The following is a 57357-nucleotide window of genomic DNA, read 5'->3' as shown; positions in this document are numbered from 1 at the left end:
TGAGGTGCGGTGGACTGGCCTTTCACCGGGCCCGAGGCACCGTCGAGAAAGGCCTTCTCGGCAACAAACTGCCAGTCCTTGTAGCTGGCCATACCGTTGAAATCCGACCACTGAGTGGGGAAATCCGCCTGCTTCAGCGGCTTGTCCGTGGATGGGCTGCTGATGCCGGTGATGCGTCCGTCGAAGCCGCGCATCAGGAACCATTCGCCGCCGCCGATCGGGTCCGGGTACAGCTGGCGGATGTGATGTTTGGCGTTGGGATAACGCTCGTCCTGCAACAGGTCGACGAGTTCTTTCGGGTACTGGGCCAGGCCTGGCGAGCTGCGGTAGTAGCTGCGCAGTGCCTGGGCATATTGGGTGCCGACCCACAGCAACTGGCGTTCGCGGTCACGCTTGGCGGCAGTGGCCCACAACTCGCCGGCACTGGCCAGGCCCATGCCCATCACCATGATCAGAAACAGCACACCCAGGTAGGTGAAGCCGTCTTCTGCACCCGGCTTACCACTCGGAATAAAGGCTGCCATCACGCGCCCTCCCTTGGGCACCACTCTTGATATCGGCCACCCCGCCCGCCACGCCTTCGGGCGGTGCCACCAGGACCCAGGTGTCCTTGCGCTCGGCAATCGGGTCCATCGGCGGGTTGCGCAGGTAACGTTGTTCGATCAGTTGTTCGAGCGAATCGGGATAGCGCCCGGTGTCGCCGTAGTAGTGATCCAGTGCTTCGCGCATCGCCGACAGGCTCTGGCGCAGGGTGGTCTCTTTGGAGGCCTCCAGGCTGTTGAAATAGCGTGGCAAGGCGATGGTCATCAGGGTGGCGATGATTGCCATGACCACCATCAGTTCCAGCAGGGTAAAACCCTTTTCCCGGCGCATATGCTCACCACTCCCGATAGGCGATGCCGTTGAGACCCTTGCCCCGGGCCTTGGAGTAAACGTCGAAGACGTCCTCGCCATCCCGTGGATTTTCAGCCGTACTGTCATAGGAGCGCAGGCCCCAGCCACCTTCGTCGTCACGCTTGACCGGTGTCAGCGGGTCATGGGGCAAGCGCCGCAGGAAATAGAACTTGGCGCCCTTGGCACTGCGCACGTCACGCACACCATCAACCAGCACTTTCAGGTTCGGCGGGTAGCCGCTGCTGTTCAGCGACTTCTCGATATAGCCCGCGTCGAAAGCGCGTTTGTAGGCGTCGATGGCATCGCGGATCTGGTACAGCGCAGTGCGCAGCTCCTGCTCTTTGCCCCGGCGCACCACGGTCTCGGTCAGCGGTGCGGCCATGCCGGCCAGCAGGCCGATCAGGGCCAGCGTCACCACGACTTCGATCAGGGTAAAACCGCGTTGCGAGGCGTTCATGATCAAGGCTTCCCGACGCTGACTTGCACGTTGGTGGCGACTGGCTGACCGATGGACTTGGGCTGTACCGAAGGCTTGGTTTGTACCGAAGGCTCAGGTTGTTCCGAAGTCTGCAGCCGGCGGTCAGGCGCCTGGATGTGCATGCTGGTTTCGGTGCCGGTGGTGAACTCCATGTCCGACGGGCTTTGGTACGGCAGGTTGCGCACCACTCGCGGCGTAATCGACAGCACCAGTTCCGACTTGCCGACCGTGTCCTTGTTGCTGCCGAACAGGCGGCCCAGACCCGGGATATCACCCAGCCCCGGGATCTTGTTGCCGGTGGCGCCATGGTCGTTGCGCATCAGGCCGGCGAGGATCTGGGTTTCGCCATCATGCAGACGCAGGGTGGTCTGGGCGTTGCGGGTGTCGACCTGCACCGGAATCGTGCCCTGGCGGGTCGGCTCCAGCGGCGTGGCGTTGCTGACCTCCAGCGCGACCTTGATCGCCACTTCGTTGTTCAGGTGCACGGTCGGCTGCACTTCCAGTTTCAGACCGACATCCAGGTAAGTCACGCTTTCGGTGATCACCGGTCCCTGGGTCGACGGCACCGAGGTGGCGCTGATGATCGGTACGCGCTGACCGATGTGGATCCGTGCCTGTTCGCGGTTGCTGACGCGGATCACCGGGCTGGCCAGGGTGTTGATGTCGTTGTCCTGGGCGTTGATCTTGGCCTGGGGCGATGGCGAGATGGTGATCCGGCTGGAGTTGATGCCCTTGAGTTGATCAAGAAGGGTCACCGCCGAACCGTCGCTGTTGACCACGCCGAAGGTGTTCGGCCATTGCAGGCCCAGGTCGAGAATACGCTGGGTGGCGACTTCCATCACTTCCACTTCCAGCACCACTTCAGGGTTGGACTGATCTTGGGATTGCAGGAGCTTTTCCGCCATGCGGATGGCGTCGCCGGTGTCACGCATGGTCAGGGTATTGAGGCGCTCATCGACGAACACGTCGCGGGTCTTGAGCATGGTCTTGACCATGTTCAACGCGGTGTTGGCATCGATGCTGGTCAGGTAGAAAGTGCGCATCACCAGCTCTTGATAATCCTTGAGCTTCTGCGGTGAATCCGGGTAGATCAGCAAGGTGTTTTCGTTCACCACTTTCTGGTGCAGCTGATTTTGCTGGAGCAGCAGTTCCACGGCGTCCTCGATGCGCACGTCACGCACGAAGATGGTGGCTTTCATGTCCGGGCGCAGGTCCTTGTCGAAGATGAAATTCAGGCCGGCGACCTGGGACAGCACCTCGAAGATGGTCTTCAGGTTGGCGTCGCGAAATTCCAGGGTCACCGGTTTGTCCAGGCGGGTTCGCAGTTGTGGGTACGCGACGACGTTGCGGCTCTGCACCAGGCGGACATTGCTTTGCAGTTCCAGGGCGCCTTCGTTGTTCGGGTCCAGCTCAAGAATCTGTTTGACCTGACGGTCGGCGCCGTAGATGTCGCCGCGACGCAGGTCGCCACGGGCCAGTTCGAGTTTTTCGTCGAGGCTGCGCATGTGATCGAGTTGGCGGATGGCGTCCTGGGCACGACGGTTTTTCGGTTCGATGGTCAGCACCCGGCCGTAGGTCAGGCGTGCCGAAGCGAAGTCGCGCTGGGCACGGTCCATGTCGGCCTGGCTCAGCAGCGCCGTCACTGCCCGGGCACGGCCGCTGGTGAGCGCCAGGTGCAGTTCGGTGTTGCGAGGGTTCTCCCGCAACCCTTCCTCGATCCGGGCCAGCCCGGCTTCGTACTGACCCGACGCCATCAGGTCAGTGCCTTCTTCCTTGGCCACCTGCGCCGAACTGCAGGCGGCCAGCCCGGCACAGAAGCCAAGGCTGATCAGCAAACGGGATTTGTTCATTGCGCGCTCCCCACAGACAAGGTCTGGGACAAATGCAGAGGCAAATAGACCAGGCTCAGTTCCATGTCGGAAATCCCCTCGATCTTCCATGTTTCGTCGATCACATCCCCTTTACGCACGACGTAGATTTTCTCGCCGTTTTGCAAAAACACTTGCAGGTCGGTGCGGTCATCCATCCTGCCGATGAACTGGAAAGGCATTGGCGGTGCAGTGGGGACCTGCACCACCGGGGCTACATTGACGGGTTGTTCGGTGACGCTGGCCAGGGTCGGTGCCGCTTTCCAGCTGCGGGCGGCGAACAGATCGCCGGCCGGGCTCAGGTCCTTGATCGCCGTGGGCGCACCGGAAGCTTTCGCCGCCGGCAGCGCGCCATGGGTCTTGCCCTTGGCGGGCGCGGCCACGGCGACAACTTCAACGTCGCTGTCGTCGGCCGGCATGAGGTATTCGGGCAACCAGGTCAGCGCCGCGGCCACGCCGAAGAACGCCACCCAACCCACTGCACGTTTGCTGTTCATCATGACCTCGACAGGTAAAGGGTCATGCGGATCCGGCCATTGAGGTCGGTGTCGGCGATCTTTTTGCGCTGGAACTCCACGTCTTCCACCACCACCGCCGGCAACTGGCCGAGCAAGGCGTGCAGGAAGCGCCGCAGTTGCGGGTAGCTGCCACGCACCGGCAGCAGAATCTGATAGCGGGCCAGGTGCGTCTTGGGATCGATGCCCAGCGAGTACTCGCCCCGGGCCAGGGTGATGCGCTCCTGGGCGGCCAATGCATAGATCTTGTCGATGGCCACGGTCGCCTGGGGCTGCGATGGCAACTTGCTGCGAAAATCATCGAGCTGGCGTTGCGGCACCACCGGAGGGGCGACCGTGCCGTCCTCGACCTTGGCCAGGTACTCGTGGGCTTCGCGAGTCTGCTGGCTGATGGTTTGCAGTGACTGCCAATCCGGCAACAGGCCGGCCAGGCCCCAGGTCAGCGCCACAACCAGCAGGGCCAGTCCGGCCAGGCCAGGCACGCCGAGGCGTTGCAGGTATTCGTGGACGATCAATCTAGGGATTTGCATCGCCGATCTCCCAGGTAGCCGACAGGTTGAACCGGACCGGTTGCTCCGGCACGTTGGCGACGATTTCGTGGCTCAGCAGCGACACATCGGACAGCTCGTCGCTGGCTTCGAGGCGCTTGTGAAAGTCGAGCATGGCGTCCAGATCCTTTGCCTCGGCGCTGATGCGTACCTGGCCCTTGCGGGCGTCCGGGGTCAGGGTCAGCAAGGCAATGTTCTGGCGAGGCATGGCTTCGAGGGTGGCGAACAACTGTTCCCAGGGGCGGCGCAATTGCTGCGAGACCTTGCGCATTTCCGCCAGGTTCTGCGCCTGCTCGCGCGTTTCCGCCGGGGTCAGGCTGACTTTGGTGCCGGTATTGCCCGTGAGCACACGCTGGGCGGTCTGCAGGTGGCCCTGCTGTTGTTCGGCCTCCCCGCTCAGGTGTTGCTGAATCGCGATGCAGCTCAGCGCCAGCACCACGCCCCCGGCCAGCAGGCTCCAGCCCAGGGGCGTCGAGCGGCGGCGTGGCTGAAAGTCGAGCATCAGGGCGCGCATGTCAGGCCACCGCCCGGGACATGACGTACAGGCAATCGTGTACGGCTGTCCGGTCCTCTTCGAGGGTGCGCAGGTGCACACCGGGCACTTCAGGGTGCGAATCAATGCGCGCCGGGGCGTGCAGGTAAACGTTCAGTGGCCGTTCGCTGGTGGAGGCCTGCAATTGGCTTTCACGACCGATCAATGCGGTCAGTGCGGCATCGCTGTCGCTGCTGCCCACCGAACGCACCGATGCCCAGCGTCCTTCGCGGGCCACCAGCAGCACACTGCGCACCGGTTCGGCGACCACGAACAGGAAGTCCCCGGCATCGAAACTCTTATCGAAATGATTGAACGCCGCCATCAGGTACGGCTGCACCGAACGCAGGCGCAGGCCACGTCCGCCGGCCAGGCTGCGCAGGCGCTCCAGCAAGTCTTGCGGCAACGCGGTGGCGATACGGTCGTAGCCGGCGGGTTCGGCCGAGAGCACCAGGCTCCAGGGCTGGCTCGGCACCCCGTAGAGGTCTTCGAAGCACAGCCGGGCAAAGCCTTGCAGTTCGTCGGGGCTGCTGATCTGGTCGCTCCAGGGCACCAGGCAGAAACGGCTGAAGTGACCGGAGATCACCACGGTCAACTCCGCACCGGCGCGGGCATGCTCGCCCAGCAGGCGGTCAAGGGTTTCCAGGGCGACGGCCCAGGCCTGGAAACCTTCATCGATGTAGCCGACGCTGCCCAGCCACAGGGTTTGACTGCCCTGCCGCTGGCCGAGGCCGACACCATTGGCGCCGAGCACGGCGACGTAACGCTCACGAGATAAAAGTGACACGATTGATCTCCTCGAGAGTGGTCCGGCCTTGTTGCACCAGTTCCAGGGCAGACTCGCGCAGCAGGCGCAAGCCACGTTTGCAGGCGTGGGCCTTGATTTTCGAAATGGGTTGGCGCTCGACGATCATTTGCCGCAGCTCGTCGTCCAGGTGCAGCAGCTCGGCGATCGCACTGCGTCCGCGGTAGCCGGTGCCCCGGCAATGGCCGCAGCCCTTGCCATGCACGAAGTGGTAATGGGCGACCTGTTGCGGATCGAGCCCCGAGGCTTGCAGCTCTTCTTCGCTCGGCGTGTACGGGGTGCTGCAACTGGCGCAGACCAGGCGAATCAGGCGCTGGGCCAGCACAGCATTGAGCGCGGATACCAGGCTGTAGGGGTCGATTTCCATCTGGGTGAAACGGCCGATCACGTCGAACACGTTGTTGGCGTGGATGGTGGTGAACACCAGGTGCCCGGTGAGCGCCGATTGCACGGCGATTTGCGCGGTATCGGGGTCGCGGATTTCACCGACCATGATCTTGTCCGGGTCGTGGCGCAGGATCGAGCGCAGGCCGCGGGCGAAGGTCAGGCCTTTTTTCTCGTTGACGGGAATTTGCAGCACCCCCGGCAACTGGTATTCCACCGGGTCTTCAATGGTGATGATCTTGTCCACGCCGTGGTTGATCTCGGTGATCATCGCGTACAGCGTGGTGGTCTTGCCGCTGCCGGTGGGGCCGGTGACCAGCACCATGCCGTAGGGTTCGGCGGCCAGGCGGCGCAGTTGGCGCAGGGTTTCCTCTTCGAAGCCCAGGGCCTGCAATTGCACGCCGCAAACCTTGTCGGCCAGGTCCTGTTTGTCGAGTACCCGCAACACCGCGTCTTCGCCAAAAATGCTTGGCATGATCGACACCCGGAAGTCGATCTGCCGGCCGCTGATGCCGATCTTGAAGCGACCGTCCTGGGGCACGCGTTTTTCACCGATGTCCAGTTCGGCCATGACCTTGACCCGGGAAATCACCTGCTCGGCGAACTCGCTGCCCTGGATCTTGCTGATGTTGTTCAGCACGCCATCGATGCGGTATTTGATCACCAGGCCGCTGCCGGTGGTGCCCAGGTGGATATCGCTGGCGTGCATTTTCAGCGCGTCGTAGAGGGTCGAGTTGACCAGCTTGACCACCACGCTGGAGTCTTCGCTGATGCTGGTCAGCGACAGGCTTTGCAGGTTATCGGTTTCGGCATTGGCGTCGGCCTGGGCGTTGAGCGATTCCACGGCGTGGAAACTCTCTTCGTGACGCGCCAGGTAGGCTTTGAGGTCATCGGCATGCACCAGGTACAGCGGCGCGCCGTGCAGGCAATCGTCGATCCAGGCCAGGCGGGCCGTATCGAAGGGGTCGGCAAACACGCCGATGACCGCGTCGTCGTGACGCAGCAAGGTGAATTCGCGCTTGAGGCATTGGGCCAGGGTGACCCGGTCGAACACCGGGGTGGCTTGAAACAGGCTGTCGGTGTCGAGCACCGGATAATGCAGGGTCGCGCCCAGGCACTGGATGAAGGGCATGGGGGCCAGTTCGCACAGCTCCCCGAGGGCATCCAGAACCCGCTCGCCGGACGTGGCGGCCAGGGCACGCGCCTGGGCCAATTGCTCACTGGTAAAACGGGTGGGTACACACTCCAGCGGCACAGCATCGACGACAAGGGATAGACGGTCCATGGCTTGCTCTCCAACGCCCGGGGCTTTGAGCCCTGTCGGCGCGGCGAGCAATTGCGGCGGTTGCCGGAACGTCTTGTCGCGCCACTACTCCCCGGTGAGCAATTGTTCGTCGTCTGGCGCCTTGGAGGCCGTACTTCGTCGGCGATCCGCGAGCACCCAACTACCGTCGTACAACTGCAGCGGGAAACTTTCGGTCCTGCTCTGGCGTCGTTCGACAAAGCCTTCGGAACTGTTCACACCCGTTTTGGGTTCGCGCTGCATCCCCAGAAGATCAAGTACTGCTCGGGCCAATTCCGCCAACGGAAACGGTTTGAACAGGATGTGGCTGACTCCCAGTTGCCGGGCCCGCTCGCAAACCTCTGCGGTTGGATGCCCTGTGATCAGCACAAAATGACACTTCCTGTTCTGGCGGACGGCATCGAGCACCTGAAAGCCTTCCATATCGGGCAAGCGGTAATCGAACACCATCACATCGGGTGAAAAGCGTTCGGCTTCGCCGATGGCTGTTTCACCGTTGTGAGCAATCCGGACTTCCAGCGCTTGCGCCTGCAGGTAACCCTGAAGGTTTTCCGCCAGCAGCTGTTCGTCTTCAACAACCAGTACTTTGTTTAACAAGGTGGACTCCTTGAAACCGCAGGTCCGAATACCGAACCTGGCGGAGTGCGCGCCTTACAAGGTCTAACGCACACTTCATGCCAGGCTGAGCGCCGGTCGTTTTATCGCTTCATGTCCTTGAATTTAAAAACAATGCCTTTTCGTCCACGTACCCCACCCCCCAAAAACGGGGAAAACCGAACGGGTGTGCATTGAAGCTTTTCCCCACTTTTGGGGGACGGTTCAATCGTCGTCGATCCGTTCGATCCGATTGCTGGAACGCAGCTGCGCCAGAACCTGTAGACGAGCCTTGACCTGTTTCTGTCGGGCAAGGTAAGCCCGAACCATGTCAAGGCCTTGCTCTTCTGTGACATTGGCTGCCTCCATTCGGTTCTGCAAATAGATCAAATGCCAGCCCACCGCCGTGCGCACCGGCTCGCTGATGGCTCCCGGCGCCAGGGCAAAGGCTGCTGCCTCGAACTCGGGCAGCATGCGCCCACGGGGGAAGTAGCCCAGGTCGCCACCCTGGCTGGCCGATGCGTCTTCGGAATCGCTGCGGGCGACACTGGCGAAGTCTGCCCCTTCACTGATCTTCTTGCGCATTGCCTCCAAGCGTAGTCTTGCTGTTGCAACAGTGGAAGCCTCCGCCCCCTGAGGCACCTTGATCAGGATATGCCTGACCTGTATTTCCTCGGACCGGTTCATCTCGGCGCGGTGTTCTTCGAAAAACGCCCGGACCTGTTGCTCGTCAGGCGCGTCGACCCTGGTGAGTTCGCTGAACACCTGCTGGGCCGCCAGATCCCGGCGGGTGTACTCGATATAGGCGGCCTCATCGAAACCGGCGTCCTCCAGGCGCCGGGCGAACACCTGCGCGCCCCCCATGGCCTGACGCGTCTGGTCCACCTGGCTCTGCACCGTGGCATCGCTGATCACCACCCCGCGCTTGAGCGCTTCCTGCCAAAGCAGCTCCTTGTCGATCAAAGCGTCCAATGCCGCCTGACGCAGCTGTTTGTAGGCGCTGGGGCTGCGGATGCTGGCGACTGCCCGGCCCTGATCCTCCAGGTACTCGGCGAAATAGCGCTCCAGGCGCATCTGGGAAATTTCCTCGCCATTGACCCGGGCCGCGACCTGGCCATTGCTGCAAAACGCCGCAGGCACCCACAACGTCAGCAGGATCAACAGAGTGTTGAGTTTCATGTTCGGCCTCCGGTCAGGGCATGGCGGCAATGGGTTTGTAAGGGGCAACCAGATAGAAGCGCTGGTCGGGCAGGTCCACGGTCACCACATGGGCGCCGTTCAGGCCCAGGCGCCGGCCCGGTCCGAAGCTGATCAAAGGGGTCAGGCCGGTATCGAAGTCATGCAGGCCCTCCAGGGCACTGACCAGTTTTTCGCGGCTGGCATCGCGCCCGGCCTGTTTCATGCCTTCGCTGAGCAGCATCATTGAACTGAACGCGCCCACCTGCAGCACCGCGTGTTCGCCACCGAGCTTCTGGCTCTCGCGCAGCTGGGTCAGGGCCCGGCGCCCGGCCATGGTCCAGTCGCTGGGCACGAACGGATAGGCCAGAAACACCCGTCGGGAAAAATCGCTGGGCATTTGCAACAGATCCCCCGCTACCTGATTCGATGCGGCGAACAGGTACGGCACCTGCCCCGCCGTCTGCAAGCGTTCGGCGAGACGACTGAAACCGCTGCTGCTGCCCAGGTAGAACACCGAGCGCGAGCCCAACGGCAATTCGTCCTGCGCCGTCTGGTGGGCTTGCAGCCGCACATTCTGCCAGGCGTTGTCTTGCAGGTACTGGGCGAGCTTTTCTGCGGCCAGTCGTTGGCCGGGGTCGTCCGGGTAGGTGATCAGTGTCGGTCCCTGCAGCACCCGCAGACTGGCGGCGGCGTAGTTGGCCAGGGCAATCATCTGCTCGCGCAACCCCGGCAGCGGCTCGAAAATCTGCCGGCTGACCTGGGCCGAGCCCTGCAACGACAGCGGTCCGATCAGCGGCACCCCGGCCTGTTCCAGGCGTGGCGCCAGTTCCGCATCAAGGGCCGGTGCCAGCGGTGCGATCAGGGCGAACACCTGTTCCTGTTCGATCAGTTGGTTGAGCGCTTTCTCGGCGCTGGCACGATCGGGACCCGGGTCGAGAATGGTCAGGCGCAGTTGCCGCCCATGAATCCCGCCGGCCTGATTGATGCGCGCCACGCACCCTCTGAGCACCGCCGCCACCGTGGCGCCCTCCTCGCTCAACGTACCGGAGCCTGGCAACAAGGTGCCCAGGTGCAGACTGTTGGGGCTCAGACCCGGATCGCGGTCCTCGGCCAGGCGCTTGAGGTAGGCCGTGAGGTTGCGCTGATCGTTCATCGACAACACGAACCGCGGCATCGCCGGGTCCAGCCGATTGTTGCCCGGATCGCGTCCTTCCTGCACGGCCCTGGCCAATGTGCGGTCGGTGTAGGCCGGGTATGTGCGCCCATTGACCTGTTGTTGGCCATAGGTGCTGCTGAGCCGCGACCAGGTCAGTTCCGGCGGTCGTACCCCGCCCTCGGGACGCCCCAGGCCATCGGCGCCATGGCAGTTGGCGCACGGCAGGCTGGTCGCCGGCAGCAACATGCCCGCCGCCCCGACCCGCGCCATGATCGGCTCACCACTGGCCGACACGCCCTCGCGGTACAAGCGCTTGCCGGCACTTTCGCTGGGGGTCAGCGGCAGCGCCTGGGCGGTCAGACTTATACCCACCAGCATGAGCAGGCCGAGGATGAGGGCGTTTTTCATGGTGCAGACTCAACGACCGGCCACGGGCATTGTCAGCAACTGCAAGCGCTGGGCAATGGCGGCGGCCGGAGCGTCGGGACGGATTTTGCTCCAGCGCTTGTTGGCGACGTCGCCGACGATCAGTTGGGTTGAATGTTGCTCGGGCGTCGGGATGATCTGGCCGATGCGGCCCAGGACCAGATCCATTTGCGCCTTGTCGCCGGTAAGAAAAAGCCAGTGGGGCCCATCGACGCCCTGCTTCAAGGTGTAAGCCTTGAGTACCGCCGGCGTGTCCCGCAGCGGATCACTGGTAAGGGAAATAAAGGTGACGCCGTCCGCCTTGTCACCCAGCACTTCACGCACTTGCTTGAGCTTTTGGGTGATCAACGGGCAGGCATCGGAACAACTGGTGAAAATCACATTGAGCAGCACCACGCGGTTCTGCAACGCGTCGCTGTAGAAGCGCAGGGTGTTACCGTTCTGGTCCTGCAACGGCGTATCGGTGAACCAGGTTTTTGCATCACGGGTGCCGCCCTCAGGTTGCGCTGCAACCGCTGCAGGTGCCGCGGCTTCCGGTGCATTCGCCGGTTGCCCATGTCCTTCGTGGGAAAACGCCAGGAAGCTGATGATGCAAAAGCACATGGTCAGGAAGATCAAGGCGAGCGCTTTCATGGCTGATGCTCCATGGCAACTGCGGTGTGCTTGGCGTGGGCGTTGCGCTGGCCGCTGAGCTTCTCGACTTCGCGGCTGAGTACGGCCGGGTCGGTGAAGCCGTAGTAGCGCGTCCAGTGACGGCTGTTGCCGTCGCCCACCAGGATCAAGGGCTGATGGCTCTTGAAGTCACCACTGAAACTGCCCAGGCCCTTGAGGGTTTCGTTGACCGACTGTGGCGAACCGGTGAGCCAGCTCCAGCCCGGACCGTTCTGGAAAGTGCGGGCATAGTCGTTGAGGCGTTGGGCGTCGTCACGCTGCGGGTCGATGCTGATGGACACCAGCTGCACCTCGGTGCCGACCCGGCTGCCCAACTGTTTCTGCACTTTGCCCATGATCGACGACACCACCGGGCAGACCGTGGTGCAACTGGTGTAGATGAAGCTCATGACCACGATCTTGTTGCTCACCAGGTCTTTCTCCAGGCGCACGGCCTTGCCGTCCTGGTCCACCAGCGCCACGTCGGCGAACTTGACCTGGGCGCGCTCTGAACTGGCGCTTTTGGCCGGTGTGTGGCCGGCATGTTCATCCGCCGAATGCGCCAGCGCCTGACCGACGCCGACGGCCAACAGGCAGAGCGTCAGCAGTCCACGATGTGTAAATCGGTTCATGTCGATGTCCTCTCAATGAGTTTCGCCGGGCAACACCCGAACGCTGGCAAACGTCTGGTCCCCGAAAGTCGCGCCCAGGGATGCCGCACGCACGTGCAGGTACCAGGCGCCTTTCTGGTCGAGGGTCACCGGGGCTTCATAAACACCATAGCCGACGTCCCGTGCCGCGACGTGTTGAGGCCGTGAACTCGGCGCCAGGAAGTAGCGCACCTGCACGTCCTTGACCCCGCTGCGTTGGGCCTTCTGCTTGCCCTCGACGATGCGGAAGCGCACCACGTAAGGGCTGCCCTGGGTGGCGGTGGATTTGTCGAGCATGAACTCCACTTTCGGCACACCCGCCTGTTGCGGGGCGTTGTTGTTCGCCTCCACCACTGTGCTGAAGCAATGGATGATGTTCGGTTGATTGAGCAGGAACGCCACGTCGAAACGCCCGGCCGGTGGCAGCTTGATCCGCGCGCTGTACAGGCCTGGCTCGACTTCGCGCAGGCTGCGGTCGATGACCAACGCCGCCCGCGCCACTTGCCCGCGATTGGGGTAACCCGACATCGGCGCGTTCATGCCTTCGGCATAGAAGTAGGTGGTGTTGTCCGCCGGGTTGACCACGAACACCGAATTCTCGTCCCGCGACACCCCCAGGCTCGATGCCAGCGGCAGGTCGCCGGCCAACCGTGGCGGCTGAGTACCCGCCTCGAAACCCTGGCTGATCGGCTGGCGACCTTCACCCAGCGACGACAGGTTGATCATTGTCACCTTGGGCGAGGCCAGTCCGCGGATGTAGGCATAGGCCTTGGTGAACACCACTTGATAGGGTTCGCTGGACACGTCCAGTTCATGGATCAGCGAATCGGTCGCCGCGTCGATCACCGAGGCCTGGTTTTCCAGGGTGTTGAGCACGATGCCGAACCGGCCGTCGGCGCTGAAACCCATCGGCCCCAGACCCTGCTTCATCTTGATCACGCGCCGCACCGACTGGTTCGCGGCGTCGACCACCGTGACCGTGCCGTCCTTGCCATCGGCCACATACGCCGCACCGGACAATGGCGAGTACACCACCGACAACGGGTGCGAGCCGGTCTTGAGCTGTTTGATCAGGGTCAGGCTGGCGATATCGATGATGCTCAGGGTGCCGTCGTCGCGATTGGTGACGAAGGCAAAACGGCTGTCCTTGCTGAAGGCGATTTCATGGTGTCCGGCGCCCGTGGCCAGGTGTTTGAGGGTTTTCAGGCTGCCGGTGTCGATCACCGTGACCCCGGACTGCTCCGTGGATTTGGCATTGTTGCCGACCCACAGCAGGCGTTCGTCCGGTTGCAGGGCCACGCGCACCGGGTTGCTGCCGGCGGCCACCGAGTCGACCACTTTGAATTGTTCGCTGTCGATCACCGCGACTTCATTGGCGGTCGGCATCGACACGAAGACCCGTTTGTTGTCCTTTGGCATAACCCAGTCCATCGGCGGTTGCTTGATGTCGATCCGCGCCATGGTGCTGGTGATGCCGCCCACCGACACCGACGGGTCGACCACCGAGACGCTGGCATCGCGGTTCATCACCAGCAGGAAGTAGCCGTTGAGGTCGAGCAGCGGCCGTGCGCCGATGCTTGATTTGAGGAAGACGCCGACCCGTGACTTGCAGCTGTTCTCGCGGCCCTGGGCCTGGTCGGCGGCAGCAGCTTCCGGGTCCAGCCAGGCGCCCGGGGCGACACCCGCCAGCGGTTGCCCCGAGGCCTTGTCCGTGACGCGAAACTGCACGTCGGCGAATTCGCCTTCCCGCAGCACGCCGTCTGCGGCCAGCGGCCGCACTTGCAGCGCCACCGACACACCGTCACGTTCAAGCGTCTGACCGGTCCAGGTATTGGGCAGCGCCACCTCGCTGAGCATGACCGGAGGCGACGTGCGCGATACCCCCAGCCAGATCAGCGCCACCCCGATAACCAGGGCACAACTGGCGAATGTGATGGTCCTGTTCATGTCCCTACTCCCCTTCAGATCTTCGTCTGCCTCGTTCCAGCCGGCCTGCGCAGCCCTTGTGTGGGAGCGAGCCTGCTCGCGAAAGCGTCATCCGGCGCACCACGTAAAACCGGGGTGACCTCTTCGCGAGCAGGCTCGCTCCCACAGGGGGCGGTGTCGCCCCCCTTATCTCCACTCCTACGGTACCGGCGCCGGTTCCGGTTCGTTGGTTACCCGCAGCAATCCCCACATCCCGGCGGCATTACCGAAGGAGGCGTTGTCGCGGTACAGGTAGTCCCCCGGTATCGCATTGCTGCCCCCGGCGCTCGGGTGCATGAAGCTGAAGTGCGCCGCCGGCAGCACGCTTTCCCGGGCGCCGATGTACATCGACATCGGGTTGAGCCCGAACCGCACCGATCCCACCCCTGGCGTGCCCATCGGATAACCGCCCAGATCGCTCTTCTCCGACTGGAACGGGTTGACCGACCAGACGTGGCCATCGAGCTGGAAGGTCGAACCGCGACTGCCACCGGACGGCATCAGGATGTGCGTACGGAACGGTTGCCCCGGTTTGACGTAGAACACCGGCGTTTGCGGATCGCTGCCCACCAGCGCGTTGCTGTAGGCCATGTGCGCGTTCGGCACGTCGCCGAAGGTGCCAGGGCTGCCGGCGTGACCGAACGGCGCATCCGGGGCCAGGCCAAAGCGGAACCACATCGGCTCGACCTTGTAGTTGATGGCCATGCTGGCGTTGTCCTTCGGATCGTTCGGTACACCGTTGCCTTCCGCAGCAATGCCTTCCACCGGCCGCCCATTGGCCCAGCGCGTGTTCAAGGCACGCTGCCAGACCATCGCAAAATCGCGATAGCTGGTCTGGCCCGATGCGGTGACCGTGGCCGATGCGCGCTTGGCATCCTCGACCCAGGTGGAACCGATCGGCAGGATGCTCATCGCACCACCCAGGCCTTTTTGCGGCTGTTTGATGACGTCCGCCGGGGTGATGTTCAACCCGCCGAACTCCACCGCCGTGGCGTTGATGTTGTCGACGTTGCGTCCCAGCTGGGTGATCGGCTTGCCTTCACGCTCCAGGTGCCCGGCGTAGTACTGGTAGGTACGGGTCGGGTACGCGCCGGTTGTGCCGACACGCGGTGGCACGGTCTGGATCGGGTTGGCGCCGACGTTGGCACCGTCGGATTTGGTGATGTCATAGGCCAGCAATTGCGTGTGCAGGCCGACATGACTGGATGGCCGCATCAGGTTGTTGTTGAAGGTGGTCGAACCCATGCCGTCGTTACGGTCACGCTTGGCCAGGCCTTGCATGATGGCGGTCTGGGCCAGGTCCGGCATCACGCTCGGCAGGCGGTTTTCCAGGGTGATGTTGATGCAGTCACCGGCCGCCGCACGCAGTATCAGCGGTTCGACAGGCACCCCGGGTTTCAGCTTGCCGGTGGCCGGGTCGAGGTCGGCCTTGCGCACATACAGGATCGCGGTCGGGTCATGCAGCGGCCCGCTTTGCCCGCCGAGGGTGAAAGTCTCGCCATCTTCAGGATCGTTGATCGTGACCTGCGGAATGCTCATCGGCCGCGAGTTGAGCACCAGGGTGCCTCCCGTCGGTTTCAACGGTCCGCCGACATGCTGCCCGATACCCGCCGGGTCACCGATGGACAGGCCCAACGGGTTGCTCAGGATGTCGTTGGCCAGCGCCGCGACCACTTCGTAGTTGCGTTGCACAGTAGGCCGGGTGCCGATTCCGTTCGGGTTGGCGCCATACCGTGGGCAGATACCATCGAATGCCACCGTGTTGCGCATGCCGGTCGGTTTCGCGTTGTTCGGCAGCGCGAACAGATCGCTGCGTTGCGCGGTGTAGTTACGCATCACGCCCCAGATACCGTTCCAGTAACCCTCGATGGACGCGTCCATGGTGTACAGATAGTCACCCGTGGTCGCCGCCGCACTGGAGATCATCGACACCGGCGCATTGAAGCCCATCTGTTCGGAGATCCCGACCATCTGCGAGGCGCGCCAACCGGAGTTGGAGCTGTTGCCGTAGCCGGAACCGCTTTGCAGCCATTTCACGCCGTGCAGGGTGACGTTGTGCTCCTCTTCGTGACCGCCGGCATGCACCCGCAGCCGCACATTGTCACCGGTGTAGGTACGCAGCATTGGCGTGAACGGGTCACCCGGTTCCGCGCCGCCCTTGTTGATGTGCGGCGGGAACAGCGTGGTGCCGCCGGTCGGGCCGGTGGCCGAGGTGATCAGGTTCGGCGCCAGGTTCATCGCCGGGATCGCACGGTCGGTACGGCTTTGCATGGCGTACGCCAGGTCGCCGCCCAGCCCGTCGGCCTGCATGCCGCGCTTGCCGTCCGGGCCGACCTTGTTCGGGTCGTACACCCGCAGGGCCAGCGGTTCGTTGCGGTAGTTGACGACGAACATGCCCGGGTCATCCACCGAGATCGCTTGCGGGCAAGGCCGGCTCGGGCAGCCGGGTTTCACGCCGCCACGCAGTTCCACCACCGCTTCAAGCAACTCACTGGTGTTGTCGCGTACCGGCGGGTTGATCGCGTAGCGGAAGCTGTCGGCCGTGGCCGGGAACGCTTGCGCATTCGGCACGCCGTCAGGACCTGCGCCGACGTACACACCCGCTTCATAGGCGTGCTGGAAGTCGCTGTATTCGAGGAAGAACTCGCGGAAGCTGTCGTTCTTGCCGTCGTTGTCCAGGTCGCCGGTCGAAATCACCGCTTGCCACGAAGTCGGCCCGCCGTCCTGCCGCGCGCCGCTGTACAACGGCTCGCCGGTTTCGGCGTGGAACCAGGTGGAACCGGCCGGTTCAGCCAGTACGGTGGCGTACAGGCCGATCTGCTGGTGAGTCGATGGGCCGAGGTGGTCGTGGGTGAAAATGGTGCCCAGGCCACGGTCGATGCCATAGGTATTGATCACCGGATCGGCGAACCAGCGCTGCATGGCCGTGCGCGCCCCGACCCAGTCCGCCCGGCCGAATTGACCGAAGTACGGGTGGTTCTTGGCTTTCGGACAGGCTGGCGTGCCGTCACGCGGGTCGGTGCCTTCGCACTGGTTGTACTCGCGGATCGCGTGGATGCGCTCCTGCACGGCACCCGGGGAGAGCACGCCGTCTTCGTAGTTCCAGCCGTTGGAAGAACCGTCCGCCGCGGTCAGGTCCCATTTCGGCAGGTGGATGTGCTGGCCGATCACGTCGGTCGGGGTGCGCACTTGATAGTCGTCCATCTCATAGGTGGCCGGTATCAGGTTGGTCTGCTGGTACTGCACGCAGTCGAAGGTGTTCATGCGCATCACCAGAGGCTCTGGCGGACGCTGCTTGGTGATCACCGGCCAGGCGTCTTCCCACAGCGCCAGGATGCGCGCTTGCGGGAAGTGGTAGCCGACCTTGTTGTACACCGCGTCGAACTGGATGTTCGCGGCTTTGTAGATCCGCGGACGGTCGGCGGTGAAGGTCGAGGAACCGATGAACGACATGCCGTCGAGACGCTCGCCGCTGGCGAACTCACCGGTGCCGGAACTGCTGGTCAGGCGTTTTTGCCGGTCGTCCATGCAGGGCTCGAAGTACGGCGCACCGGCCATCGGCAAGGCGCCGTTGGTGCGGAAGTTGCGCGCCACGACCTGGCTGCCCGGCAGCACGGCGAAACTCGGGTGATCTTTTTTCGCGTGGAACGCCATGGCGGCCTGTTCGACTTCGGTGCCTTCTTCGGGCAGGTAAATCGGTTTGGCACGCTTCACGGATTTTGAGAAATCCAGCGACGTGGTGACGGTCTCGGCCTCGCCCCCCTCGGAGACACCACCCAGGGCATGGCGTGGCAAGCCACCGTCCCAGCCACCGGATTGATTCGGCTCGAGGTTGGCCCACAGGGCTTTGCCGCTGGCCTTCAAGGCTTGCGCCGTGGCGGCGTCGAGCATGTCCAGCGGTGGGGTCGGTGGGCGTTGGCCGACCGAACTTTCCATGCCGCCGATCCAGAATGGATAGCCAGGGTTTTTCAGGGTGCCGTCGGCATTGCGGTTGGCTTCGCTGCGATCGACCAACGCCAGGGAACCGATGGCCTGGGCGCCCCCACCATGGTGTTCGCCGTCATCGTCGCCCTCTTCATCGTCATCATCGTCATTGGCGGCCACCAGGGTTTCGCCGAGTTTCGGTACCACCGCGACTTTGCCCGGCATCGGCGGCATGGCTTTGCCCGGCAGCGGCACCACGGCGGGAATCGGCGTACCGGCAACGATTTCACCATCGGGCAAGGCCCGTGCACCCACTGCGGGTTTACCGCTGCGCAGCGCGTACGGCTCGCTGTGGAAGCCATCGGCTCCTTGTTGCGAGACTTCCAGTCTGGTGCCCTCTTCGAACACGTCATGCACCCGCCACATGGCCCACATGCCTTGGGCGAAGTGCGGATAGAAGTGGCAGTGATAGATCGCATCGCCCGCCACCCGGTTGCGGTTGCCCGAACCGCCGTTGGCGATTTCATAGGTGTAGCCGGCGCCCGGGCCGATGCCTTGGGCATCCACGTAGTCGGAGTTGTCGTCGTTGGGGTTGAACAGCCACTGATGGCCGTGCAAGTGGAAGATGTGGTGTTCGTAGCCGTTGTGGGTATTGCGGAATTTGACGAAGTCGCCGATGTAGCTATGGGCAACGTTCGACGGCTCCGACGGATACAGCGCCGTGGTCGCCTTGACCCCGACCTGATCGGCGTTCGGCACCTGCCCGGGGGTGATGCCTTCGAGGCCGGCGTTGGCCGGTACGTCCACCAGCATCGCCACGTCACCCACGGTGTGGGCACTGAGGAAGAACTCTTCGTAGGCGCAGGACAGGCAATCGTGCATCGGCCCCACGCCCAGGCGGTTGGCGACCACTTCGGCGCCCATGCCGCCGGAGCCGTAGTTGATCATGAACGAGTCGCGGGTCGGCTCCAACACGTGGGCCATGACCGGGTCGGCCCAGTAAGCCGGGAAGGCCTGGGTGACGGCGGTTTCATCCTGGAACTGCGCGGAGAAGTCGCGGAACGGCTCCAGCCGGTTGGGGATTGCCGGGTTACGTTTACCGAGGTTTTCCAGCGGATAGGTCGACGCCGGGAAGCTGCCATCGGCGTTGCTGCCCATGACAATCGCATCGGCTTCGCTGGTGATAATTTCGTTGCCGTCGACCATATTGATGATCGGCTTGCCGGCCTTGCCTTCACGGATCCACGGTTCGCGCTGCGGATAGCGTGCCTGGTAATCGACGATCGGATGACCGGCCGGTGTCCGTCCGGTACTGGCCAGGCGCATCTCTTCTTCGGTGATGGTGTTGCGGTAGCTGCGACCGCCCTTGGGCATGACCGCCACCTGGGCGAACAGGCCATTGGCGTTGTTGCCGGCCGTGCCCTCGCTACCGAACGTGGCGCCGCGGCTGCTCACCGTGAACGCACCTTCGCGTTCGGCGTACAGGGTGTAGGAACGGCTGCCACCGGGGGCGACCAGGGTGTTGGCGTTGCGCCCGGTATACGAAGCGATGTCATCGATGCTGTTGACCGCCTGCATGCCGTTGACCTGGAAACCGACATGGCGATCACGTACTTGCTCGTCGACCTTCCACGGGTCATGCCCTTCACCGACTTCGATGCCTTCTTCCTCTTCACCCTCCTCCTCTTCCTCTCCACCTTCGTCGCTGTGGGAGCCGGGGTTGGCCTGGTAAGCCAGCAGGTTCTGCAGGTTGACGGTCAGGCAGTCACCGGCCGCTACCCGCAGCACCAGTGGACGCGGGCGCTTGTCGGGCCGCAACGAAACCTTGCCCGGCACCGCGGCGCCCCCCTGGTCCAGGGAAATCAGACGGTCATCGACCACGTCACGGCGCAGGGCGAACATCATGCCGTTGACGTTTTGCGCACCGAGACGGTTGAACATCAGTGGCTGGTCCAGCGCCACGACGTTGGCCACCAGGTTGCGCTCGCAGCGCACGGCCGCTTCGGCGATCTCGATGCCGAGCATCGAGGCCGCCAACAACAGCCAGGGGAGAATGGATGGAGCGTGGTGTATGCCGGTCATGATCACGGGCCTCGCTGTGGGTGCTCACAGGGAATAATTCTCGACAAGGGTCTTGGAGCAATCTGCATGCCATAAAAAATCTGTTTATTTTTCAGTTAGTTACGATTAGCACTTCATTCATCGGGGGAAATCCCCCAGTTATTCCCCATTTTTTCGCCGCAACCCCCATTCCCCAATGTTGGGGAAACACGCTCCGTTTTTTGCTCACAGGGGGGCATCCGCCGACAGTCCCTGCAGACGCCGGTACTGGTTCAATACGCTGGGCACATAACGCTGGGTTTCGGCGAACGGCGGGACCACCCCGCCACGGCTGAGCACGGCTTGGGGACCTGCGTTGTAGGCGGCCACGGCGAGGGTGATGTCGTTGTCGAACAGCGTCATCAAGCGCTTGAGGTAGCGGGCGCCACCCTGGATGTTGGCCTTGGGGTCGTAGACGTCGGTCACGCCCATCTCACGGGCGGTATCGGGCATCAACTGCATCAAGCCCCCCGCGCCCTTGGGCGACACGGCGCTGGCGTTGTAGCTGGACTCGGCCTGGATCACCGCGTGCAGCAGCGCCGCCGGCAACTGGTTGTCAGTGGCCGCCTTGGATACCAGCTCGGCATAGGGGCGCGCCGCGATCATTTGTGGCTGCTGATCAAGGCTGACCACCGTCGCTTCGGCCTCGCGGATGACCCGCTCATACTGGCGGCCGGGGCGGTGGACGTTGGACAAAACAAAGTTGCCCTTGGCGTCCACGGAAACGAACACGTCGGCCTGCACGGCGCCGGCCAGCAGCGTCAAGCCGAGCAATCCAGCGGTGAGAGTTTTCATTGTTCTGCCTCCCCTGCCCGGCCCCGAAAAATGGGGGTAATGCCCCAATGGCCGGTCGTTTATCAGCCATACGCAAGCACTGTGCCGAAAGCGCGAAGGGCCGTGGCACGGGGGGTGCAGAAAGATGCGCAAGCCTTTACCGGCCCTTTGCATGGCAATTGCATAAGCCCCGGTTACGTAAACCAGCTGCGACCCTTCTGCCGACTGTGTGAGGTCATCACGATGAAACAGCGACTGTCTTTCACCCCGCGTGCCGTTACCCTGCGAGCTCAGCGCGGATTCACCCTGCTGGAACTGTTGGTGGTGCTGGTGGTGCTGGGGCTGTTGGCCGGCATCGTCGCGCCAAAGTATTTCGCGCAACTGGGCCGTTCCGAAGTGAAGGTGGCCAAGGCGCAAATAGAAGGCCTGGCCAAGGCCCTGGACCTCTATCGACTGGAGGTCGGTCATTACCCGTCGACCGAACAGGGTTTGCAGGCACTGGTCACCGCGCCCAGCGACGAAACCCGCTGGACCGGTCCGTACTTGCAGAAAAAACTGCCGCAGGACCCGTGGGGCCGTAATTACACCTACCGCTACCCCGGCGAAAACGGCGAGTACGACTTGCTGTCCATGGGTAAGGACGGCCAACCCGGCGGCGAAGGCGAAAACGCCGAAGTCACCAGTTGGCAGTAACGGAAATGGCGACCATGCGTTTTCACCTCAAAGCGGTAGGCAAGGCCGGTGTAGTGTCCATGACCGTCGAAGCGCCGGGCCATAGCGAAGCACGGCGGATTGCCGAAGACCAGGGCCTGCGGGTGGTCAGCCTGCACGCCGAACGGCACTGGCGGGCGTTGCGCCTCAAGCAGCGCGAGACGTTCAACCTGGTGCTGTTCAGCCAGGAACTGACGACGTTGCTCAACGCCGGCCTGCCGTTGATCGATGCGCTGGAAAGCCTGGCGGAAAAGGAAAGCGCGCCCCAGGCCCGCAAGACCCTGAGCGAGTTGGTGCGCCTGCTTTATGAAGGTAAATCGTTCTCCCAGGCATTGGGCCAGTTGTCGGCGGTTTTCCCGCCTTTGTACGTGGCGTTGGTGCAGTCCAGTGAAAAGACCGGTGCCGTGGGTGATGCCCTGGGCCGCTATGTCAGCTATCGCCAGCGCATGGACGAGGTTCGCCAGAAGATCGTCAGCGCTTCGATCTACCCCATGCTGTTGCTGGTGGTCGGCGGTGGTGTAGTGTTGTTTTTAATGGGTTACGTGGTCCCGCGCTTCAGCCTGGTGTTCGAAGGGCTGGGGTCCAGCCTGCCGTGGCTGTCGCAGATCCTGATGAGCAGCGGCATGTTCCTGCACGCGCACCAGGGCGAATTCTTCGGTGCCTTGCTGGCGATCATCGTCACACTCGCCCTGCTTCAACGACAGCCGTCCTTTCGCCGGGGCCTGGATCGCCTGATTGAAAAACTCCCGGCGGTGCACCAGCGCATCTTCATGTACGAACTGGCGCGCTTTTACCGTTCCCTGGGGATTCTGCTGCAAGGTGGCATTCCCCTCGTCACCGCCATGGGCATGGTTCGCAACCTGCTGACAGTGGCCTCCCGCGCGCGCCTGGACCAGGCCTGTGAGCGCGTGCGCGAGGGCCAATCGTTATCGGCCGCACTGGAACTCAATCACCTGGTGACCCCGGTGTCCCTGCGCCTGCTGCGCGCCGGCGAACAGTCCGGCAACCTCGGACAAATGATGGAGCGCAGCGCCGACTTCTACGACGAAGAAATCAGTCGCTGGATCGAATGGTTCGTGCGGCTGTTCGAACCCTTGCTCATGACCTTTATCGGCCTGCTGATCGGGGTGATCGTGATCCTGATGTACATCCCGATTTTCGAACTGGCCTCCAGCATTCACTGACCCTCTGGAACGGGGTCCCACGCCACGCTGCAATCTTTTTCAACGTTCAACCGAATAACCCGGGACGGTGGCGTGTTCATCGACTGAATACAGCAGCAAGTTGCAATGTTCATCAACGTTCCAGGCTGAACAAGAAGACGGAGAACGACATGCACATCAACAAGCTTTTACTGGCAGTAGCGATTGGCGCGGTTTTGTCGGCGTCTACCGTATTGATTCCAGGCAGTGTGTCCGATATGTCGAGTGCCCAGGCGAGAGATGGCGGTAGTGGTGGCGGCGGCGGTGGCGGTGGTCATGGAGGTGGGGGTGGTGGTCATGGTGGCGGTGGCGGCGGCCATGGAGGTGGTGGCGGTGGTCACGGTGGTGGTGGCCATGGAGGTGGTGGTGGCGGTAACGGCGGTGGCCATGGCGGAAATGGTTCTGGTGGCGGCAATGGCGGCGGAAGCGGCAGTGGTCACGGCGGCAGTAGCGGCAGCAGTGGTCACAGTGGCAGCGACCATGCTGGCAGCACAGCCTCGAATTCCGGTCGCAGCGGCACCCATGCCGAACCGGGTGATGATCATGGGGTTCACCGTTCGGGTGATGACCATGGCGTTCATCGCTCGGGTGATGACCATGGCGTTCACCGCTCGGGCGACGACCACGGGGTTCATCGTTCGGGCGACGATCGCGGACTGCATGCCGGCGGCGAGCCCGGGGATGACAAACGCGTAAACTGACCTGCCCTAGAACCTGTGGGAGCGAGCCTGCTCGCGAAGGCGTCCTGTCATACAACATTGTTGTCGACCGAGACTCCGCTTTCGCAAGCAAGCCTGCTCCCGCAGTGGGTGGTGTGAACCGCAGATTTACAACCCACCCTCGGACCGATCCAGACGCTCCCGCAAAAACTCGATCAACGCCTGCACCGGCCGCGACGATTGCCGGTGCTGTGGATACACCGCCGACAGTACCAGCGGCTCTGTCCGAAACTCATCCAGCACCGGCACCAGCCTCCCATCCTTCAGCGCCGAACCGACGATAAAGGTCGGCAGGTAGGTAATGCCCATCCCGGCAATCGCCGCGTCCTTGAGCAACTCGCCGTTGTTGACCCGCATCCGTCCGGTAACGTTGACGGCCAGCGGTTTGCCCTGCCCCGCGAAGCGCCATTGCACTTGACGACCGTGGCCGTAAGGCAGGCAGTCGTGGCCAAGCAGGTCTTCCGGTTTGAGTGGTGTGCCGCGTTCAGCCAGGTAAGCCGGACTCGCGCAATACACGCGCTCGATAGACGCGATGCGGCGGGCAATCAGCGTCGAATCCTCAAGAATGCCGATGCGCAGGGCCAGGTCGTAGCCTTCACCGAGCAAGTCCACCGGACGATCACTCAGGTCCACTTCCACCGTGACCTCACGATAGCGCTGCAAAAACACCGGTAGCAGACAGCCCAGGTGCGCCAGCGCAAACGACAGCGGTGCACTGACGCGGATAGTCCCGCGTGGCTCGGTGGTTTGCCCGGCGATGCCCTGCTCCACTTGCTCGACTTCACCGAGCAATCGCAGGGCCGATTCGTAATAACTCTGGCCCAGGGGTGTGACGTCGAGGCGCCGGGTCGAACGATTGAGCAACCGCACGCCCAGGCGTTCTTCAAGCTGCATCAGGCGTCGGCTGACGAATTGCTTGGACAGGCCCAATTGATCGGCGGCCGCCGTGAAGCTGCCGGAGTCCATGACCTGGCAAAAGATACGCATGTCTTCGAATGGGTTCATTGTCATGCTCTGGGTGACAGTGATGGCACTCTATAACTGTTTCCCCCTTTTTATCACCCTTGCGAAAAACAATGTGGGAGCGAGCCTGTTGTGGCGAGGGAGCTTGCTCCCGTTGGGTCGCGTAGCGGCCCCAAAAGCTTTGGGACTGCTTCGCAGCCGAACGGGAGCAAGCTCCCTCGCCACACAGGCTCGCTCCCACGAAGGATTGCGTTGGGGGCTTACTGGGCAGTAAACGTGGTGTAGCTGTTGATCAGGTTGCGGTAGTTCGGCAGGCGTTCGGACAGCAGGTTGGCCAGGCCTTCCATGTCATTGCGCCAGTCGCCTTGCAGCTCGCAGGCCACCGAGAACCAGTTCAGCAGGTGTGCACCGGCGGCCGACATGCGCGCCCAGGCGGCTTGCTGCACGGTGGTGTTGAAGGTGCCGGAAGCGTCGGTCACCACGAACACTTCAAAACCTTCGGCAATGGCCGACAGGGTCGGGAATGCCACGCAGACGTCAGTCACCACACCGGCGATGATCAGTTGCTTGCGACCGGTGGCCTTGACGGCTTTGACGAAGTCTTCGTTGTCCCAGGCGTTGATCTGACCAGGACGCGCAATGAACGGTGCGTCAGGGAACTGCGCCTTGAGCTCCGGTACGATCGGACCGTTAGGCCCCTTGTCGAAACTGGTGGTGAGGATGGTCGGCAGTTTGAAGAACTTGGCGATGTCGCCCAGTGCCAGCACGTTGTTCTTGAATTCGTTGGGCGAGAAATCCTGCACCAGCGAAATCAGACCGGTCTGGTGGTCGACCAGCAGTACCACTGCATCGTCTTTGTTCAGGCGTGAGTACGGAACGTTGCTCATGAAAAAACTCCTTGGTGGATGGTTGTTGCTTGCTGCGCCGGTCCATGCGGCCGGCGCTTTTGGGTGTTCGTCAGAAGGCAAAGCACGAGCAGCCGAAGGCGCCCCAGAAACCCGCAAAATCGCTGACCGGCGCATTCGACAGGCGTGCCCGCTCGTGGCTGTGGGAGTGCACCGCGCAAGGCCCGCTGCACTGGTGAACCTGCGCCTGCAACGGCGAGTTCGGCCGCCAGTGACCCGGGACTTTCACCACCGGCGACCAGTCCGGCAGCACCGGCACGCTGGCAGGTCCCAGCGTCTCGAAATCGCCGGCGGCGTACACCACCTTGCCGCCGACCACGGTCAGTACCGACTCGATCCACTTGATCGCTTCTTCGTCGACGCTGAAAAAATCCGCGCTCAAGGCGGCCAGGTCCGCCAGTTGCCCGACCTTGATCTGGCCTTTCTTGCCCTGCTCGGACGAGAACCAGGCACTGCCGTGGGTGAACAGTTCCAGCGCGGTCTGCCGCGACAGGCCTTCGGCGTGCAATGCCATGCCGCCGACGGTGCGCCCGCTGACCATCCAGTACAGCGAGGTCCACGGGTTGTAGCTCGACACTCGCGTGGCATCGGTGCCGGCACCCACCGGCACGCCTTCGGCGAGCATGCGCTGGATCGGCGGCGTGGCTTCGGCGGCCTTGGCGCCGTAGCGCTCGACGAAATACTCGCCCTGAAACGCCATGCGATCCTGAATCGCGATGCCGCCGCCTAGCGCCCTCACCCGCTCGATGTTCCGGGGAGTGATGGTTTCGGCGTGATCGAAAAACCACGGCAAGCCATTGAACGGAATGTCGCGGTTGACCTTCTCGAACACGTCGAGCATGCGGCTGATGGACTCGTCGTAGGTGGCGTGCAAACGGAACGGCCAGCGCTGCTCGACCAGATGGCGCACCACCGGCTCCAGTTCGTCTTCCATGCTTTGCGGCAGGTCCGGGCGTGGTTCGAGGAAGTCCTCGAAATCCGCCGCCGAGAACACCAGCATCTCTCCGGCGCCGTTGTGTCGCAGGTAGTCATCGCCCTGATGCAACTTGACGCTGCCGGTCCAGTTCTGGAAATCCGTCAGCTCTTCCTTGGGTTTCTGGGTGAACAGGTTGTAGGCGATGCGAATGGTCAACTGCTGGTCCTTGGCCAACTGCTCGATCACCTGGTAATCGTCCGGATAATTCTGGAAACCACCCCCGGCATCAATGGCGCTGGTCAGCCCCAGGCGATTGAGTTCGCGCATGAACTGACGCGTCGAGTTGACTTGATACTCCAGCGGCAGCTTCGGCCCCTTGGCCAGGGTCGAGTAGAGAATCATCGCGTTGGGTCGCGCCACCAGCATGCCGGTAGGGTTGCCATTGGCATCGCGGACGATTTCGCCACCTGGCGGATTCGGTGTGTCACGGGTATAACCGGCCACGCGCAAGGCGGCCCGGTTGAGCAAGGCGCGGTCGTACAAATGCAGGACGAACACCGGGGTGTCCGGCGCGGCCTGATTGAGCTCTTCGAGGGTTGGCATGCGCTTTTCGGCGAACTGGAACTCGTTCCAGCCCCCGACCACCCGCACCCATTGCGGCGTCGGCGTGCGATCAGCCTGTTCCTTGAGCATGCGCAGCGCATCGGCCAGGGACGGCACACCTTCCCAACGCAGCTCAAGGTTGTAGTTCAAGCCGCCACGGATCAGGTGCAGGTGCGAGTCGTTGAGGCCGGGAATCACGCAACGGCCCTTGAGGTCGATCACCTGCGTGCCCGAGCCGCGCAAGGCCATGGCCTCGGCATCGCTGCCAACGGCGACGAAACGACCATCGCTGATGGCCACGGCACTGGCGAAGGGCTTTTCACGGTCAACGGTATGAAACTGGCCATTGAACAAAATCAGATCGGCGTTCATCGCGTTTCCTTAAGGCATGTTTGTATAGGGCTAAGCGGAATGGGACTGGCCGGCTTCCAGCCACCGAGCGAACAGGCGCGTGGCGAGCGGCATGAAGACGTACACCACCGACAGCACGATGGTCAGGGTGATCAGGAAGGTCGCGACCACGTAGCTGGAAAGGAAGGCGTTGAGCTGCAACAACGGCCCCCAGAGCAGCGGCACGAGCAAGGTGTGCGGCAGGATCACCAGCAGCGTCACCACCGCCTGCTTCCAGCGCGGCGGTGGCGACGCGGCATCGGCCAGCGGGGTAAACCAGAATTCGTTGAGCGGATTGACCTCGGTCTGGTCGCCGTCGGCCAGCATCGGCGCAGCTTCGTCGACCAGTGCCTGGCGCTGCGGCGAATCGAGCCAGCGTTGCATGGCTTCGGTGGAACAGAAGCGCAGCACACAGGTGAACATCTGCAAGCCGCCGTGCTGGCCGCGAATCACATCGACACCCAAATGCCCTTCACTCTGCCCGGCAATGCCGACGATGCGCCGCAACCAGGTTTCATAAGCGGCTTCATGACCGGCCTTGATCCGATGCTTGACGATCAGCGTGACAATCTCATCGGACCCCGGTGCTGGCTTGCTCTGGGAATGGGCTACAGGCATGACGAACGGGCTCCGGCGAAACTGGGTTGGGAATGGGTGGATCATGCCGGGGCGGGGAAGGAAAAAATTGGATGTACGTGCTCTTTTTGCGAGAGTGCGTGGATCTGAAAATCAACACGAAACCACTGTGGGAGCGAGCCTGCTCGCGAAGGCGGCCTTTCAGGCAAAAAAGAGTTGGATGACAGACCGCTTTCGCGAGCAGGCTCGCTCCCACAGTGGGTTCGGGTACATCCGGGAGGGATGGGGCGGCTGTCAGGCCGCTTTCGCGAGCAGGCTCGCTCCCACAAGAGGATCGGGTACATCCTCAAGAGTCAGGCAATCTCCAACGACGCCGACATGAACTGACTGATCCGCGAACGCAACCAGCGCTCCGCCGGATCATTGTCATGCACCCCGCTCCAGGCCATCGACAATTGCGCTGCCTCAATTTCGAACGGCGGATCCTCGGCACGCAAACCACAGCCCTCCACCAACGCGCACGCCGCATAATCCGGCACGGTGGCAATCATCTCGGTTCCGGCCAGCAACGCGCGCAAACCACTGAACTGCGGCACGCCCAGCACCACCTTGCGACACCGTCCGACCTTGGCCAGGTCCAGGTCGATATTGCCGCTCAGGTCACCGGAAAACGACACCATCGCATGAGGTCGCGCGCAGTATTCGTCGAGGGTCAGCGGCCCCGGCCGGGTGTCGCCACGCAGCACTTTGCAGGGGATGTCGCGCAGTTTCTTGCGCTTGGCATTGGCCGGCAACTCCTGGGTGTAACTGACGCCCACGGAGATTTCCCCGGAGGCCAGCAAGGCCGGCATCAGCAGATAATTGGCGCGACGCACCACGACGACGATGCCCGGTGCCTCTTCCTGCAACTGGCGCAACAGCGGCGGAAACAGACCGAACTCGGCATCGTCCGACAGCCCGATGCGAAACACGTCGCAACTGGTCGCCGGATCGAACTCCTTGGCCCGGCTGACCGCGCCGGAGATGGTGTCCATCGCCGGTTGCAGTTCCTTGAGGATCGCCAGCGCCCGCCCTGTCGGCTCCATGCCGCGACCGTTGCGCAACAGCAGCGGATCATCGAACAGATCGCGCAACCGACCGAGGGCGGCACTCACCGCCGGCTGCCCCATGAACAGTTTTTCCGCCACACGGGTCAGGTTCTTTTCGAACATCAGCGCTTCGAAAATCACCAGCAGGTTCATGTCGACGCGACGCAGATCGTTTCGATTCATAGGCACGGGTTCCTTGTGTATTGAGCCAGGCACGAGAGTGACGATTGTGTCTGACTTTACGCAAGACTTCCCGCAGGGAATGAGGAATTAACAACGATTAACTCGCGGGCCAGAGCCTTCGGGTTCAAAAATTGAGCCTACCGACCAGGACATTCGCCATGGCTCATTTCCAGCAAAACACTGCCCGCGCGACAGTCACTGAAACACAAAGAAAAAGCGCCGGCGGCCTCAGTCCGCAGCGCGAACGGCTGATCAAACAACTGATCCTCGAACGCCTGGGTGACCCACTGGAAGTGACCGAGCTGGCCCAGGCCTGTTCGTTGTCGCGCAGTCATTTCTCCCGCGCGTTCAAATGCAGCACCGGCCACTCGCCCCAGGAGTGGATTCGCCAGCAACGTATTGCCCGCGCCAAGCTGCTGATCCAGCACACCGACCTCAGCCTTACGCAAATCAGCCTGGAGTGCGGCTTCTGCGATCAGGCGCACTTCTGCCATATGTTTACCCGCAGCGAAGGGATCAATCCGTTTGCCTGGCGTTGCCGGACGGTGCGTTCCGTTCGCCACGCTACCCCGTAGGCCAGGATGGCGAATCCCCTCTGTGGGAGCGAGCCTGCTCGCGAAAGCGATGTATCAGTCGACACATGTATTGACTGATGCTCAGCCTTCGCGAGCAGGCTCGCTCCCACAGAGGGATCAAGGTGTCCGCATTATCCCAACGGAACCAACCGCTCCAGTGCCTCGGCCACCCCGCGACCATAAGCCGGATCAGCCTTGGTGCAGTTGTCGATATGCCGCTGGCGGATCAATTGCGGCACACCGTTCATGGCCCGCGCCGTGTTCTCGAACAGCAATTGCTGACGTGCCGGGTCCATCAGGCGAAACAGGTTGCCCGGTTGCTCCCAGTGATCCTCTTCGAGCCGATGATCATAGTGCCGGGCGAAGCCTTCCAGCGGCAGCGGTGGTTCGGACAATTCCTTCGAATCCTCCCATTCACCCACGCTGTTCGGGAAGTAACTGGCGGTGCCGCCCAGGTTGCCGTCGGTGCGCATGGCGCCGTCGCGGTGGTAGCTGTGATGCGGGCAGCGCGGCGCGTTGACCGGGATGTGGTTGAAATTCACCCCGAGGCGATAGCGCTGGGCGTCGCCATAGGAAAACAGTCGCGCCTGGAGCATGCGGTCCGGCGAGAAGCTGACGCCGGGCACCACGTTGGCCGGGGAAAACGCCGCTTGTTCGATTTCGGCAAAGTGGTTCTCGGCATTGCGATTGAGCTCCATGGTGCCGACTTCGATCAGCGGAAACTCGCCGTGCGGCCAGACCTTGGTCAAGTCAAACGGGTTGTGCCGGTAGGTGTTGGCCTGCTCCTCGGTCATCACCTGGATGCACAGCTTCCAGCGCGGAAAATGGCCCTGCTCGATGCTCTCGTACAGATCCCGCAGGTTGCTTTCGCGGTCCTTGCCGACCACCACGGCAGCCTCGGCATCCGACAGGTTCTCAATGCCTTGTTGGCAGACAAAATGAAACTTCACCCACACCCGCTGGTTGTCGCGGTCGATCAGGCTGAAGGTGTGGCTGCCGAAGCCGTGCATGTGACGGAAACTGGTGGGAATCCCCCGGTCGCTCATCACGATGGTCACCTGATGCAGCGCCTCGGGCAGCAGGGTCCAGAAATCCCAGTTGCTGGTGGCGTTGCGCAGGCCGGTGCGCGGGTCGCGCTTGACCACGTGGTTGAGGTCGGAAAAACGCAGCGGATCGCGGAAGAAAAACACCGGGGTGTTGTTGCCGACGATGTCCCAGTTGCCTTCCTGGGTATAGAACTTCACCGCGAAACCACGGATGTCACGCTCGGCATCGGCAGCGCCGCGTTCACCGGCCACCGAGGAAAAACGCACGAACAGCGGCGTCTCTTTTCCCACCGAGCTGAAAATATCGGCTTTTGTGTAACGAGTAATGTCATTGGTCACGGTGAAGGTGCCGTAGGCGCCCGAACCCTTGGCGTGCATGCGCCGTTCCGGGATCAATTCACGGTCGAAATGGGCGAGTTTCTCCAGCAACCAGATGTCTTGCAGCAGCGCCGGGCCACGGGGGCCGGCGGTCTGGATATTGAGGTTGTCGGCCACCGGGGCGCCTGTGGCGTTGGTCAGCTTTTTCATGGGACTTCATCTCGATTGATAGCGACTCATCAGGAGCTAAATCCGGCGCGGATCTACGCCCGCGCCGGGGTCGGTCAACCCTTGAGGAACGCCAGCAGATCGGCGTTGAGCTGATCCTTGTGGGTATCAGTCAAGCCATGGGGCGCACCGGGGTAGATCTTCAGCGTAGAACCTTTCACCAATCCTGCCGAAGCGATGCCCGCCGCTTCGATCGGCACCACCTGATCGGCGTCGCCATGCACCACCAGGGTCGGCACGTCGAACGTCTTCAGGTCCTCGGTGAAGTCGGTTTCCGAGAACGCCTTGATGCAGTCGTAGGCGTTTTTGTGCCCGGCGGTCATGCCCTGCATCCAGAACCAGTCGATCATGCCCTGGGACGGCTTGGCGCCGGGTTTGTTGAAGCCGAAGAACGGGCCGCTGGCGAGGTCCTTGTACAGCTGCGAACGGTCGGCCAGTGATGCCTGGCGAATACCGTCGAACACTTCGATGGGCAGGCCGCCGGGGTTGGCGTCGGTCTTGAGCATCAGCGGCGGCACCGCGGAAATCAGCCCGGCCTTGGCCACGCGGTCGGTGCCGTGGCGACCGATGTAGCGCGCCACTTCGCCGCCACCAGTGGAGAAGCCGAACAGCACGGCATTCCGTAGATCCAGGTGTTCGATCAGTTGCGCAAGGTCGTCGGCATAGGTGTCCATGTCGTTGCCGAACCACGGCTGGCTGGAACGGCCATGACCACGGCGGTCGTGGGCGATTACCCGATAGCCCCGGGAGGCGAGGAAGATCATCTGCGATTCCCAGCTGTCGGCATTCAGCGGCCAGCCGTGGCTGAAGACGACGGGCTGACCGCTGCCCCAGTCCTTGAAATAAATCTCGGTACCGTCGCGGGTGGTGAATGTGCTCATGGGACGTGCTCCTTTACGTGAGGGTTGAGGTCAATCAATCAGCTTGGCGACCGAAACGGTCGGCCAGCCGCGCCACCCGCTCGCCCAAGTGCGCGGCGGTGCAACGGTCTTCGGCGGGTGGCGCCTGTTCGGGGGATTGTTCGACGTTCGATTGGGCCATGGCGCCCAGCGAGCTGCCGAGGCGATTGAGTTGCCCATCGAACACTCCGCTACCGGAACGCGCCGGCAGCAGGTCGAGGCCAACCCAGATCATCGAATGCTGGGCAGCGAATACCGCCATCTGCAGCAGGGTGTTGAGCTTGTCGCCGCACAGGCAGCCGGAATTGGTGAAGCCGGCCGCCAGCTTGTCGCGCCACGGCCGGGCCAGGTAGAACGGCGCCGTGGCTTCCATGAAGCCCTTGAAGGCGGCCGAGGCGCTGCCGATGTAGGTCGGGGCGCCAAAAATGATCGCGTCGGCGCGGTGCAGAGTGTCCCAGTATTGGTCCACGTCTTCGACGGACACCAGCCGACAGGTGCTGCCCGGGTGTCGCTCCACACCCTGGGCCACGGCCTCGGCCATGACGCGGGTATGCCCGTAGCCACTGTGATAGACCACCACCACGTTGCTCATTCCGGTGTCCTTGCGATATGTCGAATCCCTGATATCTGTAGGAGCGAAGCTTGCTCGCGAAGGTGTATCAGACACATTGGTGTCGCCTGACACACCTTCGCGAGCAAGCTTCGCTCCTGCAGGGGATGAGTTTTGGGCGAAAACCGGACGCAGGACGAGTTAAACGTTGTTAATTTTCCATGACGCGCAAACAGCGTTGCCCAGCCGTTTGTCAGCGCCGCGTCCAATAGAAACGGGCGTACGTTAAGGTCCGTGGAACGCTGCAGTCGCAACAGGCACCCCGCAGTCATCCAAACGGCACATTGCGCGGATCAGAAAACCTGAGAATATGCTTGAGAACCGCGATTCAGACGGATGCAAGCAGGAGTTAGCCGTTGCCCCTTTCCCTCGTACAAGCTGTGCATTTCGGCCCTTACAGGGTCTACCCCGGGCAGCGCCTGATACTGGAGGCCGACCAGCCGCTGCGTCTGGGCCGACGGGCCATGGACATCCTGTTGATCCTGCTCAAACACGCCGGGAACGTGGTCAGCAAACAACAACTGCTCGCCGAAGTCTGGCCCGACACTGTGGTGGAAGAGATCAACCTGCGGGTGCATATGGCGGCCCTGCGCAAGGCCCTCGGCGACGGTCAGGCCGGCCAGCGCTACATCGTCACCGTGGCTCAGCGTGGCTACAGTTTCGTGGCACCCTGCTCGCTTGAGCGTGTCGAGCAGCAGCCAGCCAGCGAAGGTCCGCCATCGAGCGGACACAACCTGCCCCTGCGCCGTACCCGCCTGATTGGTCGCCAGGTATTGGTCGACAACCTGGTGACGCAACTGCCGCGCCAGCGCTTCATCACCCTGGTCGGCCCCGGTGGCATCGGCAAGACCACCGTGGCCTTGCGCGTCGCCGAACAGCTGATCGGCCGGTACCGCGACGGCATTCGTCTGCTGGACCTGGCGCCGATCAATGATCCGCTGATGATCGCCGGTCACCTGGCCGCGTTGTTGGGCCTGTCCCTGCACGACACCGAACCACTGAACAGCCTCGCCCTGTTCCTGCGCGAGCGGGAGATGCTGCTGGTCATCGATAACTGCGAGCACCTGATCGACCATGTGGCGCTTCTCTGTGAAAGCCTGCTGTGTGGCGCGCCGCAACTGCAAATTCTCGCCACCAGCCGCGAGGGCCTGCGTGCCGAGGGCGAATTCGTCCAGCGCCTGGAATCGCTGGACTGCCCGCCGCCCATTGCCGTGCTGGACCGTGCCCAGGCCTTGAGCTTTTCCGCGCTGCAATTGTTCGTCGAACGGGCCATGGCCAGTCACGACAGCTTCGAACTGAGCGATGCCGAGTTGCCGCTGTTGATCGACATCTGCCGACGCCTCGACGGCATACCACTGGCGTTGGAACTGGCGGCCGCGCAAGTCGCCAGCCTCGGCCTCGCTGGCTTGCTGGCGCAACTGCAGGACAGTTTTCGCCTGCTCACCCACAGCAGCAACACGACGCTCGGCCGGCATCAGACCCTGCGCGCCACGCTGGACTGGAGCTTCGAACTGCTCAGCACCTGCGAACAGACCTGCTTGCGCCGACTGAGTGTCTTCCGCGGCGGCTTTACCCTTGAGTCGGCCGCGGCGGTGATCGTCGGCGGGCATATCGAACCGCGCGAAGTATTCGGCTCGATCACGCAACTGGTGGCCAAGTCGCTGCTGAGCGTGGACGTCGGCGACGAAGAGGTGTTCTACCGCCTGCTCGACACCACCCGCAGCTATGCCCTGGAAAAACTCGAGCAGACCAGCGAGCTGCCCGGCACCCGCGAGCGCCATGCCGAACGCTGCCTGGTCTTGATGCAACAGGCGCACAAAGAGTGGGAGCGGATTCCGACAGCGCTGTGGATCGAGCGGTACGCCCGTGGCCTGGAAGATATCCGCGCGGCCCTCGATTGGGGCCTGGATGCCCGGGGACCGCAGACACTGGCGATCCGCTTGACCGCGGTGTCCGCACCACTTTGGCAAGAGCTGTCGCTGCCCAGGGAGCATGGCGGCCATGTGCGCAAGGCCCTGGCCTTGCTCGATGCGACGCTTGAACCCTGCCCGCACCTGAAAATGGCCCTGAAGCTGGCCCTCGGCAGCGCCTGCTACCACGCCCAGGGCGGCACCGCTGAAGCCATCGGCGCTTTCGTCACCGCCAGAACCCTCGCCAGGCAGTGCAATGACGTGGTTGGAGAGCTGCGCGCCGTTTCCGGGTATCTGGCCGTCAATCTCCTCTGCGGTAACTATCAGATGGCCCTGGAGCAGAGTCAGCAATTCGACCGTTTGGGAGTGTCCGGCGACCCTGTGTTGTCTCTCAGCACCCATCGCTTGCGAGTGTTGGCGCTGCACTTTGCCGGAAATCAATCTCGGGCGCGGCTGAATGCCGAAGAGGTGCTCCAGCGCATGGCCCACAGCGGCCATCTCAACCGCTTCACCCACGGCTTTGGCGTGCAGTACGACCAGAGCGTCGCCGCCCTGACCATTCTGGCGCGCGTCCTCTGGATACAGGGTCTGCCGGATCAAGCCTGGCGTACGGCACGACAGGCGCTGAACATTGCCCTGCAGATCAACCATGGCACCTCCATCTGCTACACCCTGGCGCTCTCGGGTTGCCTGATCGCCCACTACAACGGCGACACCCGCACTTCCCGCGAACTGTTGGGCCTGCTGCTGGAACAGTCGCGCAAACACTCGGTGCTGCCGTTCTACACCTTTGCGCAACACTATGCGCAGGTCATGGACAGTTCTGACGAACCCCCGCCGCGACTGGCGGGTGTCGGATTGATCAAGGAAATCATGGTGACCCTGGACACCGGCTTCGTCGATGACGACTTGCTGCAACGCGCCAACAGCGGCGCGGCGGGCTGGAGTACCGCGGAGATTCTGCGGGCCCGCGCCGATGCGCTGCTGGCAGCGGATTGCCCGGTGAAAAACCGTGACGCCGAACCCCTGCTGCTCAAGGCGCTCGACATAGCAAACACTCAAGGCGCCCTGGCCTGGGAACTGCGCAGCGCCACTTCGCTGGCGCGGCTTTGGCAGCGTCAGGGTCGCCACCAGCAGGCACATGAACTGTTAGCGCCGATCTACCAGCGCTTCACCGAAGGGCATGCCACGCCAGACCTGATTGCTGTGCGCCGATTACTCGGCGAGTTGCAGGACCACCGGCCGGCCTGACCGTCGATGCGACTGACTGATGTAGTCGGCGTACCGCATTTCAAAGGTGCGCAAGGCGCCACTGTGTTCGAGTTTTTCCAGGGCGTAACTGCGGGTGGTGTTGAGAAAGCGGTAACGGGTTACGCCACTGGCTTGGTCGCGCGATAGCAGCGACTTCAGCGCCAGGCTTTCCAGCACCTTGTTCAGGTTGGCGGACAGCAGTGTGGCGCAACTGACCACGCCCATCGCCGCGTCCGGGGTGAACGCCGACTTGAACACCGCCAGGCGCTGCAACACGGTTTGCTCCACCGGGCTCAGCCGTTCGTAACTCCAGTCCAGGGCGGCCTTGAGAGTCTGGTGCCGGGGGACTGCCGTGCGCCGGCCTTGGGTCAACAGTTGAAAGCAGTTATCCAGTTGCGCCTGCAAGCCCACCAGCGCCAGCGCATCGATCTGCGCCGCCGCCAGTTCTATCGCCAGGGGCAACCCATCGAGCCGTCGACAGATTTCGCGCACGGCCCTGAGGTCCTGCTCGCGCAGGGAAAATCCTTGCTGACGGGCACGTGCGCGGCTGACGAACAGCTGCGCAGCCGAATAGCCCATGACTTCGTCGACACTGTGCAACGCCGATACCGGCGGTACCACCAGCGGCGGCAGCGCCAATAACGCTTCCCCAGTGGCCAGCAGCGGTTCACGACTGGTGATCAGAATCGACAGGCGCGGCGCCGAGTCCAACAGCCTTTCGACCAGGGCCTGGCAGCGCTCCAGCAAGTGTTCGCAGTTATCGAGGATCAACAGCGCATGCCGTTGCCTCAGCACGTCCAGGGTGGTGCCGGTTTCCAGCGCCAGGGTGCGCGTCAGGTGATCCTCCACCTGCGCCGGATCATCGATCATCGCCAGGTCCACCCGCCACACGCCATCGCGATAGTGCTGCAACAGCAGTTCGCCGACGCGCAGGGCGACCGTGGTCTTGCCGATACCGCAGGGCCCGACCAGGGTCATGCAGCGCCGTATCGGCAACTGCCGGACCAGACTGCCGACCACCGCATCACGGCCGGTGATCGACGTCAGCCGTGCGGGCAGGTTGTGTTGGGGTTTATGCGCAGGGGCGCAAGAGATCGGCATGAGCTCCGATGCCTGTTGCACCGGCGCGACGAAGCTATAGCCGCGCTGGGGAATGTTGACGATGTAGCAGTGACCGCCCTCGCCATCGCGAAAGGCTCGACGCAGCGCGGCAATATGCACCCGCAGATTGATTTCCTCGACCACCGACCTCGGCCAGACCTTGGCGATCAATTCGTCCTTGCTGACCACCGAGCCTGCGTGCTCGACCAGTACCTGGAGGATATCCAGGGCCCGTCCCCCCAGGCGCAGCGGTTGATCGCCTTCCAGCACCAATCGCTGATGAAGGTGGAACGCGTAGGGGCCGAAGCGCAGCACGGTGTCGCTATTTATGTATCCAAGGCTAATCATTGACCTTCACCCGCAGGGAGCCTGCCCGGCACACATCCGGACGGTACCTTCCTTGCTATGAGTTCAAGGCTATCTTGGCAGGCCTCGGCGACCGTACAACCGTCACGGGGGGAGCGTCACGGCCATTACGGTGCGCATCACGGCCAAAAACGTCAGCTGAATTGCTCGCGGTACTGGGTCGGGGTCAGACCGAGCTTCTCACCGAACAGAAACCGCATGTGCCGCACGCTGCCGAAGCCGCTTTTGAAGGCCACGGTCTTGAGTGGCAACTCTGTGGTTTCGAGCAGGTTGCGAGCGCAATCGATCCGCGCACTTTGCAGAAACTCCATGGGCGTCATGCCCACTTCCCGGGCGAACACCCTGGCGAAGTGACGCGGGCTCATGGCGGCCAGGCCGGCCATGCGTTCGATGCTGAAGGTTTCGTCGAGATGCTCGAGTACATGGTTCTGCAACCGGGTGATCGCCGTTTCCTGGGGCGCCACCGCCGCCATCAACGGGCTGAACTGCGCCTGGCCACCCTGGCGTTTCATCACCACCAACAACACCTTGGCCACATCCTGTGCGAGTTTCTTGCCATGGTCGTCGGCAACCACTGCCAGCGCCAGGTCAATGCCGGCGGTGACGCCACCGGACGTCACGAGATTGCGATCCTGGACGAAAATCCGATCGGTCTCGACGGTGGTCTTGGGGAAAGCCTGAATCAAGCGCTCGGTGTAGTGCCAGTGGGTGGTCACGCGATAGCCGTCGATCAACCCGGCATGGCCCAGCACAAACACCCCGGTGCAGATGGATCCGTAATCCTTTGAGCGACTGACGTTGTGCTTGAGCCAGTCGAGCAATCGCGGATGTTTTTCGTTGTAGGCACCGGGGCCTCCGGGCACCAGCAGCAGATCAAATCCGTCACAGGCCTGATCGATAGTCAGATCGGCGAGCACCCTCACGCCATTGGACGCCCGCAGCGCACCGGGTTCGGTGCCGATGGTCGTCAGCACGTAGTGGTCGTCGGGTTTGAGGTACCGATTGGCAATGGAAAAAACATCCATGGGCCCGGCCATGTCGAGCAGGAGAAAGTTGGGGAACAGCACCATTGCCACGGTTTTCATGGGTTCAAATCACTTAGGAGTATCAAGCCACTGGAGACTATCCCTTGTGGGAGCGAGCCTGCTCGCGAATACGGTTTCATATTCAACATAGAGGTGAGGGTCAGACCGCTTTCGCGAGCAGGCTCGCTCCCACAGGGTCCCGCCCGGCATTACTGTGCATTATGGCGAAGTACGGATTCAGCGTCGTCAACATTACTGTCAACCTGAATGAGACAGTATTTCAATTTTCATCTACTTTTTGCACCACTGGGTAACCATTAACCTTCTCCTCACTCGGACGAATCAACGTCCCCACAGGAGATTCCATCATGCTGACCCTTCGCAAAGCTTCTGATCGTGGCATGGCCAACCATGGCTGGTTGAAGTCGTTCCATACCTTCTCTTTCGCCAACTATCGCAACCCGAAAGAACAGGGTTTTTCCGATCTGTTGGTGATCAACGATGACCGCGTCGCCGCCGGTAAAGGCTTCGGCCAGCATCCGCACCGCGACATGGAAATTTTCTCCTATGTGCTCGACGGCGCACTGGAACACAAGGACACCCTGGGCACCGGCTCGGTGATCCGCCCTGGCGACGTGCAATTGATGAGCGCCGGCAGTGGCGTGGCGCACAGCGAATACAACCACTCGGACAAGCGTGCGGTGCACTTCCTGCAAATCTGGATCGTGCCGGATGTAAGCGGCGCCAAACCGCGCTATCAGCAAGAACACTTCAGCACGCAGAAGAAACGCGGCCGCCTGCAATTGATCATCTCCCCCGACGGGGACAAGGGTTCGCTGAAGGTGCGTCAGGATGCCCGGGTGTATGCCGGCCTGATCGACGGCCAGGAGAGTGCCACCCTGGAACTGGCCGCCCATCGCTACGCCTACGTGCATGTGGCGCGCGGCAGTGTCGAACTCAACGGCCTGCGCTTGCAGGAAGGCGACGGTGTGCGGGTTCGCGAAGAACAGGTGCTGACCTTGAGCAACGGCGTGGATGCCGAGGTGCTGGTGTTTGATCTGCGGCCGCAGGAATTGCCTGAAATGCCTTGACCATAGGAGCGCTCCTACAAACTCTTGTGGGAGCGAGCCTGCTCGCGAAGGCGGTGTATCAGTCACATCAATGGTGAATGTGCCAATGTCTTCGCGAGCAGGCTCGCTCCCACAAGGGGGATTGCCCACAGAGCTACAAGGTATGTTCGCTGGAAGATGCAAACTGCTCGACTATCTCATCGATCACCGCCCGTACCCTGGCGGTGTGTCGCAGGTCGGCGTGGGTCACCAGCCACACGTCATAGGGAATTGGTCGGGAGCGTTCCGGCCACAGCCTGACCAGTCCATCCTTCTCCCCCACGTACACCGGAATCTCCCCTATCCCGATCCCTGCAGCGATGGATCGACGCACCAACAGGCTGGAACTCAGGCTCGAAACGATCCGCCCACGCCCCAGCGGCTCACTGACCAGCGTCATGTCCTTGCTGCCCTGCAAATACGGCTGATACACCACCAGATCATGCCCTTCGAATGCCGATCCCGGCTCCGGAATGCCGTGGGCGTCCACATAGTCTTGCGAGGCGAACAGGCCCACCGGCCACCGGGCGATTCGCCGGGCGATCAGGTCCGGGTTATCCGGTCGGGTATTGCGCACCGCGATGTCGGCCTCGCGCTTGGCCAGACTGAGGATTTGCGTCGAGGCGTCCAGTTGCACCCGCACATCAGGGTGATGTTGATGCAAACGGGCAATGGCCGGAATCAGAAAATCGATCGCCAGGGAGTCCGTCGTGGTGACCCGCACGATACCGGTCAAGCGATCGTCAAGGCCCTGAATCCGCCGCTCCAGCTCCAGCGCCGAATGCTCCATTTTCTCCACGGCACGCATCGCCGCTTCGCCCACGGCGGTCAGCGCATAACCTTCGGAAGTACGCAGAAACAGGGTCGCGCTCAATGATTTTTCCAGCGCAGCGATCCGCCGGCCGACCGTGGCCTGGTCCACCCCCAACACCCGCGCGGCGCCCCGAAGTGTCGATTCGCGGCAGACCGCGAGAAATACCCGTGCGTCATCCCAGTTCATGGCGCTCTCCATGCGATGCATTACTGCATCACTACAAAGTGAAATCGCAGCATTATTGCATCAAACAACCTCGTTATGCTGGACGCCAGAGAACACTCACAGGACAAGGTTCATGCCCAGCTCACCAGCTCCCTCCGACACAACACGTAGCGCGATCTGGCTGGCGATCTTCGCCGGCCTCTGCGCCAGCCTGGTCAGTATCGGCCTGGCGCGGTTTGCCTACACACCGCTGATTCCCTCGCTGATCGAAGCCCACTGGTTCTCCGCCAGCGACGTGGTGTTCCTCGGTGCCGCCAACCTGGTGGGTTACCTGATCGGTGCGCTGATCGGTCATCCTCTGGCTCGACGTACGTCCAACAAAACCGCCCTTCGGCTGATGATGCTGGCGGTGACCCTGGCGTTTTTTGCCTGCGCCTTTCCGTTGTCGGTGAACTGGTTTTTCGGTTGGCGCTTGCTGTCCGGCATCGCCGGTGGCGCGATCATGGTGCTGGTGGCGGCAACGGTGCTGCCCCATGTGCCAGCCGCGCGCAAAGGCCTGGCCAGTGGCGCGATCTTTCTCGGTCTTGGCCTGGGCATTGCCGGATCGGGGACAATCGTGCCGCCGCTGCTGAGCCTTGGCTTGCAGCAAACCTGGCTAGGCCTGGGCGTGCTGGCGCTGGCTCTGACTGCAGCCAGCTGGTTCGCCTGGCCGCCCGCCGCGTCCCATGCAACAGCCGTAATGCCCGCCAAGTCCGCGCCAGCAACGATCAACCCGAGTGTCTACCTGCTGTTTGCCCAATACGCGTTCATGGCGGCCGGGCTGGTGCCGGCCATGGTGTTTCTGGTGGATTACGTGGTTCGCGGGCTCGGTGCAGGGCAACACGTCGGCGCGCTGATCTGGGTGATGTACGGCCTGGGCGCGATTGTCGGACCGGTGAGCTACGGTTTTCTGGCCGATCGATTGGGGGCAAAACCAGGCATCCGACTGGTGCTGGCGGTGCAGGCGATTGCAGTTGGCCTGCTATCGGTTTCCAGCTCTTTCGCGGCGCTGGCCTTGCTGGCAGTGATCATCGGCTCGTTTCCGCCGGGCATCGTGCCACTGGCGCTGGCCCGGGTTCACGAACTGGTCCCCGAGCATCATCAACAACAGATCGCCTGGAGTCGCGCCACCGTGTCGTTCGCCACCTTTCAGGCGATCTCCGGGTTTGCGTACTCGGCGCTGTTCAATGCCAGTGGTGGACGCCATGAGTTGATGTTCGTGATAGCGGCGGGGGCGATTGTCGTGGCGTTACTGTTGGAGTTGGCTGTTCGCTTCATGCCCCCCTCCCATGTGGGAGCGAGCCTGCTCGCGAAGACGTCGGCACATTGAACAGAGTAATCGCCCGACACACAGCTTTCGCGAGCAGGCTCGCTCCCACACTGGATCGGTGTACTGAACTGATTTTTTCACTAGAGGTATCGAACATGTCCCTCCCTCAAACCATGACCCTGATCGAGATCACCCAACCCGGTGGTCCCGAAGTCTTGCAACCACGCCAGGTACCGGTACCCACGGCCGGCGCCGGTGAAGTACTGATCCGCGTGCGTGCCGCCGGAGTGAATCGTCCTGACGTGATTCAGCGCGCCGGCAAGTACCCGATGAAACCCGGCATGAACCCGATCCCGGGACTGGAAGTGGCCGGTGAAGTGGTCGCTGTCGGCGCTGGCGCCAACGAGTTCAAGGTCGGTGATAAGGTCTGTGCGCTGACCAACGGCGGCGGCTATGCACAGTATTGCGTGGTCCCGGCCAGCCAGACACTGCCTATCCCCGAGGGCCTGGACTGGGAACACGCGGCGGCAGTTCCGGAAACGTTTTTCACCGTGTGGGCCAACCTGTTCGAGATGGGCGGCGCCCGAAAGGGTCAACGGGCCTTGATCCATGGCGGCACCAGTGGCATCGGCACCACCGCACTGATGCTCTGCCGCGAGTTCGGCATCGAGGCCTTCGCCACGGCGGGCAGTGAAGAAAAGTGTGCCGTGATTCGCGATCTGGGTGCCGAAGCGATCAATTATCGCGAGCAGGATTTCGCCCGTGTCATCGCCGAAAAAACCGCTGGCCAGGGCGTCCATGTGGTACTCGACATCATGGGCGGTTCGTACCTGAACAGTAACGTAGCGGCCCTGGCCCTCGAAGGACGGCTGGTGATGCTGGGTTTCCTCGGCGGCGCAATTGCCAAGGATGTCGACCTGTTGGCAATCATGGCCAAACGCGCCACGGTCACCGGTTCGCTATTGCGTTCACGTACCCGGGAAGAAAAGGCCGTGATCGCACAGCAGTTGCATGAACACGTATGGCCGGTGCTGGCGGCCGGTCGCTGCCTGCCAATGATCGACAAGGTTTACAGGCTCGACGAGGCGGCGCTGGCTCATGCGCGGATGGAAGCGGGCGATCATGTTGGCAAGATTGTGTTGCGGGTGGAGTGATCCGCAGAAACAACACTACCCGCCTGTGGGAGCGAGCCTGCTCGCGAAAGCGGAATGTCTGACAAATAGATATCGGATGTGTAGACGCCTTCGCGAGCAGGCTCGCTCCCACAGGTCGAAATTTTTCCCGCCCTGCGCACGCATCTGTTAAAACGCGGACTTCATGTCTGTGCCAATGGAACATCCGATGCCCATTGCCCTCCTCACTCGACTTCGCCGACGCTGGCTGCCGCTGCTGTGCATGGCTGCGCTGGTCGTCGGCCTGCCGGTGAGTTGCGGCGCGCTCAAGTACAAGGAGCGCGAGTTACTGTTCCGCATCGAACCGGGCACGGCGAGCTGGTATCGCGGTTTGCCGGGGGATGTTCAGGCGTTCGACATCAAACCCGCCAATTTCAAGGCCGGGCAAAACCTGCATGCCTGGTGGTGGCCGGCGGCACGCCGCGATGCGCCGTCGATCCTCTACCTGCACGGTGTGCGCTGGAACCTCACCGGCCAGGCGTTCCGCATCGAGCAACTGCGCGCCATGGGCTATTCGGTGCTGGCCATCGACTACCGGGGGTTCGGCCAGAGCAACGGCGACCTGCCGTCGGAAGCCAGCGTCTACGAAGACGCCCGGGCTGCCTGGGAGCGCTTTACGGCGATGCAACCTGATCCCGGCAAACGCCTGATCTACGGCCATTCCCTTGGCGGTGCGGTGGCCGTCGACCTGGCGGCAGACCTGGCCGCGCAGGCAAAAAAAGATCATGTCGCGGTGCCGGTGCGCGGTCTGGTGATCGAGTCCACCTTCACCACACTGGGCGATGCCGTGGCGGAAGTGGCCGGCAACAACCTGCCCGTCAACTGGCTGCCGGTGCGCTGGCTGCTGTCGCAGAAGTTCGACTCGATCGACAAGATCGTCGATATCGACATGCCGCTGCTGGTGGTTCACGGTCAAGCCGATGCGTTCATGCCCCCGCGCTTCAGCCAGCAATTGTTCAATGCCGCCAATGAGCCCAAGCGCCTGCTGCTGGTACCCGGTGGCACGCATAACAACAGCATGAGCCTGGGTGGCAGCCAATATCGCCAGGCGCTCGACGGCTTGATGAAAGCCAAATCGCAGATCGCCGGGCCGACGGTTTCAAGGGGTGCGCAGGACTCCTGATCGTTATCGATAACCCCGCGCCTGCAAGTCGAACAACTGCGCATAGCGCCCGCCTGCCGCGACCAGGCTGTGGTGATCGCCGTGCTCAAGAATCCTGCCCTGGTCGAGCACGATGATGTGATCGGCGTTACGCACACTGGAAAAACGGTGGGAGATCAGCAGGGTCATGCGGTCCTGGGTGTGCCGGCTGAAATGCTCGAATACCGCCGCTTCCGCTGCCGGGTCAAGGGCCGACGTCGGCTCGTCGAGAATCAGGATATCGGCATCGCGACGCATGTAGGCACGGGACAACGCGATCTTCTGCCATTGCCCGCCGGACAGTTCCTGCCCCCCGGCAAACCAGCGCCCCAATTGCGTGGCATAACCGCGATCCAGACGCTCGATGAAGGGCGCAGCCATGCCTTCGGCGGCGGCTTCGTGCCAGCGCTGCTCATCGTTGAACGCCAGGGTATCGCCCACGCCGATGTTCTCGCCGACGGAGAACTGGTAGCGGATGTAATCCTGGAAAATCACGCCGATGCGCCGACGCAGTGCGTCCTCTTCCCAATCCTGCAAGTCGCTGCCGTCCAGCAGAATTCGCCCCTGATCAGGACGGTACAAACGGGTCAGCAGCTTGATCAGCGTGGTCTTGCCCGAACCGTTCTCCCCCACCAGCGCCACACTGTGCCCCGGTACAAGGTGCAGATCGATGCCTTCCAGCGCAGCATGACGGGCGCCCGGATAACGGAAACCGACGTTCTCGAAACGCAAGCCGTCGCCAGGCACTGCACCGACGGTGAGATGCCCGGTATCGACCACCACCGGCTCAGCCAGGTATTCATAAAGACTGGACAGGTAGAGTCCATCTTCATAAAGGCCACTGATGGCGCTCAGGCTGCTGCTCACCGCTGACTGTCCCTGCTTGAACAGCACCAGGTACATGGTCATCTGCCCAAGGCTGATATTGCCGTGAACCGCATCGACCACCACCCAGGCATAGGCCAGGTAAAACGCCCCGGTGCCGAGCAGACCCAGCACGAAACCCCAGCCGTCGCGGCGCAGGGTCAGCCGCCGGTCCTCGGCATAGAGCCGGGCGAACGTCTCGCGGTAACGCCGCAACAGCAGCGGCGCGAAACCGAACAGCTTGACCTCCTTGATGTAGGCCTCATGGGACAGCAACGTCTCGATGTACGTCTGCTGTCGGCTTTCCGGTGCGCGGCGGGTGAACAAGCGAAAGGCATCGCCGGAAAAATGCGCCTCGGCAAAAAACACCGGCAACGCGCCGACCACCAACAGCACCAGCGCCCACGGCGAGAAGTGCACGAGCAACACACCGAAGCTGATCAACACGATCAGGTTCTGGATCAACCCCAGCGACTTCATCACCAGCGCCAACGGCCGGGTCGAAGCCTCGCGCCTTACCCGCACAAGCTTGTCGTAGAACTCGGAATTCTCGAATTGCACCAGCGACAGCGTCTGGGCCTTTTCCAGAATCATCGTGTTGACCTTCTGCCCCAACTGCACGCGCAACAGCGACTGCTGCACAGACAGCGCACGCTGGGTGGCGGACAGCAACGCCAGCACCCCGGCTTCCAACAGCACATAGCGAAGCACTGGCCACAACGGCGCACTGCCCTGCTGCGCGTGCAACTGCATGGCAAATACCACGGCATCGACAATGCGCTGCCCCAGCCACGCCGCCAACGCCGGCAGCACCCCGGCGATCAGCGTCGCCAGCACCAGGCCAAGGAACAGGCCGCGCGAAGTGCCCCAGACCAGCAGCAAGGCGCGCCGGGACTGGTCGAGTAATGAGGAGAAGCGGGTAAGGACCGCGGGCATATTATCTGTTGCGCCGACGCGGTCTCTCAGACTCTTTTCTTGAAGGTGGGGGGCCGAGTGGAATCACCTGCCCCGGGGGAGGAGGGCCGCCGTTAATCCAGTCCTCCATTAGCCGCCTCAATTCGGGCGGCATTTCTTGCGGTGCTCTGCTTGTCATATGTTCATCCTATGTTTTCAGGAGTTCGACCCATTGTACTTTTGAAACATCGATAACAATCACTTCGGCCCCGGTGTGAAATCTCTGGTTTGCATCTTCAATCCAGTGAGGGTACTCAAGAACGAACTGCCCTCTTGCAGGCTCCGCCGGCCATTCTATCGGCCAGCCAAACAGGCGTTTGCCATGACCAAGTGCAGCACGACATGTCTTTGCCGCGTTGAAAAAGCACTGTACCACTCGCAAGGATATGAAGATTGCCGGGTGATGTTCAGCTTGCGCAGCAGAGCGTGAAGCTTGTCGCTACTGGCAATGTGGCAGGAAAGAAAACCCATCAGCACCGCAATCACCGCTGACCACAAGGTCTCTGATTTTCTGCCTCACATGCCGACTGAAAAGAACCGTTCACCTGTAACCAACAGCAACGCTCCCAACCCAACGACCAGCGACTGGATCACGAAGGTAAAGATCAGCGCCTGAACTATTTGTCCAAAAGTGTCCGGCCGCTTGAAGGCTGTCAGTGAATAAAAGATCCAGGCGGCCAAGAATCCCGGAATCAAATACTGGAGTAGCGGAATCACTTCCTTGATCAAATCATCCATGCAAGTTTTCAATCCATTGAAAGCTCCGATGCGACGCAAAGAAATACCTCACTTCGCCGACTCATTCCACCCGTTGCAAAGCCCCTGTCGTCACAAGAAATTTCGAGATTGAAGGTTCGGAAATTGCCGGCAAAAATCATGGAAAGCTCCTACAAAGACTTAATCGAAGGCCCACACCAACTACTCCTGAAACCTTGCCCGATACCGTCCCGGACTCTCCCCCGTCCACTTCTTGAACGCGCGATGAAATGCACTCGGTTCCTGAAATCCCAGTTGCTCGGCGATGTCGCTGATGCTCGCCCGGCTCTGGCGCAATTGCTCGAAGGCCACCGCACGGCGCACTTCGTCCTTGATCTCCTGATAGGAACAGCCTTCACGTTCCAGCTTGCGGCGGAAGGTGCTGGGGCTCAGGTGCTGTTCGAGGGCGAAGGCCTGCAGGGTCGGCCAGTGGCTGTAATGGCTGTTGCGCAGGCGCTGATGCACCTGTGACGCCAGGCCGTGCTGGTTGCGGAAGCGAATCACCAGCCACTGCGGCGCGGTGCGCAGGAATACTTTCAGCGAGGCCAGGTCCTGCACCACCGGCAGGCGCAGGTAGTGGCTGGCGAATTCGATTTCGGTGCGTTCGGCGCCGAACGTCAGGTTCGGCCCCCAGAGCAAGCGATCGTCACTGAGGGACACCCGCTCGTGGCGGAAATCCGCGCGGTCAATGGGTATGCGCCGACCGCCCAGCCAGCACAACAGGCTGATCATCAACACCAGGAACGTCTCTTCGCCGAAACGGCTGACCTCATCATTTGCCGCCTGGCTGTCCAGGCTGATGAAGGCCCGCTTGCCGCGCACGGACAGCTCGCCGCGAAAATCGTGGAGGAACAGGGCGAAGTTGGCCAGGCACTGACGCATGGCCTTGTGCAGGTCGGGCTCCTGAATCAAGGCGCGGCAAATCAGGGCGAAAGCGCCCGGCGGCATGCCATGGGAATCGAGCCCGAAGAACTCGTCATTCAGTTCGCGGATCTGAATCAGCCACAACGCCGCAAAAGCATTGGCCGGCACCCGCGACGTCGGCTCTTGCATCAGCGCCGGATCAATGCCGGCCTGTTCCAGCACCGCTCGCACTCGCTGCGGATCGTCTCCCAGCCCGTGGATCATTGCCTGCACGAAGTAGGCGGCCACCGAGTCCTTTTCCCGCATCTGAACGCAACGCTCCCCATCATTCGAAATGGCAAAAAACACCAGTGCCGTTGAACAGTTTCGGCATAGGACAACCGCCTTGCCAGCTCTAGACTCGCGCCAATAGTACGCCTTCGGCTGCCACCACGGCCAAGGTATCGCAGGTTTGAGCGAAAGGACGGCAACATGAATCTGCAACACATTGGCGTGATCGGCGCCGGCACCATGGGCAATGGCATTGCGCAAGTCTGCGCCCTGGCCGGTTTCAGCGTGACCCTGCTCGACATCTCTGAGAGCGCTTTGCAAAAAGCCGTCGCGACCGTTGGCAAGAATCTCGATCGTCAGGTTGCCAAGGAGACCCTGACGCTGGAGCAAAAGCTCGCCGCCCTCGACAAGATCCGCACCAGCACCGACTACAGCAGCCTGCACAACGCGCAACTGGTGATCGAAGCCGCCACGGAAAACCTCGAGCTGAAACTGCGGGTACTGCAACAGATCGCGTCGCAGGTCAGCGCCGACTGCGTGATTGCCTCCAACACTTCGTCGCTGTCGATCACCCAACTCGCCGCCGGCGTCAGCCAGCCAGAGCGCTTTATCGGCCTGCACTTCTTCAACCCGGTGCCGGTGATGGGCCTGATTGAAGTCATCCGCGGCCTGCAAACCAGCGACGCCACCCACGCCCTGGCACTGGACATGGCGACCGCGCTGGGCAAAACCGCGATCACCGCCGGCAACCGCCCGGGGTTCGTGGTCAACCGGATTCTGGTACCGATGATCAACGAAGCGGTCCTGGTGTTCCAGGAAGGCCTGGCCAGCGCCGAAGACATCGACGCCGGCATGCGCCTGGGCTGCAACCAACCCATCGGCCCGCTGGCCCTGGCGGACCTGATCGGCCTGGACACTTTGCTGGCGATCATGGAAGCCTTTTACGACGGCTTTAACGACAGCAAATACCGCCCGGCGCCACTGCTCAAGGAAATGGTTGCCGCCGGTTACCTGGGTCGCAAGACGGGGCGTGGCTTCCATGCCTATGCCTGAGCGTTGCTCGCGGTTTGCCGAGTACCGGGACAAGGTGCTGGAATTGTTTGCCAGCAAAGGTTTCGGTCAGGTCGGCATGCGCGAACTCGCCACGTGCCTGGGGCTTTCCCCAGGCTCGTTGTATCACCATTACCCGAGCAAACAGCATTTGCTGCTCGACCTGATCGAGGAGTTTTACGAAGAGCTGTTGGCCACCCTTGGCCGCATCGAACAAAAGGCCCCGGCCAAACGCGACCGGCTCAACAGCCTGATCCGCGCGCACCTGAACCTGCATCGCGACATGCCGTGGCACTTTCGACTGGTGGAGCGCGACAGCGGCTGCCTGAATGAAGAGCAACAGGCGCGGGTTCTCCAGTTGCGCGAACAGTACGAACGCCGGTTGCTGGTGATGCTCGGCGCCCGCTCCCGATTCAGCGAATCAGGTCTGCCGGCAGCCGGGCACGCCATTGCCGCCTTGCTTAACAGCGCACCGAGTTGGCTGTCACCCCATTCGCTGGACGAAGGCGAGCAGGACGAACTGCTGGAAAACATGCTCAGCGGAGCCATCGAGCGCGTGCTCGCACCACGACGCCCGGTCGAGGCAATAAGCCTCGCCCGGTCTATCGAGAAAACGTCTAAAAAAACCCAGGCCCCTGGCGCGATTTAGGGCTTTGCTTGCCCGGTCGATATCATCGGAATTCGCTCCTGAACCAAGCGTCCAATCCGATGTGTCCCTTCAATGACCGGGAGCCGCATCATGAAAATCAATCCCTACCTTATCTTCAATGGCGACTGCAAAGCCGCGTTCACCTTCTATGCCGAATGTCTGAAAGGCCAGATCGAAGCGATGTTGACCTACGGTGAAACACCCGCCGGCGATCATGTACCCAAGGACCTGCATAACCTGATCATCCACACCCGCCTGGCAGTGGGCGATCAGGCGATCATGGGATCGGATACCACCCCCGACCGCCCCACCGAAGAAATGAACGGCTGTTCGATTTCGCTGAATGTCGACAGCATTGCCGAGGCTGAACGGGTGTTTTCCGCACTGTCAGCAGGCGGCAATGTGCAAATGCCGCTGGAGACCACCTTCTGGGCGGCCCGCTTTGGCATGCTGGTCGACCGCTTTGGCGTGTCGTGGATGGTCAATTGCGAGAAGGATCAATGACAATCCCCTTGTGGGAGCGTAATGATTGAGTCTTACCAATCCCTGTGGCGAGCGAGCTGGCTCCGGGCGGCGTTCCGACGTCGGGCTGCGCAGCGGCCCCGAAATCTGAAAACCATTAAGATTTTTGTGAGTGCTACGCACTCAAGCGGGAGCAAGCTCCCTCGCCACAGATTTCTCACTCACTCTAGATCCGTAACGAAGACAGCCCAATCAGACCCGGTTGGGCTTTCTGGCAACTCCCGGGTCGTCTGCTACCGTCAACATGCCATTCCCCGTATAGCAGCGGATTGTCCGGAGGAAACCCACCATGCCTGCGTCCTGGTCCACCCGTTTCAAACTGTCGCTACTGGCCGGCGGGCTCACCGCCACCCTCCTCGTTCTCAGTGGCTGCGCCACCGTCGATGCCCACAGCACCGCCTATGTCGGTGTCGAGCACCCCGCTCCGACAATGCCCAGCGAAGTCGTGGTGCTGCGCTCCGAGCCCCTTCGCCCGCACATCCGTCTGGGTGAAGTGCTGATCGATGCCAGCGTCGATCCCGCGCCACCGATTGCCGAGGTCGAACAGAAATTGCGCGAGGAATCCGCCAAGCTGGGCGGTGATGCCGTGGTAGTGGTCTACGACCGTATCGGGACCGTGGGTGCCCGTGCCAACGGGCCGCTGTGGGCGCGCGATGTGCAAGCCATGGAGGGTCGTAAACTCAAGGGGATTGTCATCAAGTATCGGTCGTAGCCTTTGACTTTCCTGTCCTGAACTCATCGCACAACCTTTCGTCGCAAATCAAAACCCGGGGCGCACTATGCGCCCCTCTCTGGCTTACGGCTTGCACAGGCGGTCGTAGCGGCCCCAGAACGACATAATTCTGACACGCCAGCCCCTCAAACTAATGCTTAAGGCCTCCAGCAATACGCTTGGTCAGTCACCGGAGATGTAACGTGTCAACTCTTAATGAAATCGCAGCGAACCACGCGAGAATGGCCAAGGCAAAAGAAGAGGAGGCGACCGGGTTGAATGAGCGACAGCTTCAGATCGTCGGTGGTTTTGAAATCCCGTGCCTGGAGAAGCAGCAACAGGTTCCGTTGCACCTGATGGCTGGGTCGCAAGACAACCTTGTCGCGCAGGCCGTTGGTTTTTGATCGTCAGGATTCACCGAGTGTCACTTGCCGGTAATGGCGTGGTGTAAAACCCGTCAATGCCTTGAACTGACGGGTAAACGCACTGTGGTCGGTGTAGCCGCACTGCAGTGCGACCTCGGTGATCGGCATGTCGGTATGCAGCATTCGATGTGCATGCTCCAGGCGAACTTTCTGGATCATCTGGCGTGGCGTCAGGTTGAACACACGCTTGCAGTACCGTTCCAGTTGCGCCACTGAAATGCCGGCGATCCGCGTCAGTTCACTCAAGGTGACGCGCCGGTTGAAATGCGCGCGAATGTATTCGTCTACCGCGGCCAGGCGCTGGTAGGCCGGATGCGTCTCGCTGGCCGACTGCAGGTCGACCGAGATCCCCACCAACCCGATGATCTCACCGTTGCGGTTATGCAAGGGCCGTTTGTGCGTCAGGCACCAGCCGGGCTCCCGACTGCCGTACAAGTGCAACTCCAACTGATCCTCCAGAACAAGCCCCTGCTCCAGCACCCGTCGATCCTGTTCGGTATAGCCAGGCCCCAACTGCGCCGGAAAAACCTCGGCACTGGTTTTTCCAAGCAAGGATTGCAGGTGTTTCAACCCGCAGCGACGCACCAGGGTGCGGTTGGCCATGACGTAGCGCGCCTGGACATCCTTGATAAAGATCGCGGCATTGGGAATGACATCCAGCATCGGCAGCAGCAGTGCCACGCCTGCCAATAATTCATCGATGGTCTGAGGACGACTGGCGTCGTTCCCCTGGCACAGGATCGCAAGCGCGTTCTGCGTCATGAAGCTCCCTCCCCCACTTTTCGTCCAGGCAACCAGCACGCCGAGCAGGTTGCCCCAACCCCGGCGCCCTGTCGAGGGCGCATCACGGTCATCCGTACTGTGCTGATTTCGTCATTGATGCCAGTGAAAAACATCAATCGCGGCCAGGCTGACGCGCTCACTCTGAAGCCATTGCCGGTGAGTTCAGACTCACAGCTTTCCGATTTCCTCTAATGGACGGGACTATGAAAAAAGTACATGTCATCGATTCCCACACCGGCGGCGAACCGACTCGCCTGGTGATGAAAGGCTTTCCTGATTTGCCCGGCAATACCATGGCCGAAAAACGCGATGCCCTGCGCGAGGGGCATGACCACTGGCGTCGCGCCTGCCTGCTGGAACCCCGGGGCAACGATGTATTGGTGGGGGCTTTGTATTGCGAGCCGGTTTCGCCGGACGCCACCTGCGGCGTGATCTTCTTCAACAATGCCGGCTATCTGGGCATGTGCGGCCACGGCACCATCGGCCTGGTCGCGTCCTTGCACCACTTGGGACATATCAGCCCCGGCGTGCACAAGATTGATACACCGGTCGGCCAGGTCAGCGCCACCCTGCATGAAGACGGTGCGGTGACTGTGGGCAACGTGCCCGCCTACCGCTACCGCCAGCACGTAGCGGTCGAGGTGCCCGGACACGGCCGCGTGTACGGCGATATCGCCTGGGGCGGCAACTGGTTTTTCCTGGTGTCCGACCATGGAAAGGTATTGCAAATGGACAATGTCGAGGTGCTGACCGAGTACACCTGGGCAATGCTCAAGGCGCTGAAGGACCAGGGCATCCACGGCGAAGACGGCGCCCTCATCGACCATGTCGAGCTGTTCGCCGAAGACGATCATGCCGACAGCCGCAACTTCGTCATGTGCCCGGGCAAGGCCTACGACCGTTCGCCTTGCGGCACCGGCACCAGCGCCAAACTGGCGTGCCTGGCCGCCGATGGAAAACTGGCCGAGGGCGAACGCTGGGTACAAGCCGGCATCACCGCCAGTCAGTTCGAGGGCCGCTACGAATGGGAAGGCGATCGCATCCGCCCGTTCATTACCGGCCGCGCCTGGATGACCGCCGACAGCACGCTGCTGATCGACGAGCAGGACCCCTTCGCCTGGGGTATTTGAACCCCGTACCTCCCTGTTTATCTGAATCAACGTTCCAAGGAGCGACAACCATGAGCGACAACATATTCACCGGTTGCATTCCCGCGCTGATGACACCCTGCACCGCCGAGCGCAAGCCGGACTTCGATGCCTTGGTGGCCAAGGGTCGCGAACTGATCGATATCGGCATGAGCGCTGTCGTGTATTGCGGCTCGATGGGCGACTGGCCCCTGCTCACCGAAGCCGAGCGTCAGGAAGGTGTGGCGCGCCTGGTCGACGCCGGCGTCCCGACCATCGTCGGTACCGGTGCCGTCAACAGCCGTGAAGCGGTGTCCCATGCAGCCCATGCGGCCAACGTCGGTGCCCATGGCTTGATGGTCATTCCTCGCGTGTTGTCCCGTGGCGCATCCGCAACCGCCCAAAAGGCGCACTTCGCCGCCATCCTGAACGCCGCAGCGAATCTACCGGCAGTGATCTACAACAGTCCTTACTACGGCTTCGCCACCCGTGCCGATCTGTTCTTCGAACTGCGCCGAGAGCATCCGAACCTGATCGGCTTCAAGGAGTTCGGCGGTGCCGCCGACCTGCGCTACGCCGCCGAGAACATCACCTCCAGGGACGATGATCTGACCCTCATGGTGGGCGTCGATACCCAGGTGGTGCACGGTTTCGTCAACTGCAACGCCACCGGTGCCATCACCGGCGTGGGCAACGCACTGCCGCGCGAGGTGCTGCAACTGGTGGCCCTGAGCAAGCAGGCGGCCAAAGGTGACGCCAAGGCTCGCCGTCTGGCGCGCGAACTGGAGTCTGCATTGGCGGTGTTGTCGTCCTTCGACGAGGGCTGCGACCTGGTGCTCTATTACAAGCATCTGATGGTGCTCAATGGCGACCAGCAATACACCTTGCACTTCAACGAGACCGATGCACTCAGCGATGCCCAGCGTCGTTACGCCGAGACCCAGTACGGGTTGTTCCGCCAGTGGTACGCGAACTGGTCGAAAGAGCAGAACCTGGTCTGACACCCGACTCGATCACATCGTGGTGCGCCGATGCGCACCTTTTGCTGGATGACCCAACAGAAGCCCAGGAACATGACGTCCCTTAATTCAGGCAATACGCAAAACCCCGCGGACATCGCCGTGGTCGGCGCCGGCATCATCGGCGTCGCCTGCGCCCTTCGGCTTGCACGCCAGGGAAAGCGGGTGGTGGTCATCGATCATCAGGATCCGGGGCACGGGGCTTCATTCGGCAACGCCGGGCATCTGGCCACCGAGCAAGTGTTTCCCATCGCCGACCTGTCCATCCTCAAGCGTCTGCCGGCGATGCTCATGGACCCCATGGGGCCGTTGCGCCTGGACTGGAGATACATGCCCCGGGCATTACCGTGGTTCACCCGTTTGTTGCTGAACCTGCGACCGGCACCTTTCCAGCGCACCGTGGCCGGCATCCGCGCACTCAACGAAAGCAGCCTTGGCGCCTGGCAACGGCTGCTCGAAACGATTGCCCGTCCGGACCTGCTCAAAGAGGATGGCTCGCTGCTGGTGTTCGAGCGCCCTGACTCGGGACAGGCAATCGATGCGTTACAGGCACGCATGCGCCATCAAGCAGTGCCTGTCGATTTATGGCAGGCGAGCGCAGTGCGTGAGGTCGCCCCGCAACTGAGCGAGCACATTCAGGGCGGGCTGTTCTTCCCGCGCACCGGGCACTTCCTGGACCCCTACCGCGTCGTTGGTGAATTGGTGAAAGCGGCCAAGGCCAGCGGCGTGCAGTTCATCAAACATCAGGTCACGGGCGGGCGTGTGCAGGAGCACGGCGTGTCACTGCTCACCCACCAAGGCAGCCTGACTGCCCGCCAGGTCCTCATCGCCTGCGGCGCTCACTCCGCCAGACTGACCGCCGCGCTGACCGGCAAAAAAGTGCCCCTGGACACCGAACGCGGCTATCACCTGATGCTACCCCATGAACACCAGCGCCTGCCTTTCGCCGTCACCTCGCTGGAACGCAAATTCATCATGACCCCCATGGCCGACGGTCTGAGGCTGGCCGGCACCGTCGAATTCGCCGGCCTGGACAGCCCTCCGAACATGGAACGCGCCTGGCAGTTGCACCGATTGAGCAAAGGCCTGTTCAAGCGTGATCTGAATGCTGAGGCTGCAACCCCCTGGATGGGGTTTCGTCCTTCGCTGCCTGACTCATTGCCGATTATTGATCGGGTGTGCGACGGCAAGGTGTTGCTTGCGTTTGGTCATCAGCATTTAGGGCTGACTCAAGCGGCGGTTACGGCTGAGCTGATTGGCCGGATGGTATTGCCTGCAAGCCCCACTGGGGTTCATGCATTGCCGGCGGTTGAGGCGTATCGATTGGATCGGTTCTGAGCGCCCCCCTGCACCACCAACCCACCCAATCCCTGCTCGCGAAGGCGGCTGCACAGCCAACACCTGCGTTGCCTGACAGGCTGCTTTCGCGAGCAGGCTCGCTCCCACAGGTTTTACACCTTGACTGACTGGCATTAGCGTTTTCCGCGCCCCTTTTTTCGTTTGAAGGTTCGGTGGCATGGCTGCGATTACATGCCCATCCATGCACCTTTTATCGCCTCGCATTGATACGTTTATTTTCACATTATTGATTTATGAAATTTAATGTGTCATTTATATCTCCGCGTCATCCCCCATCCAAGGAGTCAACAATATGAACAAGACAGAACTTCTAGGTGCCCTGGCACTGTGCGCCGCAAGCTTTCTGGCCCACGCCGACGAAGACAGCCTGCGTATCGGTATCGAAGCCGCCTACCCGCCCTTCTCCTTCAAGACGCCAGAGGGCAACGTCAGTGGTTTCGACTACGACATCGGCAACGCGCTGTGCGAGGAAATGAAGGTCAAATGCGAGTGGGTCATCCAGGAGTTCGACGGCATGATCCCGTCGCTGAAAGTGCGCAAGATCGATGCGGTGCTGTCGTCGATGTCGATCACCGAAGACCGGATGAAGTCGGTCGACTTCAGCAAAAAGTACTACCACACACCGGGCAAGTTCGCGATGAAGGCCGGCAACGTGATCAACGACCCGCTGGTCGATCTCAAGGGCAAGAAAGTCGGCGTGCAACGCTCCTCGACCTACGACCGCTTCGCTACCGAGCAGTTGGTGAAAGCCGGCGTCGAGGTGGTGCGCTACTCCTCGCAGAATGAAGCCTTCCTCGACTTGGCGTCGGGTCGACTGGACGCCACGCTCGCCGACATCGTCAACACCGATGAGAGCTTTATCAAAACGCCGTTAGGCAAAGGTTTCGCCCTGACAGGGCCGGACATCAACGACCCGAAATACTTCGGCAGGGGCGCCGGGATCGCGGTGCGCAAAGGCGACACGGCGAACGTTGCACGCTTGAGTGCAGCGATTGACGCCATCCGCACCAATGGCAAGTACCAGCAAGTGATGGCCAAGTACTTCGCCTTCGATATCTACGGCGAATAAGCCGTTACCCGAAACCCTGGCGTCGGCCCTTGCGGGCGCCACGTCTTGCTTGTTTCGCGCGCCCACCGGGCGCTCGCTTGAGGAATTTCATCATGCTCCACGGCTACGGATCGAGCATTCTCGATGGCGCCTGGCTGACCATTAACCTGGCCCTGATCTCCATGTCCATGGCGATTGCCCTGGGCCTGATCGGCGCCGCCTTTCGTTTATCGCCGTTCAAATGGCTGGCGATACTGGGCGAAGGCTACACCACCCTGATTCGCGGTATTCCCGACCTGGTGTTGATCCTGCTGATCTTCTACGGCGGCCAGGATCTGGTGAACCGCATTGCCCTCGCACTCGGTTACACACGCTACATCGACATCAATCCCTTTATCGCCGGCGTGTGCACCATGGGTTTCATTTTTGGTGCCTATCTCTCGGAAACCTTTCGGGGTGCCTTCATGGCGATCCCCAAAGGCCAGGCCGAAGCCGGTGCGGCGTATGGCATGGGTGGTGCCCAGGTGTTCTGGCGGATTCTGGTGCCGCAGATGATTCGTTTCGCCATTCCCGGCTTCACCAACAACTGGTTGGTGCTGACCAAATCCACCGCGCTGATCTCGGCCATCGGCTTGCAGGACATGATGTTCAAAGCCAAAAACGCAGCGGACGCCACCCATGAGCCATTCACGTTTTTCCTCGCGGTTGCCGCGCTCTACCTGATGCTGACCAGCGTGTCATTGCTGGTCCTGCGCTGTCTGGAAAAACACTACTCGGTCGGCATCAAAGCCGCCGAACTGTAACCGGGAGCCCACCCATGATTCTCGACTACAACCTGATCTGGGAGAACCTGCCGCTGTATTACAGTGGCGTATGGGTGACCCTGAAAGTGCTGCTGATTTCCCTGGCCGTTG

General features: G+C 62.0%; 51 protein-coding genes and 1 pseudogene (2 of these 52 cut by a window edge). 20 read left to right on the top strand and 32 right to left on the bottom strand.

Annotated features, from left to right (window positions below; translation table 11 throughout):
- The 17 genes from CKW21_RS07990 to CKW21_RS07910 form a co-directional block, all read right to left on the bottom strand.
- Positions 1 to 524: the 5' portion of a type II secretion system protein gene (locus CKW21_RS07990; RefSeq protein WP_095193435.1), read on the bottom strand. 16 nt of this gene lie to the left of the window's left edge; 524 of the gene's 540 nt are visible here — the first part of the coding sequence; the start codon lies at positions 522 to 524; its stop codon lies off the left edge, out of view.
- Positions 499 to 873 carry a type II secretion system protein gene (locus CKW21_RS07985; protein ID WP_095193434.1) on the bottom strand — a complete coding sequence of 125 codons (375 nt, stop codon included), beginning with the start codon at positions 871 to 873 and terminating at the stop codon, positions 499 to 501. The genes CKW21_RS07990 and CKW21_RS07985 overlap by 26 nt, the downstream gene beginning before the upstream one ends.
- Before the next feature lie 4 nt (positions 874 to 877).
- On the bottom strand, positions 878 to 1351 hold the full coding sequence (locus tag CKW21_RS07980) for a type II secretion system protein (protein ID WP_095193433.1): 474 nt from the start codon (positions 1349 to 1351) through the stop codon (positions 878 to 880).
- Between the two features lie 2 nt (positions 1352 to 1353).
- Positions 1354 to 3222, bottom strand: a complete 1869-nt coding sequence (locus tag CKW21_RS07975; RefSeq protein WP_095193432.1) for a secretin N-terminal domain-containing protein — start codon at positions 3220 to 3222, stop codon at positions 1354 to 1356.
- Positions 3219 to 3737, bottom strand: a complete 519-nt coding sequence (locus CKW21_RS07970) for a hypothetical protein (RefSeq protein WP_095193431.1) — start codon at positions 3735 to 3737, stop codon at positions 3219 to 3221. The genes CKW21_RS07975 and CKW21_RS07970 overlap by 4 nt, the downstream gene beginning before the upstream one ends.
- Positions 3737 to 4285 (bottom strand): GspMb/PilO family protein, encoded by a 549-nt coding sequence (locus tag CKW21_RS07965; RefSeq protein ID WP_095193430.1) that lies wholly within the window; start codon positions 4283 to 4285, stop codon positions 3737 to 3739. The genes CKW21_RS07970 and CKW21_RS07965 overlap by 1 nt, the downstream gene beginning before the upstream one ends.
- Entirely contained in the window at positions 4272 to 4817 is a 546-nt protein-coding gene (locus tag CKW21_RS07960; RefSeq protein ID WP_095193429.1) for a pilus assembly protein, read from the bottom strand. The genes CKW21_RS07965 and CKW21_RS07960 overlap by 14 nt, the downstream gene beginning before the upstream one ends.
- 1 nt (position 4818) lies before the next feature.
- The gene (locus tag CKW21_RS07955; protein ID WP_095193428.1) at positions 4819 to 5622 is read right to left on the bottom strand and encodes a hypothetical protein; all 804 of its coding nucleotides are present in this window, start codon (positions 5620 to 5622) and stop codon (positions 4819 to 4821) included.
- Positions 5603 to 7309 (bottom strand): GspE/PulE family protein, encoded by a 1707-nt coding sequence (locus tag CKW21_RS07950; protein ID WP_095193427.1) that lies wholly within the window; start codon positions 7307 to 7309, stop codon positions 5603 to 5605. Before CKW21_RS07950 ends, CKW21_RS07955 begins: the two co-directional genes overlap by 20 nt.
- An 84-nt stretch (positions 7310 to 7393) precedes the next feature.
- Complete coding sequence (locus tag CKW21_RS07945; protein WP_095193426.1) at positions 7394 to 7924, bottom strand: response regulator; 531 nt, start codon at positions 7922 to 7924, stop codon at positions 7394 to 7396.
- A 222-nt stretch (positions 7925 to 8146) separates the two neighbouring features.
- Entirely contained in the window at positions 8147 to 9100 is a 954-nt protein-coding gene (locus CKW21_RS07940) for a peptidylprolyl isomerase (protein ID WP_095193425.1), read from the bottom strand.
- A 13-nt stretch (positions 9101 to 9113) separates the two neighbouring features.
- Positions 9114 to 10664 (bottom strand): ABC transporter substrate-binding protein, encoded by a 1551-nt coding sequence (locus CKW21_RS07935; protein WP_095193424.1) that lies wholly within the window; start codon positions 10662 to 10664, stop codon positions 9114 to 9116.
- A 9-nt stretch (positions 10665 to 10673) separates the two neighbouring features.
- On the bottom strand, positions 10674 to 11315 hold the full coding sequence (locus tag CKW21_RS07930; protein WP_095193423.1) for an SCO family protein: 642 nt from the start codon (positions 11313 to 11315) through the stop codon (positions 10674 to 10676).
- Complete coding sequence (locus tag CKW21_RS07925; RefSeq protein ID WP_095193422.1) at positions 11312 to 11965, bottom strand: SCO family protein; 654 nt, start codon at positions 11963 to 11965, stop codon at positions 11312 to 11314. The genes CKW21_RS07930 and CKW21_RS07925 overlap by 4 nt, the downstream gene beginning before the upstream one ends.
- Positions 11966 to 11977: 12 nt before the next feature.
- A complete protein-coding gene (locus tag CKW21_RS07920) occupies positions 11978 to 13930 on the bottom strand; it encodes a YncE family protein (protein ID WP_095193421.1) in 1953 nt (650 codons plus the stop codon).
- 177 nt (positions 13931 to 14107) lie between these two features.
- A complete protein-coding gene (gene mnxG, locus CKW21_RS07915) occupies positions 14108 to 19954 on the bottom strand; it encodes a manganese-oxidizing multicopper oxidase MnxG (protein WP_095193420.1) in 5847 nt (1948 codons plus the stop codon).
- Between the two features lie 204 nt (positions 19955 to 20158).
- Positions 20159 to 20767 carry a lytic transglycosylase domain-containing protein gene (locus tag CKW21_RS07910; protein ID WP_095193419.1) on the bottom strand — a complete coding sequence of 203 codons (609 nt, stop codon included), beginning with the start codon at positions 20765 to 20767 and terminating at the stop codon, positions 20159 to 20161.
- A 222-nt stretch (positions 20768 to 20989) separates the two neighbouring features.
- Between CKW21_RS07910 and gspG the strand changes: the two genes are divergently transcribed.
- The 3 genes from gspG to CKW21_RS31600 all read left to right on the top strand — a co-directional run bounded on the left by gspG (position 20990) and on the right by CKW21_RS31600 (position 23360).
- A complete protein-coding gene (gene gspG, locus CKW21_RS07905) occupies positions 20990 to 21439 on the top strand; it encodes a type II secretion system major pseudopilin GspG (protein WP_095193418.1) in 450 nt (149 codons plus the stop codon).
- Positions 21440 to 21453: 14 nt separating this feature from the next.
- Entirely contained in the window at positions 21454 to 22641 is a 1188-nt protein-coding gene (locus CKW21_RS07900) for a type II secretion system F family protein (protein ID WP_095193693.1), read from the top strand.
- Positions 22642 to 22790: 149 nt separating this feature from the next.
- The gene (locus CKW21_RS31600; RefSeq protein ID WP_256590149.1) at positions 22791 to 23360 is read left to right on the top strand and encodes a hypothetical protein; all 570 of its coding nucleotides are present in this window, start codon (positions 22791 to 22793) and stop codon (positions 23358 to 23360) included.
- Between the two features lie 126 nt (positions 23361 to 23486).
- Here CKW21_RS31600 and CKW21_RS07885 read toward each other — a convergent pair whose 3' ends face one another.
- From CKW21_RS07885 to CKW21_RS07865, 5 genes are all read right to left on the bottom strand, one after another.
- Positions 23487 to 24383, bottom strand: a complete 897-nt coding sequence (locus CKW21_RS07885; RefSeq protein WP_095193416.1) for a LysR family transcriptional regulator — start codon at positions 24381 to 24383, stop codon at positions 23487 to 23489.
- Between the two features lie 218 nt (positions 24384 to 24601).
- Positions 24602 to 25228, bottom strand: a complete 627-nt coding sequence (ycaC, locus tag CKW21_RS07880; protein ID WP_095193415.1) for an isochorismate family cysteine hydrolase YcaC — start codon at positions 25226 to 25228, stop codon at positions 24602 to 24604.
- A 70-nt stretch (positions 25229 to 25298) separates the two neighbouring features.
- Complete coding sequence (locus tag CKW21_RS07875) at positions 25299 to 27137, bottom strand: amidohydrolase (RefSeq protein ID WP_095193414.1); 1839 nt, start codon at positions 27135 to 27137, stop codon at positions 25299 to 25301.
- A gap of 30 nt (positions 27138 to 27167) precedes the next feature.
- On the bottom strand, positions 27168 to 27773 hold the full coding sequence (locus CKW21_RS07870) for an antibiotic biosynthesis monooxygenase (RefSeq protein WP_095193413.1): 606 nt from the start codon (positions 27771 to 27773) through the stop codon (positions 27168 to 27170).
- A gap of 311 nt (positions 27774 to 28084) precedes the next feature.
- The gene (locus CKW21_RS07865; RefSeq protein ID WP_095193412.1) at positions 28085 to 29002 is read right to left on the bottom strand and encodes a LysR family transcriptional regulator; all 918 of its coding nucleotides are present in this window, start codon (positions 29000 to 29002) and stop codon (positions 28085 to 28087) included.
- Between the two features lie 158 nt (positions 29003 to 29160).
- Here CKW21_RS07865 and CKW21_RS07860 point away from each other — a divergent pair, with 158 nt between their 5' ends.
- A complete protein-coding gene (locus CKW21_RS07860; protein ID WP_095193411.1) occupies positions 29161 to 29577 on the top strand; it encodes a helix-turn-helix domain-containing protein in 417 nt (138 codons plus the stop codon).
- A 131-nt stretch (positions 29578 to 29708) separates the two neighbouring features.
- Here CKW21_RS07860 and CKW21_RS07850 read toward each other — a convergent pair whose 3' ends face one another.
- The 3 genes from CKW21_RS07850 to CKW21_RS07840 all read right to left on the bottom strand — a co-directional run bounded on the left by CKW21_RS07850 (position 29709) and on the right by CKW21_RS07840 (position 32660).
- Positions 29709 to 31151, bottom strand: coding sequence for a catalase (locus CKW21_RS07850; protein ID WP_095193409.1), 1443 nt, complete (start codon positions 31149 to 31151; stop codon positions 29709 to 29711).
- Positions 31152 to 31225: 74 nt separating this feature from the next.
- Positions 31226 to 32050, bottom strand: coding sequence for an alpha/beta fold hydrolase (locus tag CKW21_RS07845; RefSeq protein ID WP_095193408.1), 825 nt, complete (start codon positions 32048 to 32050; stop codon positions 31226 to 31228).
- 34 nt (positions 32051 to 32084) lie between these two features.
- Positions 32085 to 32660 carry a flavodoxin family protein gene (locus tag CKW21_RS07840; protein WP_095193407.1) on the bottom strand — a complete coding sequence of 192 codons (576 nt, stop codon included), beginning with the start codon at positions 32658 to 32660 and terminating at the stop codon, positions 32085 to 32087.
- Between the two features lie 374 nt (positions 32661 to 33034).
- Between CKW21_RS07840 and CKW21_RS07835 the strand changes: the two genes are divergently transcribed.
- On the top strand, positions 33035 to 35839 hold the full coding sequence (locus CKW21_RS07835; protein WP_095193406.1) for a winged helix-turn-helix domain-containing protein: 2805 nt from the start codon (positions 33035 to 33037) through the stop codon (positions 35837 to 35839).
- On the opposite strand, the gene CKW21_RS07830 is transcribed toward CKW21_RS07835, so the two are convergent.
- Together CKW21_RS07830 and CKW21_RS07825 are read right to left on the bottom strand one after the other, a co-directional pair.
- Positions 35804 to 37288, bottom strand: coding sequence for a winged helix-turn-helix domain-containing protein (locus tag CKW21_RS07830; protein WP_095193405.1), 1485 nt, complete (start codon positions 37286 to 37288; stop codon positions 35804 to 35806). The genes CKW21_RS07835 and CKW21_RS07830 overlap by 36 nt on opposite strands.
- Positions 37289 to 37440: 152 nt before the next feature.
- Positions 37441 to 38391 carry a GlxA family transcriptional regulator gene (locus CKW21_RS07825; protein WP_095193404.1) on the bottom strand — a complete coding sequence of 317 codons (951 nt, stop codon included), beginning with the start codon at positions 38389 to 38391 and terminating at the stop codon, positions 37441 to 37443.
- 308 nt (positions 38392 to 38699) lie between these two features.
- Here CKW21_RS07825 and CKW21_RS07820 point away from each other — a divergent pair, with 308 nt between their 5' ends.
- Entirely contained in the window at positions 38700 to 39422 is a 723-nt protein-coding gene (locus tag CKW21_RS07820; protein ID WP_095193403.1) for a pirin family protein, read from the top strand.
- 133 nt (positions 39423 to 39555) lie between these two features.
- Here the strand turns inward: CKW21_RS07820 and CKW21_RS07815 are convergent, their stop codons facing one another.
- Positions 39556 to 40440: a LysR family transcriptional regulator gene (locus tag CKW21_RS07815; RefSeq protein WP_095193402.1), complete on the bottom strand. Its 885-nt coding sequence runs from the start codon at positions 40438 to 40440 to the stop codon at positions 39556 to 39558.
- Between the two features lie 112 nt (positions 40441 to 40552).
- Between CKW21_RS07815 and CKW21_RS07810 the strand changes: the two genes are divergently transcribed.
- From CKW21_RS07810 to CKW21_RS07800, 3 genes are all read left to right on the top strand, one after another.
- Positions 40553 to 41788 (top strand): YbfB/YjiJ family MFS transporter, encoded by a 1236-nt coding sequence (locus CKW21_RS07810; RefSeq protein ID WP_095193401.1) that lies wholly within the window; start codon positions 40553 to 40555, stop codon positions 41786 to 41788.
- A gap of 95 nt (positions 41789 to 41883) precedes the next feature.
- Positions 41884 to 42882 (top strand): NAD(P)H-quinone oxidoreductase, encoded by a 999-nt coding sequence (locus tag CKW21_RS07805; RefSeq protein WP_095193400.1) that lies wholly within the window; start codon positions 41884 to 41886, stop codon positions 42880 to 42882.
- 187 nt (positions 42883 to 43069) lie between these two features.
- Positions 43070 to 44023 (top strand): alpha/beta hydrolase, encoded by a 954-nt coding sequence (locus CKW21_RS07800; RefSeq protein ID WP_095193399.1) that lies wholly within the window; start codon positions 43070 to 43072, stop codon positions 44021 to 44023.
- A gap of 3 nt (positions 44024 to 44026) precedes the next feature.
- On the opposite strand, the gene CKW21_RS07795 is transcribed toward CKW21_RS07800, so the two are convergent.
- The 3 genes and pseudogenes from CKW21_RS07795 to CKW21_RS07785 all read right to left on the bottom strand — a co-directional run bounded on the left by CKW21_RS07795 (position 44027) and on the right by CKW21_RS07785 (position 47785).
- Positions 44027 to 45841, bottom strand: a complete 1815-nt coding sequence (locus tag CKW21_RS07795; protein ID WP_095193398.1) for an ABC transporter ATP-binding protein — start codon at positions 45839 to 45841, stop codon at positions 44027 to 44029.
- A gap of 166 nt (positions 45842 to 46007) precedes the next feature.
- Positions 46008 to 46597: pseudogene (locus tag CKW21_RS07790) on the bottom strand (DUF6338 family protein).
- Between the two features lie 180 nt (positions 46598 to 46777).
- Complete coding sequence (locus CKW21_RS07785) at positions 46778 to 47785, bottom strand: AraC family transcriptional regulator (RefSeq protein WP_095193397.1); 1008 nt, start codon at positions 47783 to 47785, stop codon at positions 46778 to 46780.
- Between the two features lie 165 nt (positions 47786 to 47950).
- Here CKW21_RS07785 and CKW21_RS07780 point away from each other — a divergent pair, with 165 nt between their 5' ends.
- The 5 genes from CKW21_RS07780 (at position 47951) to CKW21_RS07760 (ending at position 51086) form a co-directional block, all read left to right on the top strand.
- Positions 47951 to 48802, top strand: coding sequence for a 3-hydroxybutyryl-CoA dehydrogenase (locus CKW21_RS07780; protein WP_095193396.1), 852 nt, complete (start codon positions 47951 to 47953; stop codon positions 48800 to 48802).
- Positions 48789 to 49448, top strand: a complete 660-nt coding sequence (locus tag CKW21_RS07775; protein WP_095193395.1) for a TetR/AcrR family transcriptional regulator — start codon at positions 48789 to 48791, stop codon at positions 49446 to 49448. The genes CKW21_RS07780 and CKW21_RS07775 overlap by 14 nt, the downstream gene beginning before the upstream one ends.
- A 90-nt stretch (positions 49449 to 49538) precedes the next feature.
- Positions 49539 to 49952: a VOC family protein gene (locus CKW21_RS07770; RefSeq protein ID WP_095193394.1), complete on the top strand. Its 414-nt coding sequence runs from the start codon at positions 49539 to 49541 to the stop codon at positions 49950 to 49952.
- A 307-nt stretch (positions 49953 to 50259) separates the two neighbouring features.
- A complete protein-coding gene (locus CKW21_RS07765; protein ID WP_095193393.1) occupies positions 50260 to 50682 on the top strand; it encodes a hypothetical protein in 423 nt (140 codons plus the stop codon).
- A 203-nt stretch (positions 50683 to 50885) separates the two neighbouring features.
- Positions 50886 to 51086, top strand: coding sequence for a hypothetical protein (locus CKW21_RS07760; RefSeq protein WP_095193392.1), 201 nt, complete (start codon positions 50886 to 50888; stop codon positions 51084 to 51086).
- 3 nt (positions 51087 to 51089) lie between these two features.
- On the opposite strand, the gene CKW21_RS07755 is transcribed toward CKW21_RS07760, so the two are convergent.
- Positions 51090 to 51869: an AraC family transcriptional regulator gene (locus tag CKW21_RS07755; protein WP_095193391.1), complete on the bottom strand. Its 780-nt coding sequence runs from the start codon at positions 51867 to 51869 to the stop codon at positions 51090 to 51092.
- Between the two features lie 224 nt (positions 51870 to 52093).
- On the opposite strand from CKW21_RS07755, the gene CKW21_RS07750 reads away from it, so the two are divergent.
- The 6 genes from CKW21_RS07750 to CKW21_RS07725 all read left to right on the top strand — a co-directional run.
- Positions 52094 to 53020, top strand: a complete 927-nt coding sequence (locus tag CKW21_RS07750; RefSeq protein WP_095193390.1) for a 4-hydroxyproline epimerase — start codon at positions 52094 to 52096, stop codon at positions 53018 to 53020.
- Between the two features lie 50 nt (positions 53021 to 53070).
- The gene (locus CKW21_RS07745; RefSeq protein WP_095193389.1) at positions 53071 to 54018 is read left to right on the top strand and encodes a dihydrodipicolinate synthase family protein; all 948 of its coding nucleotides are present in this window, start codon (positions 53071 to 53073) and stop codon (positions 54016 to 54018) included.
- Between the two features lie 72 nt (positions 54019 to 54090).
- Positions 54091 to 55374, top strand: coding sequence for an FAD-binding oxidoreductase (locus CKW21_RS07740; RefSeq protein ID WP_095193388.1), 1284 nt, complete (start codon positions 54091 to 54093; stop codon positions 55372 to 55374).
- Between the two features lie 313 nt (positions 55375 to 55687).
- Entirely contained in the window at positions 55688 to 56464 is a 777-nt protein-coding gene (locus CKW21_RS07735) for an ABC transporter substrate-binding protein (RefSeq protein ID WP_095193387.1), read from the top strand.
- 92 nt (positions 56465 to 56556) lie between these two features.
- Positions 56557 to 57246, top strand: coding sequence for an ABC transporter permease (locus CKW21_RS07730; protein WP_095193386.1), 690 nt, complete (start codon positions 56557 to 56559; stop codon positions 57244 to 57246).
- Between the two features lie 14 nt (positions 57247 to 57260).
- Positions 57261 to 57357, top strand: the 5' end (the start) of a protein-coding gene (locus CKW21_RS07725) for an ABC transporter permease (RefSeq protein WP_095193385.1). 602 nt of this gene lie beyond the right edge of the window; only the first 97 of its 699 coding nucleotides appear in the window; its start codon is at positions 57261 to 57263; its stop codon lies off the right edge, out of view.

This window comes from Pseudomonas sp. Irchel 3A7, from assembly GCF_900187565.1.
Taxonomy (GTDB): domain Bacteria; phylum Pseudomonadota; class Gammaproteobacteria; order Pseudomonadales; family Pseudomonadaceae; genus Aquipseudomonas.
The sequence above is the reverse complement of the archived record's forward strand: the minus strand, read 5'-3'. Positions and strand labels throughout refer to the sequence as shown.

Excerpts from the sequence above, each read along its gene's own strand:
- CKW21_RS07985 (WP_095193434.1), bottom strand. The coding sequence starts at position 873 with ATGCGCCGGGAAAAGGGTTTTACCCTGCTGGAACTGATGGTGGTCATG.
- CKW21_RS07980 (WP_095193433.1), bottom strand. The coding sequence starts at position 1,351 with ATGAACGCCTCGCAACGCGGTTTTACCCTGATCGAAGTCGTGGTGACG.
- CKW21_RS07975 (WP_095193432.1), bottom strand. The coding sequence starts at position 3,222 with ATGAACAAATCCCGTTTGCTGATCAGCCTTGGCTTCTGTGCCGGGCTG.
- CKW21_RS07970 (WP_095193431.1), bottom strand. The coding sequence starts at position 3,737 with ATGAACAGCAAACGTGCAGTGGGTTGGGTGGCGTTCTTCGGCGTGGCC.
- CKW21_RS07965 (WP_095193430.1), bottom strand. The coding sequence starts at position 4,285 with ATGCAAATCCCTAGATTGATCGTCCACGAATACCTGCAACGCCTCGGC.
- CKW21_RS07960 (WP_095193429.1), bottom strand. The coding sequence starts at position 4,817 with ATGCGCGCCCTGATGCTCGACTTTCAGCCACGCCGCCGCTCGACGCCC.
- CKW21_RS07950 (WP_095193427.1), bottom strand. The coding sequence starts at position 7,309 with ATGGACCGTCTATCCCTTGTCGTCGATGCTGTGCCGCTGGAGTGTGTA.
- CKW21_RS07940 (WP_095193425.1), bottom strand. The coding sequence starts at position 9,100 with ATGAAACTCAACACTCTGTTGATCCTGCTGACGTTGTGGGTGCCTGCG.
- CKW21_RS07935 (WP_095193424.1), bottom strand. The coding sequence starts at position 10,664 with ATGAAAAACGCCCTCATCCTCGGCCTGCTCATGCTGGTGGGTATAAGT.
- CKW21_RS07930 (WP_095193423.1), bottom strand. The coding sequence starts at position 11,315 with ATGAAAGCGCTCGCCTTGATCTTCCTGACCATGTGCTTTTGCATCATC.
- CKW21_RS07925 (WP_095193422.1), bottom strand. The coding sequence starts at position 11,965 with ATGAACCGATTTACACATCGTGGACTGCTGACGCTCTGCCTGTTGGCC.
- CKW21_RS07920 (WP_095193421.1), bottom strand. The coding sequence starts at position 13,930 with ATGAACAGGACCATCACATTCGCCAGTTGTGCCCTGGTTATCGGGGTG.
- mnxG (WP_095193420.1), bottom strand. The coding sequence starts at position 19,954 with ATGACCGGCATACACCACGCTCCATCCATTCTCCCCTGGCTGTTGTTG.
- CKW21_RS07910 (WP_095193419.1), bottom strand. The coding sequence starts at position 20,767 with ATGAAAACTCTCACCGCTGGATTGCTCGGCTTGACGCTGCTGGCCGGC.
- gspG (WP_095193418.1), top strand. The coding sequence starts at position 20,990 with ATGAAACAGCGACTGTCTTTCACCCCGCGTGCCGTTACCCTGCGAGCT.
- CKW21_RS07900 (WP_095193693.1), top strand. The coding sequence starts at position 21,454 with ATGCGTTTTCACCTCAAAGCGGTAGGCAAGGCCGGTGTAGTGTCCATG.
- CKW21_RS31600 (WP_256590149.1), top strand. The coding sequence starts at position 22,791 with ATGCACATCAACAAGCTTTTACTGGCAGTAGCGATTGGCGCGGTTTTG.
- CKW21_RS07885 (WP_095193416.1), bottom strand. The coding sequence starts at position 24,383 with ATGAACCCATTCGAAGACATGCGTATCTTTTGCCAGGTCATGGACTCC.
- ycaC (WP_095193415.1), bottom strand. The coding sequence starts at position 25,228 with ATGAGCAACGTTCCGTACTCACGCCTGAACAAAGACGATGCAGTGGTA.
- CKW21_RS07875 (WP_095193414.1), bottom strand. The coding sequence starts at position 27,137 with ATGAACGCCGATCTGATTTTGTTCAATGGCCAGTTTCATACCGTTGAC.
- CKW21_RS07870 (WP_095193413.1), bottom strand. The coding sequence starts at position 27,773 with ATGCCTGTAGCCCATTCCCAGAGCAAGCCAGCACCGGGGTCCGATGAG.
- CKW21_RS07865 (WP_095193412.1), bottom strand. The coding sequence starts at position 29,002 with ATGAATCGAAACGATCTGCGTCGCGTCGACATGAACCTGCTGGTGATT.
- CKW21_RS07860 (WP_095193411.1), top strand. The coding sequence starts at position 29,161 with ATGGCTCATTTCCAGCAAAACACTGCCCGCGCGACAGTCACTGAAACA.
- CKW21_RS07850 (WP_095193409.1), bottom strand. The coding sequence starts at position 31,151 with ATGAAAAAGCTGACCAACGCCACAGGCGCCCCGGTGGCCGACAACCTC.
- CKW21_RS07845 (WP_095193408.1), bottom strand. The coding sequence starts at position 32,050 with ATGAGCACATTCACCACCCGCGACGGTACCGAGATTTATTTCAAGGAC.
- CKW21_RS07840 (WP_095193407.1), bottom strand. The coding sequence starts at position 32,660 with ATGAGCAACGTGGTGGTGGTCTATCACAGTGGCTACGGGCATACCCGC.
- CKW21_RS07830 (WP_095193405.1), bottom strand. The coding sequence starts at position 37,288 with ATGATTAGCCTTGGATACATAAATAGCGACACCGTGCTGCGCTTCGGC.
- CKW21_RS07825 (WP_095193404.1), bottom strand. The coding sequence starts at position 38,391 with ATGAAAACCGTGGCAATGGTGCTGTTCCCCAACTTTCTCCTGCTCGAC.
- CKW21_RS07820 (WP_095193403.1), top strand. The coding sequence starts at position 38,700 with ATGCTGACCCTTCGCAAAGCTTCTGATCGTGGCATGGCCAACCATGGC.
- CKW21_RS07815 (WP_095193402.1), bottom strand. The coding sequence starts at position 40,440 with ATGAACTGGGATGACGCACGGGTATTTCTCGCGGTCTGCCGCGAATCG.
- CKW21_RS07810 (WP_095193401.1), top strand. The coding sequence starts at position 40,553 with ATGCCCAGCTCACCAGCTCCCTCCGACACAACACGTAGCGCGATCTGG.
- CKW21_RS07805 (WP_095193400.1), top strand. The coding sequence starts at position 41,884 with ATGTCCCTCCCTCAAACCATGACCCTGATCGAGATCACCCAACCCGGT.
- CKW21_RS07800 (WP_095193399.1), top strand. The coding sequence starts at position 43,070 with ATGCCCATTGCCCTCCTCACTCGACTTCGCCGACGCTGGCTGCCGCTG.
- CKW21_RS07795 (WP_095193398.1), bottom strand. The coding sequence starts at position 45,841 with ATGCCCGCGGTCCTTACCCGCTTCTCCTCATTACTCGACCAGTCCCGG.
- CKW21_RS07785 (WP_095193397.1), bottom strand. The coding sequence starts at position 47,785 with ATGCGGGAAAAGGACTCGGTGGCCGCCTACTTCGTGCAGGCAATGATC.
- CKW21_RS07780 (WP_095193396.1), top strand. The coding sequence starts at position 47,951 with ATGAATCTGCAACACATTGGCGTGATCGGCGCCGGCACCATGGGCAAT.
- CKW21_RS07775 (WP_095193395.1), top strand. The coding sequence starts at position 48,789 with ATGCCTATGCCTGAGCGTTGCTCGCGGTTTGCCGAGTACCGGGACAAG.
- CKW21_RS07770 (WP_095193394.1), top strand. The coding sequence starts at position 49,539 with ATGAAAATCAATCCCTACCTTATCTTCAATGGCGACTGCAAAGCCGCG.
- CKW21_RS07765 (WP_095193393.1), top strand. The coding sequence starts at position 50,260 with ATGCCTGCGTCCTGGTCCACCCGTTTCAAACTGTCGCTACTGGCCGGC.
- CKW21_RS07755 (WP_095193391.1), bottom strand. The coding sequence starts at position 51,869 with ATGACGCAGAACGCGCTTGCGATCCTGTGCCAGGGGAACGACGCCAGT.
- CKW21_RS07750 (WP_095193390.1), top strand. The coding sequence starts at position 52,094 with ATGAAAAAAGTACATGTCATCGATTCCCACACCGGCGGCGAACCGACT.
- CKW21_RS07745 (WP_095193389.1), top strand. The coding sequence starts at position 53,071 with ATGAGCGACAACATATTCACCGGTTGCATTCCCGCGCTGATGACACCC.
- CKW21_RS07740 (WP_095193388.1), top strand. The coding sequence starts at position 54,091 with ATGACGTCCCTTAATTCAGGCAATACGCAAAACCCCGCGGACATCGCC.
- CKW21_RS07735 (WP_095193387.1), top strand. The coding sequence starts at position 55,688 with ATGAACAAGACAGAACTTCTAGGTGCCCTGGCACTGTGCGCCGCAAGC.
- CKW21_RS07730 (WP_095193386.1), top strand. The coding sequence starts at position 56,557 with ATGCTCCACGGCTACGGATCGAGCATTCTCGATGGCGCCTGGCTGACC.